The following is a 57671-nucleotide window of genomic DNA, read 5'->3' as shown; positions in this document are numbered from 1 at the left end:
GACGGCCTTCTGGTGTGGCGGCTGGCTCTGCCCTCGGTCCGCAAGGAGGAGCTCGAACTCGTGCGGCGAGGGGACGAGTTGATTCTCGGCGTCGGCCCGTACCGGCGCGTCTTCCCGCTTCCCTCCGCGCTGCGCAGGTGCCGGGTCGTGGGTGCGTCGCTGGACGGGGGCGAGCTGCGGGTGCGGTGCGCACCCGACCCGGCGCTGTGGCCGGAGGGCACCGTGCGCTGACGGGCGCCGCACCGGAGAGTGCCGGAAGGGGCGCCGCGGGTCCGGCCTGCCGGTTCCGGTCCCCTGCCCGTCTGCCGGTCCGGGCCCGTCGGCTGCGGCGGAGCGCGTAAGACCGTAGGACCGGGCAGCCCTGCCCCCGTGGCGTCCCTTCCGGCGCTCTCCGCTCCCCGGCTGTTCGGGTAACGTCGGATACGTGCCACCGTCCGACGGGCACCGCCCCTTTCCCCCTTCGCCGTAGGAGCGCCGCCATGAGCGATGCCGCCGAGCCCGAGATGCCGGACGCCGCGGACGCCGACGCCTGGGCCACCGCCTGCGAAGAAGACCTCGCCGCCGAGAAGGCCCGCCGGCGTGCCGAGTACGGGCAGAGTCACGGCAGCGCGGCCGAGGAGCTGAGGCGCCTCGCGGACGCCGTGTCCGACAGGGTGGCCGAGCTGGGCAGGCCCTTCGGCGGCACGATGGCCTCCGCCGCCGCGCAGGGCATGGCACAGCAGTTCATCGCACAGGCGAGGGCCGCCATCGAGCCCGTCGTCGAGCGCAACCCGCACGTCTTCGACCACCTCGCCGCCGCCGGCGGAGAACTGCTCGCCGCCTACAGGGCTGCCGTACAGGAGGCGGAGGGCCGCTGGACGGCCGGCACCGCGGGGGCGTCCGGAACAGGCGACCGCGCCGGGCGGCCGGGCGACTCCGCCCCGGGAGCCTCGCGCCCTTCCGGCCCGCCGGGCGTCGAGCGGATCGACCTGGACAAGGAGCCGGGCGGAACGGGGACGGCCCAGGACCCCGGGCCGGCGGAGGAGGACGGACCGGACGGGCACGGAACGGGAAGCGACGGTCCCGGCGCGCCCTGAGAAGCACCCGCGCCGCGGGCGACGGGCCCCGAGCGCCAAGTGCCGTGAGCTTCAAGCCTCGTGCCCACGCGCACGATCGGGCCGCCCATCCCCTCCGGTACGGTGTTCTGCAGCGGGGTAGGAGCGGAATACCGAGGGACACATGGGACTCACTATCGGCGTCGACATCGGCGGCACCAAGATCGCGGCCGGCGTGGTCGATGAGCACGGAACCATCCTGGAGACCAGTACCGTGCCCACCCCGCCCACGGCGGACGGCGTCATCGACGCCATCGCCGACGCGGTACGGGACGCCAGCGCCGAACACGAGGTGGACGCCGTCGGCATCGGCGCTCCCGGCTACGTGGACGACAAGCGTGCGACCGTTCTGTTCACCCCGAACCTGACCTGGCGCCACGAGGCGCTCAAGGACAAGGTCGAGCAGCGCATCGACCTTCCCGTCGTGATCGAGAACGATGCCAACGCCGCCGCCTGGGGCGAATACAAGTTCGGCGTCGGGACCGGCCACGAGGACGTCGTCTGCATCACCATCGGCACGGGCCTCGGCGGCGGCGTGATCATCGGCGGCAAGCTGCACCGCGGCCGCTTCGGTGTCGCCGCCGAGTTCGGGCACATCCGGATGGTGCCCGACGGTCTGCTGTGCGGCTGCGGCAACCAGGGCTGCTGGGAGCAGTACGCGTCGGGCAGCGCACTCGTGCGGTACGCACAGCAGCGCGCGACGGCCACGCCGGAGAACGCCACGATCCTGCTCGAGCTCGGCGACGGAACCCCCGAGGGCGTCAAGGGCAAGCACATCAGCGAGGCCGCACGGCGGGGCTGCCCGGTCGCCGTGGACTCCTTCCGGGAACTGGCGCGCTGGGCGGGCGCCGGGCTCGCCGACCTGGCGTCGCTGTTCGATCCGGGCGCGTTCATCGTCGGCGGCGGCGTCTCGGACGAGGGCGATCTGGTGCTCGACCCCATCCGAAAGTCCTACCGCCGCTGGCTCGTCGGCAGCCGCTGGCGCCCCCACGCCGAGGTGCTCGCCGCCCAACTGGGCGGCAAGGCAGGCATGGTGGGCGTCGCCGACCTGGCCCGGCAGGGCTGAGCGCACACGCCCGGCAGGGCTGAGCGCGCCCCGCCGACGAAGCGGAACGACCGACGAATGTGAGTGTGAGCCGCGCCGATGACGCTCGCGGATCTGCCCGCAGGACGTACCGAGCCGGACGGTTCGGCGCTCGTCCGGCTGCTCAGCTACAACATCCGCTCCATGCGGGACGACCGGAGAGCGCTCGCCCGGGTCATCCGGGCGTGCGCCCCGGACGTGGTGTGCGTGCAGGAGGCGCCGCGGTTCTTCCGCTGGCGCAAGCACGCCGCGTGGCTGGCGCGTGAGTGCGGGATGGTCTACGTGACGGGCGGCGCGACCGCCACGGGGCCGATGATCCTCGCGACGCTGCGGGCGTCGGTGCTGCGCACCGAGGACGTTCTGCTGCCCCGCACGCCCGGCCTGCACAGGCGGGGGTTCGCCACGGCGGTGCTGGGGTTCGGCCCGGCCGCGCGGCTCGGCGTGCTCAGCTGCCATCTGAGCCTGCAGACCGATGAACGGCAGGCCCAGGGCCGCATGCTTCTCGACCGCCTCGGGGCCCTGGGCACACCGCACACCGTGGCCGCCGGGGACCTCAACGAACGCCCCAGGGGCCGCACGTTCCGGCAGCTCGCGGCGCGGCTGCAGGACGGGTGGGCCGTGGCACCGTGGGGCGGCGAGTACACCTCCACGCCGCGGCGCCCGCACCAGCGCATCGACGCCGTCCTCGCCTCCCCTGGTGTCGAGGTCCTCGGCTGCGGCGTACCGCACGGGCTGGAGGGCGTCTCACCGGAGGATCTGTGCGCGGCCACGGATCATCTGCCGGTGCTGGCCGCGCTGCGTGTGCCTCCCGGTCCGCACGGCTGACAGCCGGCGCCCGGCGGGGGCGGCGAGGCCCGGACCACGGCGCCGGGGCCCGGTTCAGGCGGCACGGTACAGACACGGCGTTGAGGCCACCCCGTTCCGGCCACCCCGTTCCGGCCACCCCGTTCCGGCCACCGCGTTCCGGCCACCGCGTTCCGGCCACCGCGTTCCGGCCACCCCGTTCCGGTCACCCCGTTCCGGCCCCGGCGTTCAGACCACGGCGCCGCGGCCGGGGTCGTCCCAGTCGTCCTCGTCGCGCCCGTCGCGCATCCGTGCCACCAGGGTGCCGAATCCCCCGAGGAAGCCGCCGATCCCCAGCGTCGCGATCCACCAGGTCAGCTCCTGCTGGAAAAGGACGGTGAAGATCAGAAGCAGCGGACCGCCGAGCACCGCGAGCCAGGCGAACTTGCCCGTGGTGTCGGCCTGCGGCAGCGGCGGCGGCTCGGGCGGCACGAAGTGGCCCTCGTCGTCCTCCTCGGGGGTGCCGCCGGGCTCGTCGTCGGACGCCGGCAGGCTCCAGTCGCGGGGGCCGGAACCGGCCGAGTAGACGGTGAAGCTGCGTACCGGCGTGGCCCCGTCGTCGCCCTCGCTCTCGCCCTCGGGACGTGGCCCGGGCGCGGGGCGCGCGGCGGTGCCGGTGCGGGCGTCGCCGCCGGAGTCCGCCGACGCCATGCCCTCGGCCTTCGGGTGGTCCCCGTACGCGGCGACGATCTGCTCCCAGGCGGCATCCTCGTCGAGGGGCACCGGTGCGGCGCCGTCGTCGCGTTCGTCCTTGCGGAGCCCGTCACGGCCGTGCTCCTCGTGGCCGCCCTCCGCGCGCCGCGGGTCGTCCTCGCCGTGGCCGTCGTCCTCCGCGCCGGGGTTACGCTCCATCGCCTGCCGTCTCCGTCTTCCTCGCTGCGAGCCGGGTGATGAATCCGTGGGAGTCCGCGAAGACGCGCTCCGCGTCGTGGTCCAGGGTGGCCACGTGGAAGCTGTCCTCGAGGACGGTCTCGGTCACGTCGCTCGACGAGACCTTGCTGAGCACCAGAGCGGAGTCGCCCGGCGGCACCACGTGGTCGGTCCTGCTGCGCATGACGAGCAGAGGCTGCGTCACCTGCGGCAGTTCGCCGCGCACACGGCGGAAGAAGTCGCGGAGCGAGTACGCGGCCTGGGTCGGCACCCGTTCGTAACCGACCTCCGTGGAGCCGGGTTTGGCGATGTCGCTGGTGATGCCCTTCGCCGAACGGGCGACGAAGCGGCCCAGCGGCAGCGCGTACCCCTGCCACCGCGGGAAGGTCATCGCGGGATTGACCACGGCCACGCCGCTCACCGCGTCCCCGTGGTACGCGGCCAGTCGCAGCGCGAGGGCGCCGCCCATCGACAGACCGCACACGAAGACCTGCTCGCAGCGGCTGCTCAGCCTGCGGAGTTCGCGGTCCACCGTGGCGTACCAGTCCTGCCATCCCGTCACGGCCAGATCCTCCCAGCGCGTGCCGTGGCCCGGCAGCAGCGGAAGCGAGACCGTGAGCCCCTTGGCGGCCAGGTGATCGGCCCACGGCCGTACCGACTGGGGGGAGCCGGTGAACCCGTGGCACACGAGGACACCCGTCTCCGAGCCGTCATGACGCATGGGCTCGGCCCCGGGAAGTATGGACACGTCGGCCTCCAGCCGGTCGGTATCGAGTCGGTCGGCGCTGTGAAGGTGGTGCTTGCTTCCGCGGTGCCCGCTCGGGGCGTGCGACTGCCAGCCTACGCGTGGGGCACGGGGACCGGGTAGTTCAGCACTGCCCGACGCAGGAGCGCTGCTTCCGCGACGGGGAGATAAAGTCACGGTGTCGGAAACAGGAGGTCCTCGGGTTGTTCTACGGAGCGATGAAGCTGTCGGTCGGCAACGGGCTCAAGCTTGCCTTCCGGCCCTGGGTCGAGGGGCTTGAGCACGTACCCGACGAAGGTCCGGCGATTCTCGCCAGCAACCATCTGTCCTTCTCGGACTCCTTCTTCCTGCCCGCGGTGCTCGACCGCAAGGTCACCTTCATCGCCAAGGCCGAGTACTTCACCTCGCCGGGGGTGAAGGGGAAACTCACCGCGGCCTTCTTCAAGGGGGTCGGACAGCTTCCCGTGGACCGCTCGGGCGCACGCGGCGCGGGAGAGGCGGCGATCCGCAGCGGCCTCGAAGTGCTCGCCCGCGGCGAGCTGTTCGGCATCTACCCCGAGGGCACGCGCTCGCCCGACGGCCGGCTCTACCGGGGCAAGCCGGGAGGGCTGGCGCGGGTCGCGCTCCGGTCCGGAGCACCCGTGCTGCCGGTGGCGATGGTCGACACCGAGAAGATCCAGCCCCCCGGGCAGGTCGTGCCCCGGCTGATGCGTCCGGGCATCAGGATCGGCAGGCCGATGGACTTCAGCCGCTATCAGGGCATGGAGAACGACCGCTTCATCCAGCGTGCCCTCACCGACGAGGTCATGTACGAGATCATGAGGCTGTCCGGCCAGGAGTACGTCGACATGTACGCCACCGCCGCCAAGCGCCAACTCGCCGAGGAGGCCAAGCGGAACGCGGAGGCGGAGAAGGCCGAGGACGCTGCCGGCGGAAAGGGCGGGGCGGAGCAGGCCCCCGGGAGGGAAGCGGGGAAGGACGGCGCCGCGCACTCCTGGAGGAACGGCCCGGTGCGGCCGGGAGCCATGCTCGCGGCGGCCAGGCGCCGGCGGAACGAGCGTGACCGGGCGGCGTAGACAGACGCAGGCAAGCAGGGGGGCGGGCCGCTACAGATGGTCCTGAGAATGTCCGTGGAACAGCCGCTGTGGCGGGCACTGAGCGGCTACCGGCTGCTGGCCGCCGGCTACGCGCTGGCGGTCTTCGCGTGGGCGTACGACCGTCTCGCCCATCCACTCGTGGGCGCCCTCTATCTGGGAGTGCTGACGGTCTGGACGGCGGCCACGATTCCCAAGGTCCGCTCCGCCAGGCGCTGCACGAACGGTTTCCTCGCCGTCGACATCACGCTCGGCGTCGTGGGAATCCTCGCCTCCGTCCACGTCGACGCGCACGGCAGCATCGGGCCCACGCTCCCCACCATCTGGGTCGCCGGACCGGTGCTGGCCTTCGCCATCAAGGGCGGCTGGCGCTGGGGCGCGGTCGCGGCAACGGTGGTCGGGGCCGCCAACATCGTCGAACAGGGCGCGGTCACGCGGCCCACCCTGCACAACGTGCTGCTGGTGTGTGTGGCGAGCATCGGCATCGGCTACGTGACCGAGGTGGCCAGGGCGAGTGAGCGCACCCTTGCCCAGGCCCTCCAGATCGAGGCCGCCACCCGCGAGAGGGAGCGCCTCGCCCGCGACATCCACGACAGCGTGCTCCAGGTCCTCGCCATGGTGCAGCGCCGTGGCACCGAGATCGGCGGCGAGGCGGCCGAGCTGGGAAGGATGGCGGGGGAGCAGGAGGTGGCGCTGCGCAGCCTCGTCTCGCAGGAGACCGCACATGTGCCGGCTCCTTCCGCACCGGACGCGGGTGGAGGCGCACGCGCGGCACGGCGGTCCAGTGGAGGGGCCGGGCGGGAGGGCGGTGAGGAGCCCGCCGCGGAGTGCGATCTGCGGGCGCTGCTCTCGCCGTACTCGGGCGCCCGCGTGACCTTCGTCGGGCCGGGCACGCCCGTGCCGCTGCCGGCGGCCACCGCGCAGGAGGTCGCCGCCGCTGTCAGTGCCGCCCTGGACAATGTGCGTCAGCACGCGGGTGGTCCGGACGGCGAACCGCCCCAGGCGTGGATCCTGCTGGAGGACGAGCCGGACGGCGTGCTGGTCACGGTGCGGGACGACGGCCCCGGGCTGCCGGACGGGCGACTCGCGGACGCGGAGGCCGAAGGAAGGATGGGGGTCGCCCTCTCGATCCGGGGGCGGCTGCGTGACCTGGGCGGCAGCGCCGAGTTGATCTCGGTTCCCGGCCAGGGCACGGAGGTCGAGCTGCGAGTGCCGAAGCAGGTCCGCAGCCGTACGGAATGACGAAAGAGAAGACGGCGGGGGCTATGACGGACAGCAACGACGCGAACAACCCGAGCAGCGCCGGCAGCCGGGGCGGCGACCCGGGCGACGGGCGCAAGGGGAAGAGCGGGAAGAACGCCGAGGACACCGCGGACGGAGGCGACGGCGCGCAGCGCCCGGTGAAGGTGATGGTCGTCGACGATCACCCCATGTGGCGGGACGCAGTCGCACGGGATCTGGGCGAGGCGGGGTTCGAGGTCGTCGCCACGGCGGGGGACGGCCCCCAGGCCGTGCGCCGTGCCCGTGCCGCCGCCCCCGATGTGCTCGTGCTGGATCTGAACCTGCCCGGCCTGCCCGGGGCCGAGGTGTGCCGCCGTCTCGTCGGTGCCGGCTCCGGGCTGCGGGTGCTGGTGCTCTCCGCGAGCGGCGAGCACGCCGACGTGCTGGAGGCGGTGAAGTCCGGGGCGACGGGCTATCTCGTGAAGTCGGCGAGCATGGAGGAGCTGCAGGACGCCGTGCGCAGAACCGCCGTGGGCGACCCGGTCTTCACGCCGGGCCTTGCGGGCCTCGTCCTCGGCGAGTACCGCAGGCTCGCGTCGGACCCGGTGCCCGCGGCGGACTCGGACGAGCCCGCCGCGCCGCGGCTCACCGAGCGCGAGACCGAGGTGCTGCGGCTCGTCGCGAAGGGGCTGAGCTACCGGCAGATCGCCGAACGCCTGGTCATCTCGCACCGCACGGTCCAGAACCATGTGCAGAACACCCTGGGCAAGCTGCAGCTCCACAACCGGGTCGAGCTGGTGCGGTACGCCATCCGGCGCGGCCTCGACGAGGAGTGACGACGCGGCCGGACCCCCCTTCGCCCGGTAACTGATCGGAAAACCTCTCCGCGCCCTGTGCCTGGTGATGTGGATCACCGCTAGCGTGGCCGCAGTTGCTACAGGCCGCGCATGCACGAGCGCGGCGATGAGAAGGGAGATCCCATGCGGGTCGGAGTGCTGACCGGTGGCGGCGACTGCCCCGGGCTCAACGCGGTGATGAGGGCCGTCGTCCGTAAGGGCGTCCAGCGGTACGGCTACGACTTCGTCGGGTTCAGGGACGGCTGGCGGGGGCCGCTGGAGGGCGACACGGTTCAGCTCGACATCCCCGCGGTGCGCGGCACGCTGCCCCGCGGTGGGACGATCCTGGGCTCGTCGCGTACGAACCCGTTCAAGGAGGAGAACGGCGTCCAGCGCATCCAGGAGAACCTTGTCAAGCACGACGTCGGCGCTCTCATCGCCATCGGCGGCGAGGACACCCTGGGCGTCGCCGCCCGGCTCACCGACGAGTTCGGCGTCAAGTGCGTCGGCGTGCCCAAGACGATCGACAACGACCTGTCGGCCACCGACTACACCTTCGGGTTCGACACCGCCGTCAACGTCGCCACCGACGCCATCGACCGGCTCCACACCACCGCCGAGTCCCACATGCGCGTACTCGTGGTGGAGGTGATGGGCCGGCACGCGGGCTGGATCGCCCTCCACTCCGGCCTGGCGGGCGGCGCCAACTGCATCCTCATCCCTGAGCGGCGCTTCGACGTCGACCAGGTGTGCGGCTACGTCGAGTCCCGGTTCAAGGCGAGCTACGCCCCGATCGTCGTCATCGCCGAGGGCGCCATGCCCAAGGACGGCGAGATGGTGCTCAAGGACGACTCGCACGACTCGTTCGGGCACGTGCGGCTCTCGGGCGTCGGCGAGTGGCTGTCGAAGGAGATCGAGAAGCGCACCGGCAAGGAGGCCCGTACGACGGTCCTCGGGCACATCCAGCGCGGCGGCACTCCCACTCCCTTCGACCGCTGGCTGGCCACCCGCTTCGGGCTGCACGCGATCGATGCCGTGCGCGACGAGGACTGGGGCAAGATGGTCTCCCTCCAGGGCACGAAGATCGTCCGGGTGCCGATCGCGGAGGCCACCGCCAAGCTGAAGACGGTCGACCCGGAGATGTACGAGGAGGCCGAGGTCTTCTTCGGCTGAGCCCTTCCGGACGCCGTGGGCTCTCCGGCCCGGTGGCCCTCCGGCGCACTGAGCCCGGGCCTTCCCTGAAGGGGAGGCCCGGGCTCACGGTGTCCGGCTCGGGGTGTCAGCGCCGCGCGCCGCCCACCGGGAGGGCCGCCAGCAGCCGCCTGACGATCCCCGGCCCGTCCAGCGTCAGCACCGACTCCGGGTGGAACTGCACGCTCGCGAACGTCGCGCCGCGCAGCGCGTGGACCTCGCCGGTCGCGGCGTCGCGGCCGACCTCGACGCGGTGCGGCCGGCCGGCCGGCGCCCACCGCCGTGCCTCCTGCGAACCGCAGCGCACCGCGTAGGAGTTGTAGAAGCCGGCGGTCTCGTCCCGCCCGAAGACGGAGACCGTCTCCTGCGCTCCCTGGTGGGGCCGCGCCTTCCGCACGATCTCCAACCCCAGCTCCGCGGCGAGCAGTTCGTGCCCCAGACAGATCCCCAGCAGGCCGTGCCGGTGCCGCTGCAGCAGCCGGCCCGTCAGTTCGCGAAGCAGGCGGATCTTCGGATCGGTCCCGTCGCGCGGATCACCAGGGCCGGGCCCGAGTACGACCGGGCCCTCGTGCGCGAGCGCCGCGTCCCGCAGCCCCGGATCGTCGAAGCGCCGCACCTCCACCCCGGAGCCCGTGGTCCGCAGCAGATGGGCGAGCATCGAGGTGAAGGTGTCCTCCCCGTCCACCACCAGGATCTTTCCGTGCGGCAGGTCCGCGTCCGGTTCGCCGCCCGTCTGCATCCGCAGCCAGAACGGCGCCAGGTCCGCGCGCCGGGCCGTGAGCGCCGCCCGCACGCGCGGATCGTCCGCCAGGCGCGCCTGCTGCTGCCCTGCCTGCCCCTTGCCCGCGGGCGCCTCGCGAACGCCCAGCGCCGTGAGGACGCCGGCCGCCTTCGCGTGGGTCTCGGCGACCTCGTCCGCGGGCTGCGAGGCCCTGACCAGCGTCGCACCGACCGGTACCCGGAGCCGGCCGCTCGCCGCGTCCACGTCCGCGGTCCTGATGAGGATCGGGGAGTCGAGGGTCTGGGCGCCTCCCGCGTCACGGCCGATCAGTGCCAGCGCGCCCGCGTAATAGCCCCGTCCTCCGCGTTCGTGGCGCTCGATGACGCGGCACGCGTTCTCCACGGGCGAGCCGGTGACCGTGGCGGCGAACATCGTCTCGCGCAGCACCTCCCGCACGTCGAGGGTGCTGCGCCCGCGCAGTTCGTACTCGGTATGGGCGAGGTGCGCCATCTCCTTCAGCCGCGGACCGACCACGACCCCTCCCATGTCGCCGACGGTGCACATCATCTTCAGCTCCTCGTCGACGACCATGGACAGCTCCTCGCTCTCCTTGCGGTCGGCGAGGAAGGCCAGCAGACCCTCCGCGGAGGGGCCGCCCGGCGGATAGCGGTAGGTGCCGCTGATGGGGTTCATCACCACCGTTCCGCCGGTCATCCGCACATGCACCTCGGGGCTCGCCCCGGCGAGGACCCGCTCGCCGGTGTGCACGACGAAGGTCCAGTACGCGCCTCGCTCCCCGCTCAGCAGCCGCCGGAAGAGCGCGAGCGCGTCCCGGCGGCCGAAGCCCGGGATGCGCCCCTCGAAGGTGCGGCGCACCACGAAGTTGGCGCCCTCGCCGGTGCCGATCTCGTCGTCGATGACGCGGCGCACGGTCCGCGCGTACTCCTCGTCGTCCACGTCGAAGGCGCCGTCCGCCACCTGCACCCGGTGCGAGGGCAGCGCCGCCGCGACGTCGTCCAGAGGCAGCTCGTGCACCTCCCGGGGGACGAGCACGGCCAGCGGCGTCCCGTCGTCGCGCACGCGGAAGCCGCGCTCGCGGATCTGCCGGAACGGCACGAGGGCGAGGGCGCCGTGACCGGCGTCGGGGATGTCGGCGAGCCGCGCCGCCTCGTGGACCGGTCCGGTCAGGATCTCGACGGTGTCGTGGCGTCGGCCCGGGGTGCGTCTGCGCAGCAGCGCGAAGGGCGGGGCGTCCTCGCGCGCCAGCCGGCGCAGCAGCTCGGGCGCGGACGGCGGGAGGGACGGGGGTACGGACGGCGGTGCGGACGGTGATGTGCTCGCGGGAGCCTGTTTTGAGGCGCCGGGGGCGGCACCGGTGCGGCGGCTGTTCATCGGGCGTTCCTTCCTGGGATGCGCGGGGTCACGCGGAGAGGGAACGGCCGTGCACACACCGAAGGCCGCCCCTCGGGCGGCCTTCGCGTCTGTCGCTGTCTCGTGTTCGCGCGCAGTCAGTGGGCCGCCGGATGAGCGGTCCACCACCAGTCGGCCCGGGTTGCCCCTGCCGCAGGCAGGAGGACGAGCTGCGCGAACATGACGCGAGCCTACCCCGCAGTCCGCGTGCGAGTGGTTTCCGTCTCAGCACCCGGGCACGGGGAAAAGGGCCGGGCACGACCCCGTAACCTGGGGCGCGTGAGTGCGAACGCCAACCCCGACGCCGGTGCCCGAACCTGGCGAGACCTTCCCGCCGCGCAGCAGCCCGAGTGGCCGGACCGTGACGCCCTGCGTGCGGCGGTCGCCGAGCTCGAGTCCTATCCGCCCCTCGTCTTCGCCGGCGAGTGCGACCAGCTGCGTGCCCGGCTGGGCGCGGTCGCGCGGGGCGAGGCGTTCCTGCTTCAGGGCGGGGACTGCGCGGAAGCGTTCGACCAGGTCAGCGCCGAGGACATCCGGAACAAGCTCAAGACCCTGCTGCAGATGGGCGCCGTGCTGACGTACGCGGGGTCCGTGCCGGTGGTCAAGGTCGGCCGGATCGCGGGTCAGTACAGCAAGCCGCGCTCCAAGCCCACCGAGACCAGGGACGGTGTGACTCTCCCGTCGTACCGCGGCGACTCGGTCAACGGCTTCGAGTTCACCGAGGCCGCCCGCACGCCCGACCCGGAGCGGCTGAAGCGGATGTACCAGGCGTCCGCCTCCACGCTGAACCTGGTGCGCGCCTTCACCACCGGCGGCTACGCCGATCTGCGCCAGGTGCACGCCTGGAACCAGGACTTCGTCAAGCGCTCGCCCTCCGGTCAGCGTTACGAGGCGCTGGCCCGCGAGATCGACCAGGCCCTGAAGTTCATGCACGCGTGCGGCACGGACCCGGAGGAGCTCAAGACCGTCGAGTTCTTCTCGTCGCACGAAGCGCTGCTGCTGGACTACGAGTCGGCCATGACCCGTACCGACTCGCGCAGCGGCAAGCTGTACGACGTCTCCGGGCACATGGTCTGGATCGGTGAGCGCACACGCCAACTCGACGGCGCCCACATCGAGTTCGCTTCGCAGGTGCGCAACCCGATCGGTGTGAAGCTGGGTCCGACGACGACGCCCGAAGAGGCCCTCACGCTGATCGACAGGCTCGACCCGGACCGGGAGCCGGGCAGGCTCACGTTCATCACGCGCATGGGAGCCGACAAGGTACGGGACAGGCTGCCCACGCTGGTGGAGAAGGTCAGCGCCTCGGGCGCCCAGGTGGTCTGGGTCTGCGATCCGATGCACGGCAACACCTTCGAGGCGGCGAGCGGGCACAAGACCCGCCGGTTCGACGACGTCCTCGACGAGGTCAAGGGCTTCTTCGAGGTGCACAAGAGCGCGGGCACGCACCCGGGCGGCATCCACGTCGAGTTGACCGGTGACGACGTCACGGAGTGCGTCGGCGGCGGCGACGAGATCTTCGTCGGTGACCTGCACCAGCGTTACGAGACGGCGTGCGACCCGCGCCTCAACCGCAGCCAGTCGCTCGATCTGGCCTTCCTGGTCGCGGAGATGTACCGGGACCAGTGAGCCGGCGCGGCGGTGATCCGCCCTCGCCCGGCGAACCGGAGGGAACGGCATCCGGAGGGCCGCCGAGAGAGCGCAGGCGCCGCCGGCAGGACACAGAAGTGGGGCCCGCATCACATCGATGCGGGCCCCACTCCTCTGTTGTGGACGCAGTGCGGCAGCTAAGGTTAGGTTAACCTCATCAAACCTGAGCGTCGTCCGGTGCGCACACTGCCGTGACGGCGTCCTGCGTACGAGTCCGACTGGGAGGCCCGCGTGTACGTATGCTCCTGCTTCGGCATCACGGACCGGCAAGTCCGTGAGCACCAGGAGGCCGGGGCCTGCACGCCGCGCCAGATCGCCTCGCTGAGCAAGGCGGGGACGGACTGCGGCTCGTGCGTGCGCCGCATCCAGGGCCTTCTCGGACGCGGCGGATGCGCGGGGCGTCAGCCGGAGACCGCCTTCGAGGAGCCCGCCCGCGCGCCCGTGCCGTCCTCCGCCTCCGTGGCCGAAGCCGCCTGACTCAGCCCTCCGACGGGGTCTCCTGCTCCACGAGCTGCGCGATGTACAGCGGTTCGCCCAGCTTCTCGATCAGCTCGAGCTGGGTGTCCAGGTAGTCGATGTGGTGCTCCTCGTCGGCGAGTATCTCCTCGAAGATTTTCGCCGAGGTGATGTCGCCCTTGGCCCGCATGACCTCCACCCCGCGCCGCAGACGGTCGATGGCCTCGACTTCGATCTGCCGGTCCGCCGTGAACATCTCGACCAGGGTCTGACCGACGTTCACGTGGAAGAGCCGCTGATAGTTGGGAAGCCCTTCGAGAAACAGAATGCGGTCGGTGAGCCGCTCGGCGTGACGCATCTCGTCGAAGGACTCGGCACGGGTGTACCGGGCGAGCTTGGTCCAGCCGGAGTGCTCCTGCATCTTGGCGTGCAGGAAGTACTGATTGATAGCGGTCAGTTCGGCAGTCAGCTGCTCATTGAGAAATTCGATGACCTCGGGGTCGCCCTGCATGGTCGGACTCCTTCCAAGAGGAAAATGCCAGGTGAGTGTGCGCGCCAGCGCATCCTCGCACCGCTTCGTCAATCCGGTCCAGTAAGCGAAGGCTTACCGAAAGCGCCGGAATTGGCGGCCAAAAACCCCTTGGAGACCCCGCGGCCGGGGTGCCGGCAAGCGGCTTCGGAAGGGTCTGTCACCATGGAGGGATGGGCCAGTCGCAGAATGCCGAGGGGGAGCAGCAACCGCTTCCGCCGGGCCAGCGGCTTCAGCGCGGCTGGCCGGTCACGCACTACGGACCGGTGCCGAAGTTCAAGCCCGACCGCTGGGATTTCCGGGTCTTCGGAGCGACCGCCGACGGTGAGAAGCACTCCTGGGACCACGAGGAGTTCTCGGCACTGCCGTACGAGACGGTCGTCGCGGACTTCCACTGTGTCACCAAGTTCAGCATGGTCGGGGCCGAGTGGGGCGGCGTGCCCGCCAGTACGGTGCTGGAACTCGCGCCTCCCGCGGACGATGTCACCCATGTCATGGTCTGGGCGGAGTACGGATTCAGCTCCAACCTGAGGCTGCCGGACTTCGCCGCCGCGACGACGCTTTTCGCCACCCACCGCGCCGGCGAGCTGCTCACCGCCGAACACGGCTTCCCCCTGCGGCTGGTGGTGCCGCACCTGTACGCGTGGAAGGGCCCCAAGTGGGTGCGCGGCGTGGAGTACATGACCACGGACCGCCGCGGCTTCTGGGAGGAACGCGGCTACCACAACATCGGCGACCCCTGGAAGGAACAGCGCTACTCCTACCAGGAGGAGCCCGGCGACGGGCCGGAGCTGTAGCTGCCGGCCGCCGTCCGGCGGCGGGCAGGGGCCCGCGGCGGGACCGTCGGTGGCAGTGGCGGCTCCGTCGGTGGTACGCGTGCAGCACCGCGGGTCTCGCCCCGGCCGGACACCCACCGCTTCACCGGCGTCGTGCCGAGGAGGACGACGGCGCACGCCGGAAGACGACGGCGCACGCCGGGGCAGGCGGAGCGCACCGCCTCCGGCCGTGGAGCCCCGCCGTCCCGCCGCAGATTCAGCTGCCGCCTTCCCGCAGTTCCTTCAGCCGTGCCACGTCCGCCGCGTGGCCTTCCTTGCGCCCCGGGGTCTCTATGACGAGCGGTACGCCCTCGGTCGAGGGGTGGGTCATGAGGTCGGCGAACGGGCCCGGACCGATGTGGCCGGCACCGATGTTCGCGTGGCGGTCCTTGTGGGCGCCGGCGACATCCTTGGAGTCGTTGGCGTGGATGAGCCTGAGCCGTCCCGGTCCGGTGACCGACTCCAGCTCGTCCAGCGTCCGCTTCACTCCGCCCGGCGCCGCCAGGTCGTGCCCGGCGGCGAAGACGTGGCAGGTGTCGAGGCAGACGCCCAGCCGGGGGTGATGCCGGAGGACTTCGAAGTACGGTCCGAGGTCCCGCATCCGCGAGCAGAGCGAGAATCCCTGGCCCGCCGTGGGCTCCAGCAGCAGCCACGGGTCGTCCTCGTGCGTCAGCTCCTCCAGCAACGGCATAAGCAGCCGCCCCACCTGTGCCAGTGCCGTGGTGCTCGTGCGGCCGCCCGTGGCCGAGCCGGTGTGCACCACGACGCCGGACGCGCCGATCTCGCGCCCTCTGCGGAGCGAATGGCGAAGGGAGGAGACCGAGTTGCGGGCCGTGGCGTCCGTATGGGAGCCGAGATTGATGAGGTAGGGAGCGTGCACGAATACGGGAAGGTTTCTCTCCTCGCACGACGCACGGAATTCTTCGTCCTGTTGCGGGGAACCGGAGTTCGTCGCCCAGCCGCGTGGATTGGCGACGAAAACCTGAACTGCCTCCGCCCCGATGTCGTCTGCGTAGGAAATGCCAGTGGCGGCCAGTCCCCCTGCTACGGGGACGTGGCCGCCAATGGGATTGCGGTGTCGCTCGGTCGTCACACCATCAGTATGCCGAGTTGACGTTGTCCATCGAGCCGTACCTGTCCGCCGCGTAGTTGCAGGCGGCCACGATGTTGGCGACCGGGTCGGTGATGTTGGTCGAGGTGCCCTCGACGTGGTAGGCGTCGAAGGTCGGCTGGATGGTCTGGAGCAGGCCCTTGGACGGGGTGCCCTTCTGGGCGTTGATGTCCCAGTTGTTCACGGCGTTGGGGTCGCCGCCGGACTCGCGGATGATGTTCCGCTTGATGCCGTCGTACGAGCCGGGAATGTTGTGCTTCGCCATGATGTCGCGGGCCTCGCGGATCCAGCCGTCGAGGTTGTCGGGGTAGGTCTTGGGAGCGGGGCGCTCGGCGGCGCGGGAGGCCTTGGCGGCGGCTGCGGCCTCGGCCTTGCGCTCTGCGGCCGCCTTCTTCGCGGCCTTCGCCTTTGCGGCCTTGACCTTCGCGGCCTCCGCGCGGTCGGCGGCGACGGCCTTCTGCTTGGCCAGCGCGTCCTTCTGGGCGGCCACGGCCTGCTTGGTGCGCTGGACGTCGGAGTCCAGGGTTCCCTGCTTGGCGGCGCCGAGCTCCACCTTGTGCGTATCGGAGTTCTTCGTACTCTCCGCGGCGGCCGTCGATGCGCTGACCTTCTTGGCGCCGGACTGGCTCTGGTCGCCTGCGTCGGCCGTGCCGGGGAGGACGGTCAGCGCGATCGCTGCCGCTCCCGCGACCGATATACCTGCGGCGGAGTAACGCGCGAACTTGGGGTTGCGGACGTAGCCGGGAATGCTGGGCATTGTGAGCGAACCTTTCAACAATTGCGTGCGTCGCAGAGGCCGGAAAGGCGGTGTACGCCGGGTTCCGAACCCCGGCGCATGCGACCGACGGCAATTGTTAAAGGCTCCGAAAACACAGCCCAAAAGTGTGACGTACTATCCGGACTCGTTTATCGGGGGAGAGACGCGGTGCCGCGAACGGGGATTGCCGTGTTTCACAGGGCGGACCGGGGGAAGGGCGGTCCACTAGAGACCGTCGTAAGTGACATGCGCCCTATGTCCGGTATCACACGCGGCGCGGCCCCTCTGTCTGTGGGTGAGGACGCGCGTGCAGGGCGTCAGAGCTCCTCGAAGCGTCCTCAGCGGGCGGCGCGGGCGGCATCGCAGGCATCGCAGCGGCGCGGGCAGTCGTGCCGTTCGACCGCGGCAGGGCCGCGCGTGGACCGCTCGGCGGAGCCGGACGGCGGGCCTGCTCAGCGCAGCCAGATCGTCACGTTCGAGCCGCGCGGGGCCTCGTCGTCCCCGCCGGGCGACTGGGCGAAGACCTTGTTGCCGACGAAGATCCGGCGGGCGGTGACCTCGAAGCCGGCGTCCTCCAGCTTCTCGCGCGCCTGCTTCTTGCCCAGGCCCTCCACGTCCGGGACGTCGACCAGGTCCTGACCCTTGGAGATGGTGAGCGTGACGGTGTCGCCCTCGCCGGCCGTGCTGTCCTCGGCGGGCGACTGACGGGCCACGCTGCCCTCGTCCTCGTCGGAGAAGACGCGTTCCGGAGCGATACGGACCTTCAGGCCCTCCTCGGTGAGCTTCTCCCGGGCCGAGTCCTCGTCGTCCCCGACGACGTCCGGCACGTCGACGGGCGCCCCCTTGGAGACGGCCAGCGCGACAGGAGAGCCCGGCCGCCGCTCACTGCCCGCCTCCGGGTCGCTGGCGATCACGGAGCCCCGCGCCGTGTCCTCGCTGAACTGCCGCTTCACGACGCCGGCCTCGAGGCCGGCGTCCTTGAGCTTGCGCCGGGCGTCGGCGAGCGGCGTCCCGCCCAGCTCCGGGACCTTCACGATCTCCGGGCCCTTGGAGACGACCAGGGTGACGGTGCCGGTCCTGCGGATGCGGTCGCCCGGGTCCGGGTTGGAGTCGACGACGTGGCCGCGCTCGACGCGCTCGCTGTATTCGCGGGTGACGTTCACGTCGAGGCCGGAGTCACCGAGGATCTTCCTGGCGTCGGACTCCGTCTTGGCCAGCACCGCCGGTGTCTGCGTGAACTGGCCGGAGTTGATGTACCAGACACCCGTGCCCACCAGCAGCAACAGCATCACCGCCAGCGTCACCAGAAAGCCCCGGCCGCCGGCCCGGCCACGGGAGCGGCGCCGGGTGCCCCCGTCGTCGCCCGGCGGGACGGTGTAGCGGGCGGTGCGGTCGATGCCGTCCCAGCCGTCTCCGGGGCCGGGCCCGTGCCCGTACTCGTGGGATGCCGCGACGTCACGCGGAAGCACGCTCGTGGGCTCCTCCGCCCCGTCGCCGCCTCCGGCCGCCGTGCGCATGCGGCCCTCGCCGAGGGCGGCGCCGGCCGCGAGGGCCTGGGCGAGCCCGGACGCCGGGTCGTTCGCCTGCGGCGGGACGGCATCCAGCTCTGACGGGGTGAGACGGGCCCGTACCCCGCGGACCTCGGCGAGCATGGCGCCCGCGTCCTGGGGGCGGCCGTCCGCTGCCCGGGCCGTGGCCAGTGCCACGAGCATGTCGAGTTCGGGGGCGAGGCCGGGCACGGAGGCCGACGGCGTCGGCATGTCCTCGTGGAGGTGCTGGTAGAGAACCTGCGCCGGGGTGCCGCCCGTGCGGGGCTTGCCGCCGGTGAGCATCTCGTAGAGCATCACGCCGCAGGCGTAGAGGTCGGTGCGTGTGTCCGCGGTGCCGTGTTCGATCTGCTCCGGGGCGAGGTAGGAGACGGTGCCCAGGATGCTGTCGGTTCCGACGGACGTCTGGCTGTCCACCGCCCGTACGAGGCCGAAGTCGGCAACCTTGACGCGGCCGTCGTCGCCGATGAGCACGTTCTCCGGCTTCATGTCGCGGTGCACCATGCCGGCGTGGTGGGCGGCGCCCAGGGCGGCGAGCATCGGCTCGAGGATGTCGAGGGCGACGCGGGGGCGCAGGGCGCCCCGGTCGCGCAGCACGTCCCGCAGGGTGCACCCGGAGACGTACTCCATCGCCAGGTAGACGTACGTGCCGTCGGCGCCCTGGTCGTAGACGGCGACCACATTGGGGTGCGCGAGACGGGCGACGGACTTGGCCTCGCGGATGAAGCGCTCGACGAAGGCGCCGTCCGCGGCGAGCGAGGGGTGCATGACCTTCAGGGCCAGCACGCGGTCGAGGCGGGTGTCGACGGCGCGGTAGACCGTCGCCATGCCGCCGACGGCGATGCGTGATTCGACGCGGTACCGGCCGTCCAGCACCTGTCCGACCGGCGGGGACTCCCCGGCGGGGCCGGAGGAGGGGTCCTGAAGGCTCGTATCCATCGACGAAGAGTCTACGAGCCATCACCGCGGCGGAAATCCGTGATGCGCCAAGCAGCGGGCAAGGAAGCAGGGCAAAAGGAAGAATTTCCAATTTGTCCCTTTCGGGACTTTCGTCGTAAAGGTTTTCCGCGCGAGGCCGGGGGGCCGCGGAATTCCCGGCGTCAGCCTTGCCCCTTCCGCTTCCTCCCTCCTCGCCGGGCCTTTCTCCTCCCCGGTTCCGCCCTTCGTCCCGTGGGTGCCGGCCACCGGGATTCCCCGCGGGACCCCGGTCCTGCGGGACCTCGGCTCTGGAGCCCTGGAGCCCCGAAGCCCTGGAGCCCCGGCTCCCCGGACTCGCGGAAGCCCGGGGCTTCGGGGAGCTCCGGTCCGCTCAGCCGAAGGCGGGGCGCTCCGGATCGAGCGCGGCGACCCCCTCCGCCGGGGAGGACGCCTCCGCGAAGTGGCGGCGCGGGATGCGGCCCGCACGTGCGGCCAGGCGGCCGGCCGTCACCGCCTGCCGCATCGCCTCGGCCATCAGCACCGGCTCCTGTGCCCTCGTCACGGCAGAGGCGAGCATCACGGCCTCGCACCCCAGCTCCATGGCGAAGGCCACATCGGAGGCCGTCCCGGCACCCGCGTCGAGGATCACGGGCACACCGGCGCGTTCGGTGATCAGCTGGAAGTTGTGCGGATTGCGGATGCCGAGCCCGGAGCCGATGGGGGAGCCCAGCGGCATGACGGCCGCGCAGCCGGCCTCCTCCAGCTTCCGGGCCAGGACGGGGTCGTCATTGGTGTAGGGCAGCACGGTGAAGCCGTCGTCGACCAACGTCTCGGCAGCGTCGAGGAGTTCGACGGGGTCGGGCAGCAGCGTGCGCTCGTCGGCGATGACTTCGAGCTTCACCCAGTCCGTTCCGAGAGCCTCCCGTGCGAGCCGGGCGGTGAGCACGGCCTCACCGGCCGTGTAGCAGCCCGCGGTGTTCGGAAGCACGCCGATGCCGTGCCTCTCCAGCACGGACAGCACCGAGCCCTGGACCGTCGGGTCGAGGCGGCGCATGGCGACGGTCGTCAGTTCGGTTCCCGACGCCACCAGCGAGCGCTCCATGACGTCGAGGCTGGGCGCTCCGCCCGTACCCATGATCAGGCGGGAGCCGAAGGTGCGGTCGCCGAGGACGAACGGGTCCGCCGCTGCCGCGGGGGAGTGCGCCGGCGGGGACGTGCCCCGCTGCGGGTGCGGCGTCGTGCCGACCGCTGTGCCTGGCATGCGGATCAACCTCCTTGGACTGCGGTCAGTACCTCGACGCGGTCGCCGTCGGCCAGCCGCACCCGCGGCCACTCGCCGCGGGGCACGACGGTCTCGTTGACGGCCGCGGCGACACCCGAGGGCGCGGATGTGAGGTCCGCCACGAGCTGGTCGAGGGTGGACTCCGAAGCGACGTCGCGGGAGGCGCCGTTCACGGAGACGGTGACGGTCGCGGTGTGTGAGGGGACGCTCGTCATGCTGGACGCTCCTGTGGCTCGCTTGCGGGATCTGTCGGGGGCTCGCGTGCCGGGACCGCCCCTGCGGCTTCGGCGGCGTCGAGGCCGGGGGCGCCGAGGCCGGGGGCGCCGAACCTTGCCGGAGTGAACGCACGTACCTGCTCGGGGAGTTCACCGGTCGCGAGCAGTTCGCCCATCGCGTCGCCGGTGACGGGTGTGAGCAGCACACCGTTGCGGTGGTGGCCGGCGGCCAGGTGCAGTCCCGGCAGCGCAGTGGGCCCGAGCAGCGGCGCGTTGTCGGGGGACGCCGGACGCAGGCCCGCCGAGGTCTCGGTGAGGGGGAGTTCGGTGAGTCCGGGGGTCAGTTCGTGCGCGTCCCGCAGCAGTTCGTACACCCCGCCGGCGGTGACCGTCGTGTCCCAGCCCAGTTCCTCGCTCGTCGCGCCGATGACCAGCTCGCCGTTGGCGCGCGGCACGAGGTAGATGTGCCCGCCGCGCACGATCGCCCGGACCGTACGGGAGAGGAAGGGCCCGTACGCGGAGGAGGACGGCATCCGCAGCCGCAGCACCTGGCCCTTGACCGGCCGCACCGGCGGCAGGACTTCGGGCGGCACCCCTTCGAGACGGGACGCCCACGAGCCCGTCGCCAGCACCGTCTGCCCGGCCCCCACGCCGGTGCCGTCGTCGAGCGTCACGCCCGTTGCGCGGCCGTCCGCGACGGTGAGGCTCACGGCGGCCGCGCGCCGGAAGGCAACGCCCGCACGTTCACAGGCCAGCAGCAGGGCCGTGGCGAGCCGGCGCGGGTCCGTCTGGTGATCGCCGTCGACGCGCAGTCCGCCGCGTACGGAAGGGGAGAGCATCGGCTCGAGACGGCGGCACTCGCGGCCCGTGAGCCACTGCGGATCGAGTCCGCAACGCCGCTGAAGCGCGTGCAGTTCGCGCAGGTGCGCCCGGTCGTCGGCGTCGAGCGCGACCGCGAGTGTGCCGCAGGAGCGGTAGCCGATCTCCTGGCCGCTCGCCTCCTCCAGCTCCGCCGCGAAATCCGGATAACGGGCCGACGAGGCGAGGTTGAGCCCGAGCAGCGCCTCCTCGCCGTAGTGCAGCTCGGTGACGGCGGCGAGCATCCCGGCCGCCACCCGGGCGGCGCCGCCGCCCGGTTCGGGGTCGACGACAGTGGTGGAAAGGCCGCGCTGCGCCGAACGCCACGCGGTGACGAGCCCGATGATGCCGCCGCCGACGACGGCCACGTCGGGGTGCGGGGACGTGCCGGAACCCCGCCCGGCGGCGGTTCCGGCTGAGCTGCTGCGTCGCATGAAGAAGTTGCTTCTCCCTTCGCCGGAATGACCCGGATCAGGTTCGTACGGTCGGAGGCCGCAGCCTCCCTCTCAGCCCGGTGCGCCGGACTCCCGCGTGTGCCATGTGTGTCCTGTGCCGGTCCCGCCGGCTGCCGCGGTTCGCCGTACGGCCCCTCGCCGGGCCGACGTCGCTTCGTACCGCCCGAACAGCGTACTGCGCCCGGGCCGTGATGTGACCGGCGGCTGCCGCGGCAGCCGGCCGCCGGAGGCGTGCCCGCGCCCTAGGATGACCGGGTGGGCGTGAGTCGGAGCGAGCAGCGGGTCGTCGTCGTGGGTGCGGGCATGGCCGGTGTGCAGACGGCCGTGCAACTGCGCGAGCAGGGCTGGCCCGGCGGCATCCGGCTGATCGGCGGCGAGCCCCATCAGCCGTACGACCGGCCCCCGTTGTCCAAGGCGGTGCTGCTGGGCAAGGCGGACGACGCCGCGCTGGACGTCGACTTCGGCGCCCTCGGCATCGATGTGGAACTGGGCAGGCAGGCGACCGCGCTGAGGCCCGGCGAACGCCTTGTGGAGACGGACGCGGGCAGCGTTGCCTACGACCAACTCGTCATCGCCACGGGAGCCGAGGCTGTCGCGCTCCCCGGTGCCGAGGGCGTCCCCGGCGTGCACCTGCTGCGGACCCTCGACGACGCCGCACGGCTGCGCGCCGTCCTGGCGGCGCGCAGCGAGGTGGTCGTGGTGGGCGCGGGCTGGATCGGCGCCGAGTTCACCACCGCGGCACGCGAGGCGGGCTGCGACGTCACCGTCGTGGAGGCCGGGGTGGCGCCGCTTCCGGGAGCGCTTCCCGCGGAGATCACGGAACACATGCGCCCCTGGTACGAGGAGAGCGGTGCGCGCCTGCGTACCGGCACAGCCGTGCGCTCGGTGGAGCGGGGCGGGGTCAGGCTCCAGGACGGCACGCGGCTGCGGGCCGACGCCGTGGTGGTGGGCGTCGGCTCGCGTCCCGCGACGGGCTGGCTGGCAGGCTCCGGCATCGGACTCGGCGAGGACGGCGGCGTGCTCGCGGACGAGATGCTGCGCGCCTCCGCCCCGAACGTGTACGCGGTCGGCGACTGTGCCTCCTTCCCCTCCGCCCGGTACGGCGAACGCCTGCTCGTGCACCACTGGGACAACGCGCTGCAGGGGCCCCGCGTCGTGGCCGCCAACATCACGGCCGGAACGCTGCCGGACGGCGAGGCGGAGGCCGCGCTCTACGACCCGGTTCCCTACTTCTGGTCCGAGCAGTTCGGACGCTTCGTCCAGTACGCGGGACACCACACGGCGCAGGACGAACTGGTCCGGCGCGGCGACCCGGACCAGGCCGCCTGGTCGGTGTGCTGGCTGCGCGACGGAACGCTGAACGCGCTGCTCGCCGTCGGCCGGCCCCGCGATCTGGCGCAGGGCAGAAGGCTCATCGCCGGCCGTGCTCCGGTGGACGCGGAACGCGTGGCCGACGCGGCGGTTCCCCTGAAGAAGGCCGTTCCCACCTCCTAGCGGTACGGGCGGCCTGCGTTCCCGCGGCGCAGCGGCCCCGAACGGGAGCCTGCGGCGGACTGCCGGCCGCCGCACAGTAGTGACTGTCACAGCGGGATGGCAGGCTGGTGGCGTGACAGAGATTGATGCAAAAACCGATGCTCTCGTCCCTGGCTGGCTCACCCTGCCCGATGTCGCCGAAAAGCTGGACATCCCGGTGACCCGGGCCCGTCAGCTCGTCAAGGAGGGTCAGCTGATCGCGGTCCGCAGAGGGGAGGGGCGGACCTTGCAGGTGCCCGCGGACTTCATCGCCTCGGGCCGCATCGTGAAGGGCCTCGTCGGCACGATCACGCTCCTCAAGGACGACGGCTTCAGCGACGAGGAAATGCTGGAGTGGCTCTTCACCGAGGACGAGAGCCTGCCCGGCACCCCCGCGCAGGCCCTCCGGGAGAACCGCGGGACAGAGGTGAAGCGGCGCGCCCAGGCACTCGCCGTGTGACATCCCGCACAGCGCAGTTCCCGGCAAACACCGCACCGCACTGCCTGTACACGCAGTCGCACCGCACGCATCCGCACATCCGCCGGCGTGCGGGCCGGCGCAGCGCCCGCCGCTGCGTCCGGCCCGCACGCCCTCGTCCGGGGGGACGACCCTCATGAGCGCCAACACCGCCCGCAGCCTGCTCGCCGGTGCCCGGCTGTATCTGTGCACCGACGCGCGCAAGGAGCAGCGCGATCTGCCGGAGTTCCTCGACGCGGTTCTGCGCGGGGGCGTCGACATCGTGCAGCTGCGGGACAAGACCATGGAGGCCGCCGAGGAGCTGGAACACCTCGAGGTCTTCGCGGACGCCTGCCGGCGCCACGGGAAGCTGCTCGCCGTCAACGACCGGGCGGACGTGGCGCACGCCGCCGGCTCCGACGTGCTCCACCTCGGCCAGGGTGACCTCCCCGTCCCCGCCGCCCGTGCCGTCGTCGGCGACGACGTCCTCGTCGGCCGGTCCACGCATGCCGAGGCGGAGGCCGCGGCAGCGGCGGCCGAGCCCGGTGTGGACTACTTCTGCACCGGCCCCTGCTGGCCGACCCCCACCAAGCCGGGCCGTCACGCCCCGGGTCTCGGACTGGTCAGGTACACGGCCTCGCTGGGGACTTCGCGCCCCTGGTTCGCCATCGGCGGGATCGACGCCTCCAACCTGGACCAGGTGCTGGACGCCGGTGCGAGGCGCGTCGTGGTCGTCCGGGTCCTCACCGGCGCCGACGACCCCGAGGCCGCCGCGGCGGGGCTGGCCCGGCGGCTGCGGGAGCGCGCCGAGCACGACGGGGCCGGCCCGTCGCGCTGAGCGCCGCCGGAGCGCTGCCCGACGGGGGTACCCGCGGGGGTGCCGGGCGGGCTCCGTCCCGCGCGCGACCCGCGGCGAAATCGCTTTCCCATGCGCCGCCCGTGCGCCGTTTTCGCTGCGTGACCAGCGCGTTCGCAACCGGAACAGCCGCACCGACAAGGGCGACGGAAGGGACGTAAGCGCTCTTCACGCCCCGTCGCCCTCTAGCCAAGGCCGATAGCCTGCAACCATGGCCATCGGTATCTCAGCTACCAGGACAGACAGCAGCACGACAGTGCGTGACCTCCTCGCGACGGGGCAGCGCTCGTACTCGTTCGAGTTCTTCGCCCCGAAGACGGAGAAGGGCGAGCGCTCACTGTGGAACGCCCTGCGGCGGATCGAAGCCGTCTCACCCACGTTCGTCTCCGTGACCTACGGCGCCGGAGGCTCCTCGCGAGAGGGGACCGTGCGCAACACCGAGCGGATCGCCACCGAGACGACACTCACCCCGGTCGCGCACCTGACCGCCGTGAACCACTCCAGGTCGGAGTTGCGCAACGTCATCGGCCAGTACGCGGACGCCGGCATCCGCAACGTGCTCGCGATCCGGGGCGACCCTCCCGGCGACCCGATGGGCGAGTGGGTCAGGCACCCCGAGGGCCTCACCTACGCTTCCGAACTCGTGGAGCTGGTCAAGGAGTCCGGCGACTTCTGCGTCGGCGTCGCCGCCTTCCCGGAGATGCACCCCCGTTCCGACGACTGGGACACCGACGTGCGCCACTTCGTCAACAAGTGCCGCGCCGGGGCCGACTACGCGATCACGCAGATGTTCTTCCGCGTCGAGGACTACTTGCGGCTGCGGGACAGCGTGGCGGCAGCGGGTTGCGAGACACCGATCATCCCGGAGATCATCCCGGTCACCAATGTCAAGCAGATCGAGACGTTCGCACAGCTCAGCAATGCGACGATCCCGGACGAGCTGGCAGACCGCCTCCGGTCGGTCGAAGACGATCCCGCGGCGGTACGCTCGGTCGGAATCGAGTACGCGACGGAGATGTGTGCGACGCTGATGGCCGAGGATGTCCCCGGACTCCACTTCATTACGCTCAACAACTCCACGGCAACGTTGGAAATCCATCAGAATCTTGGACTCCACAATCGACCCTGAGCCGAAGTAGCCGGCCGAGGCAGTGAGAAGGGGGCGCACATGGGCTGGACAGTCCTCTACATCGCGTTCGGCATCGTCGCGCTGTGGCTGTTGGGCGAAGTGCTGCTGCAGTACAAGGCGCGGCTGCGCTGGCGCGTGCTGGCCTTCACCGGCTTCCTGGGCGTGGTGGCGGGGGCGCTGATCCCGTCGGTCGTCGTGATCGGCGTCGGGATCGCCGCCTTCGCCACCGGTCAGACCTTCGTGACGCTTTCCTACCGCCGGGGCTTCGTGGCGGGCTGGGCACTCTCCGGAGTGCCCGGCGTCAGCCGCCGCCGCGACGAGGAGCCGGAGCCCGAGGCGGTGCAGATGCCGCAGTTCGACTCCGCGCCCGAGCCCGTACCCGCCCTGACCGCGTCGGGCGGCTACGGCTCGGACGGGTTCCAGCAGAACGCCGGCGACTCCAACGGCTACGACACGGCCGGTTTTGCCGCCGTGGGATCGATGAGCGCTCCGAGCGGGTTCAACAGCGGGAACCGCTACGAGACGGGCGGCTTCCCCGCCGTGGACTCGATGAGCGCCCCGAGCGGATTCGGAGCTTCCAGTGGCAACGGTTACGACGGCCTCAACGGCAACCGCTACGACGACCTGAACGGCAACGGTTACGACAGCCTGAACGGCAACCGCTACGACTCCCCGAACGGCAACGGCTACGAGACGACCGCCTTCGCCGCGCCCGACGGTCTCGCCGGCCCCGGTCCCGACGGCTTCGATGCGACCCAGGCGTTCAGTCCGTTCAGCCCGGAGACCGAGGGCTACCAGCCCAACGGGTTTTCCGCGCCGAACGGTTACGGGCCGCAGACGGCCGGCCAGGAGCAGGTCCCCGTCTACCAGCCCGGCCCCATGCCGGACGAGACCGGCGAGTTCACATTCGGGGGCTACGACAGCTTCGGCTATCCGGCAGCCGGACAGCAGGCCGGCATATACCAGGACGGCCAGCAGTACGGCGGGTTCTCCGACCCGTACGCCGCCTTCGACGCCAACGCCGCGGGCGCCGCAGGCCCCTCGTACGAGGGTTACAGCGGCTACGACACCTACGGGGGCAACCCCTCCTACGGCGGCGGTGATCCGTACGGCGGCATCGGTGGCATCGGCGGCCTGGGCGATCAGCAGGGGTACGGCCCCCAGCAGTCTCCGTACGGGGTCTCCGACACCTTCGGCGGGGGCGGCGGCTTCGGAGCGGGCGGCGCGGGCGCGGACGCCTACGGATCCATGTACGGCAACGGCGAGTCGTACGCCGACGGGCAGTCCTACTTCCCCCAGCCGCCCACCGGCGGCGCCGGGGCATGGGTGCCGCAGCAGCGCGACCCCAACGAGCCGCAGGGCCAGCAGCAGTATCCGTACCAGAACGGCGACCCGTACGGTTACGGAAGCCAGGGCAACGGATACGGCGCCGGCAGCGGCTACTACTACTGACCGGCGGAGCGGCCGCGCCCGGCAGCGGCGGGCCGCCGCGGGGGCTCAGCGCGAGCCGCGCCAGTCGTCACCCTCCACGATCAGTCCGGCGACCAACGCGCCGGACATTCCCGCGTGTGCGGCACCGCCGCCGGGATGCGCCCAGCCTCCGGCGCGGTAAAGCCCGCTCGTGCCCGTCCTGTTGGGCGGCCGCACATCCACGGCGGCGTCCCTCCGGGTACGGCCCGCGCGCGCAAACCGCCCCGCGAGTGCCGGAGCAGGCACCAGACCGAGCGGAGCCCCCGTCTCCTCCTCGATGTGGCGCGGCGTGCGCACCTCGCGCCACACCACGCGCTCCCCGAGGTCCAGCCCGGCCGCGTCGGCGGCGGCCAGCAGCCGGTCCGCGAGACGGGACGCCTTGTCCTGCCCCGCCTGCCCGTCCTTCCAGTCCTGCCCGTACAGTCCGTTCTCCTCGCCCGCCCCGCCCGCCTCTTCCGGCTCCACGGCGACCGAGAGCACCGCGGCCTCATGCCCGTCGTCCGGGCGCAGCGCGGGATCGTCGGGACGCAGCACGGTCAGCGGCCGGCCGGGGGCGTCGGCACGGTGCACCACGGTGCGATGCGCAGTGCCCGCCGGTCTCGCGCCGCGCAGCGCGAGCAGCACCGTGAGGCGCGACAGTGCCGGCACACCCTGCGGTGCCCCGTCGCCGGCCGCCCTCCCCGGCACCCGGGCGGTGCCTACGACCACGGCGTCGGCCGGTACGTCCGGCCCTCCGGCCGGCTTCACGCCGACCGCTCTGCCGTCCTCCTCCAGCACCTGCGCCACTTCGCAGCCGAAGCGGAAGTCCACCTTGCGTTCCGTGCACCGCGTGTACAGCGCCTCCGCGAGCGCCCGCATCCCGCCGCGCACATGCCAGGTGCCGAAAGTGTGCTCCACGTAGGCGAGTACGGCCGCACCCGCTGGTGCCTCCTCCGGGTTCAGGCCGTAGGAGTTGACGCAGCCCGTCAGCATGGACACCAGCCGCGGATCGCGGAGCTCGTCGGCGGCGGCTTCCGCCAGGGTGGGCGTGCGCCGCCGCAGCAGGCCCTTGCCGCGCAGCGCGGGGTACGGGTCGCGGGCGAGGCTCTCGCGCAGCGCCGGGACGCCATCCGCGGTCAGCGGCTCCTCGAGGAGTGGCCGCCTGGTGGCGTCCCAGACGGTACGGGCCCGGGCGAGCAGATCCGTCCAGCGTTCGCCCGCCCCCGTGCCGAAGGCGGCGTCGAGCGCCCCGACGACCCCGGCGCGGGAGCCGGAGGGCAGCGAGACGGCCGTGCCGTCGGGGAACACGTGCCGGACCGCCGGATCGAGCCGCACGAGGCCCACGCGGTCCTCCAGCGCTTCACGGCCGGTCTTCACGAACAGGTCCCGGTAGACCGCCGGCAGATGCAGAAGGCCGGGTCCGGTGTCGAAGCGGAAGCCGTCCCGCTCCCAGGACCGGACTCCGCCGCCGAAGGTCGCCGAGCGCTCGTACACCGTCACCCGGTGCCCCGCCGTCGCCAGCCGGGCGGCGGCCGCCATCGCGCCCAGCCCTGCGCCGATCACCGCAATGCGTGCCATGACGAGGGACTTTAGCGGGACGGCGGACCGCTCCTCGCGGCGGGCGGTGCCGCCGGGGGAGCGGGACCGTCGCCCTGAGCGGTAGCACCCGGGCTCCGGCCCTCAGTGCTGAGTAGGGCTACCTAGCCCGCCGATTGAGTAGAACAGCGGATGGGCCGGGGCCCCGCCGGGCGGCAGAGTGATGCGCGTGGCAAGGGAGTACCGGCTCCGCACCGCCGACACGGGGCGGCGGAACGGAGGCGGCTCCCTTGCAAGGGGGACGCGGGGGCACGGGGCCCCGCGTCCGTGACGGGGGTCGGGGGATACGGGGGAAGGCGTGCGCAGCCCTGGGAACGGGTGGTCGCCGGTTCGGCCGGCTACCGGGGCTGCGCACACCCCCCGACGCGTCCCTGGAGCAGCAGCGACAGCGCGCCGTGCACCTCGTCCAGGGAGCGCTCCGGCTGGAACGCCTTCCAGTCCAGAGCGGCGACCAGCACCATGCCGACCAGGGCGGCCGCGGTCAGTGCGATGTCGATGTCGGCGCTCAGCTCGCCCTCCTCCACACCGGCGCGCAGCTCCTCCTCCACGACGGCGACGGCCTGCCTGCGGACCACCAGCAGGGTCGAGTTCCACGCCCTGTTGGTGCGCCACAACTCCGCGACGTACAGCCGCGTGAAGGCCGGATAGCGGTCGATGAAGACGAGTCCGGCACGGACCATCGCATCGAGCGCGTCGATGTGACCGCCGCCCGCCGAAGCGGTCGAGGCGGACGCTTCGCGCAGATCCCTCGTCAGCAACTCCACGCCGTGCCGCAGCAGTTCCTCGAACAGCTCGCTCTTGCTGGCGAAGTTGTAGTAGACGGTGCCCTTGGCGACACCGGCCTTCTCGGCGATCTCGTCCACCGTGGTCGCGGAGAAGCCCTGCTCGGCGATGAGCGTCACGGCCGCCTGGAACAGCCTCTCGCGGGTGGGAGCGCGGCTCACAGCGCGATCTCCGGGTGCAGCCGGTTCACGGTCCACACCTGCCTGCGGCAGGCCGTGAGGGCCGTCAGTGCGAGAGCGCCGGCCGTGAAGGCGAGCAGCACGAGGCAGGCCCGCCACACCGGCCACGTTTCACCGCCGGTGATGAGGTGCCGCAGCCCGTCCACGACGTAACTCATCGGCAGGAACGGGTGGATGGCGTTGAAGAATCCGGGGCTGGTCTCTATCGGGTACGTGCCGCCCGCCGATGTCAGCTGGAGCATGAGCATCGCCAGCACGAGGACGCGGCCGGCCGGGCCGAACCGCGCGCCGAGGAACTGCACGATCGCGGTGAAGCAGAGCGTCACCAGCAGCAGGAAGCCCACCGTGCCTGCGCCCCGGGCGAGTTGGAGCCCGAGCCCCCAGTGCAGTACGGCCAGCAGCGCCCCGGCCTGCAGCGCCCCTATCGCGGCGACGGGCAGCCATCCCGCGAGTGTGATGCGTGCGGCGGGCGCACCCGCCGCCAGTGCGCGTCTGTTGAGCGGCTGCAGCAGCATGTAGGCGATCATCGCACCGACCCAGAGGGCGAGCGGGATGAAGTACGGCGCGAACCCCGTCCCGTAGTTGGGTGCCGAGTGCGCGTTCGCGGAGGAGAGTCCGACGGGGTCGGCCATCACGCCCGCACGGTCCTCGCGCTCCTGCTTGCCGTAGTCGGGGATCTTCTTCACGCCGTCGTGCAGGCCGCCCGAGAGCTGGGCGGAGCCGTCGGCGAGCTTGTACATCCCGCCGTCGAGCGTGCCCGCGCCCTTGCTGAGCTTGCCGACGCCGGTGTCGAGGTCCGCTGCGCCTCTTTCTGCGCCGGCCAGCCCGCTCTTGAGGCGCCCCGCCCCGTCGTGGACCTTGTGCGCGCCCTTGTTGAGCGCGTGGATCCTGGCGACGGCCTGGTCGAGGTCTTCGCCCAGGCGGGGGCCGCGTTCTGCGAGGGCGTCCGCGTGCTTGCGCAGCTTGTCGAGATTCTCACCGAGACGGGTGAGGCTTCCCTGCTTCTTGACGATGTCGTCGACGTCCGCGGCCACATCGGCCGCCGTCTCGGCGGCGTCCCTGGCCTTCTTCAACTGCGTGCAGGAGGTGTCCAGTTTGACGGGAGCTTCGCAGCGCGCCCGGTGAACGGTGGCGAGGGTGTCGGCGGCCTTGCGGGAGTCGGCCTTCGCCCGGTGTGCCGCGGCGGGCAGTTCGCCGAGGTTGTCCTTGAGCGTCCTGCTCGTACGGGCCACGTCGCGGGCAGCGGTGCCGATCTCGTCGCCGTGCCCGTCCAGGAACGGGCCGAGCCTGCCGGCGGCCTTGTCGACCTTGTCGCTCAACTGCTGGGTGCCGTCCGCCAGCCGCTTCGACCCCTTCTCCAGCTTGCTTGCTCCGGAGTGCAGTTGTGACGTGCCGTCCTTGAGTCTGCCGCTGCCTTGCTCGGCCTCGCCCAGACCGTTCTTCAGTTCCCCGGTCCCCTTCTTGGCGCGGCCGATGCCGTCGCCGAGCCTGTCCGCGCCGTCCGCCGCCTTCGCCGTCCGGTCGTGAAGGGTGGAGAAGGAGACGAAGATCCGGTCGTAGAAGCCGCGGGAGGCCTTGCTGGAGGCCGCCGCGCGCACCTCCGAGAAGACCGTGCGGGAGATCTGCCCGACGACGTAGTTGCCGGCGTCGTTCGTGCGCACCTTCAGGGCACCGGTCCGGGGGTCGTCGCCCGAACTGGAGGCGATGCGCTCGCTGAAGTCGGAGGGCACGGTCAGTGACAGGTAGTAGCGCCCGTCCTCGACACCCTTCCGGGCGTCTTCGGCGTCGGTCTCGTGCCAGTCGAACGTGCCGCTCTCGTGCAGTCCCTCGGCGACCGAGTCCCCCGCCGCGATCTGCTTGCCGCCGGCCCTCGCCCCTTCGTCCTCGTTGACGAGGGCGACCGGGACCTTGTCGAGACGCCCGTACGGATCCCAGAACGACCACAGGTACAGGGCGCCGTAGAGCAGCGGCAGCAGCAGCATCGCCGCCATCGCCGCCCGGGGCAGCCGGCCCCTCCCGAAACGCCTGAGCTCAAGCGCGGCCAGTCTCGGCGAGCGCATCCGCCGTCTCCTTCTCGCTCGTACCGTCGAACTCCCCTGTATGTGCGGGGTGTTGCCGTTCGCGCCCGGTGTCCGTACGGACGAGGACCGCGTCCGGTGGGGCCTCGCTGCACACAGCCAGGACCGTGACACCGCACGCCGCGACCGAACGCAGCAGCGCCCACGCCTCTTCGCGCTCGGGCTCCGGAAGTTTGAAGTCGGCGTCGTCCACGGCGAGCAGACGGGGCGCGCCCAGCAGGGCCAGCGCGACCGACAGCCTCAGAACCTCCAGCCGCTCCAGGTCACCCACGCGGGTACGAGGCCCCTTGGGCAGCGTCTCCGGGTCGAACCCCGCGAGGGCAAGCGCGGCGTCGACGCGGGCGCGCCCCGCCGCCCGCTCCCTGCGGGGCCGCAGCAGGGAGCGCAGGGAACCGCCGAACCGCCGCTGCAGCAGCACGCGTTCACGAAGGTGTTCGGCGACGGACAGGGACGGTTCGAGGTCGGTGACGCCCGGCACGGCGGCCAGGGCGCTGAACCGTCGTACGGCGGCGAGCTGTCCGGGCAGCCGGCGGCCGCCCACCACGGCGTGCCCCCCGGTTGCCTTCATGCGCCCAGTCAGTGCCAGCAGCAGACACGTGCGTCCCGAGCCCGACGGACCCTCCAGTGCGACGAGGGAGCCCGGTGCCGCCTCGAAACCGACGCCGGAGAAGACCCGGCCACGCGGGCCGTCGAGCCCGAAGCCCTCGGCGTGGAGTCCGACGCCCTCGGGGTGGAGTCCGACGACCTCTGCGGGGGACGTCGCCGGCTCCTCGCCCGGGGCCTCGTCCCCCCGTTCCGCCGCGGCCCGGGCCGTGCCGGTGGGCGCGTACGGACCGGTGGTCCTGTCGGCGCCGCTCGACCCTGCGCCGGTGGTCGTCTCCTTCCCCGGCTCCTCGTTGCCGTGGGAGTCCTCGTGTACCGCGTCGCCCACGGACCCACCCTTCATTTTGCACTGACTGGTCAGTTCAAAATTACCTCACGGTGCTGAATCTCCGTGGGCGGCCCCCGCTTGCATGCCGTCCTGATCGCCGCAGGGGTTTCTGCGCAGGTCGGACGGATTGTCAGTGGTCGCCCTCACGATGGGTGCATACGCCGGTCCATTCGGAAGTCGGACGACGACAGGAGGTTGGTTCCCGTGCAGCGACCCTCTCGGGGAGCGCCCCCGAACTCCCCGCCGGCCAACGACGTCCATCCCGTCCTGCGCAGGGCCGCCGCCCCGCCCGCAGCCCTCGACCTGCTCGCACAGGCGCAGCACGGGCTGGACGAGGCCGCGGCCATGGAGACGCCCAACGAGCGGTTCGCGACAGCGCACTTGGCCGCCCTCCGGACAGCTGCCGCCGTGCTCGCGGTGCGCGGGCGCCCCGAGAGCAGCGAGCGCCGCAGGCGGGCCATACGAAGCGCGTGGGAGGTGCTGCCCGAAGCCGCGCCCGAACTCACGGAGTGGAGCGTGCTGTTCGCCTCCGGCGCGCCCAAGCGGGCCCGTGCCGAAGCCGGCATACAGGGCGCGGCCAGCTGGCGCGACGCCGACGACCTCGTCCGTGAGACCGGGGTCTTCCTGCGGCTGGTGGAGCGGATGCTGGTCTCGCAGCCCGCGCTGCCGCAGCCACGCATCGCCGCGTCCGACGAGGCCTTCGTCGCCGCCCGGCTGAGCCCGCCGGGCGCGGAGGAGGACCGGCGCCGGCCCCGTGCGGGGTGACGGCGCGAAGCGGCGGACAGCGGCCCCGGTGGGCCGGGACATCGCGGGAAACGCCGTGGCTGCGAAGGCAATAGGGTGGTGGCTGCACGCCCCTGAGCCGCCGAGGAGCACGCCATGTCCCGCCCCAGCACATCCCGCCGTACCGCCGTGGTCTGGGAGGTACTGCGAGGAGCCCTCGACCAGCGGGTCAAGGCGAGCGGCAAGGAGTCCCTCGAAGTCCTCGACACCGGAGGCGGGACGGGCAACTTCGCCGTGCCGGTCGCCGAGCTGGGCCACCGTGTCACCGTCGTGGACCCGAGCCCCAACGCGCTGTTCGGGCTCGAACGACGCGCCGCCGAGGCCGGAGTGGAGGGCAGGGTCAGCGGAGTGCAGGGCGATGCGCACGGTCTCTTCGACGTCGTGGGGCGCGGCGGCTACGACGTGGTGCTCTGCCACGGCGTCCTGGAGTACATGGACGATCCGGCCGAGGGGCTGGGCAACGTCGTCGCGGCGTTGCGTCCCGAGGGCGGCACTCTCAGCCTCCTCGCCGCCGGTCTGGGCGGCGCCGTGATGGGACGCGCCCTGGCCGGCCACTTCACCGAAGCGCGGCAGGCGCTGACGGGCGAGAACGGACGCTGGGGCGAGAGCGACCCCATGCCCCGCCGGTTCACGCCCGAGCAGCTCACCGACCTCGTCGACGCCACTGGCCTGTCCGTCACAGCGATGCAGGGCATCCGCGTCTTCGCCGACCTCGTGCCCGGGGCGCTCGTCGACACGGAACCGGACGCCGAGGCGGCCCTGGTGCGGCTTGAGAGCGCCGCCTCCGAACTGCCCGCCTTCCAGGCGGTCGCGAGTCAGCTGCATGTCCTGGCCGAGGCGCGGTACCACGACGGGTGACCCGGCGGGCGCCGGGCCCGGCGGGGGTGACCCGGCCGGAGTGACCGATCAGTACCGCGGTGGCCGTTAGCTCACCCGATCAGCTGTTGACCGCCGTATGATCGGGGCACACCGTTCGGCATGGCGGAAAGGCGGTGCGGGAATGCACGGATTGAACGGTCCCGCGCCGGCACCCGTCATCTCGGTCCTGGTGGGAGGTAATGGCGCAGAGGGGCGGGTTTCACGGGGGCGATTCCCTGCCTATCCTTGGATGGTCGCACCCGGTCGCCCCCGCGACCGACGAGTAGGAGGACTCCGTGCCGCTCTCTGAGCACGAGCAGCGCATGCTCGAGCAGATGGAGCGAGCGCTGTACGCCGAAGACCCCAAGTTCGCGACAGCGCTCGAGGGAAGTGAGCTGCGCAGGTACACCCGCAAGCGGGTCTACCAGGCGGTCGCAGGCTTTCTGGTGGGCATCGCCCTGCTCATGGCCGGAATGGTCGCGCAGCAGATCTGGATCAGCGTCGTGGGTTTCCTCGTCATGCTCGGGTGCGCCGTCCTCGCGGTCACCGGCTGGCGCAAGGCCCCCAAGAGCGGCGAGGAGCAACAGAAGCAGGGCAGCGCGCAGCAGGGCGGCAGCGGAAGCGGCTCGGCGTCCACGCGACGCCAGTCACGCTCCCGCCGCTCGATGATGAACCGCATCGAGGAGCGGTGGCAGCGCCGCCGCGACGAGGGCCAGTAGCCCGAGCACAAACGCCCGTGCGGCGTCCTCCCGCTGAACAGCGTCACAGCGTCACTGCGGGGCTGTCTCCCTTCCGGAATCCGGGGGAGCAGCCCCACAGCCATGCCGGGGCGGAGCCGTGCGCCGGGCCCTCTGCCGGCCGCGTCGCCCTCGGGACCGGCCTGCCCCTCCTCGGGACCGGTCCGGGACGCGCCCGCCCCGGCCGCCCGTGAGGGCGCCCCGGCGCCGCAGGCGACGAAGACTGCCCTGACGGCACCGGGGCGCCCGGGCTCCGAGCCGGCCGGGGCTCCGAGCCGGCCGGGCTCCGGCTCCCCGTCCGGCCCGCACGCGACCGCTCCCGTCACGGCGGCGGCATCCGCCCGTCCGCCACCGTGACGCGCCTCTCGGCGCTACTTCGCGAAGCGGACCCGCAGCGCGCCCAGCCACCTGTCCCGGACCGCCGTGGCGGCCCCGGTCACCGTCCACATCACCCGGATGGATGAGGGTGGCAGCAGGAGTGCACGGAGCCGCAGACTGCGAGGCGCCGCATCCCGGAGGGCGGCCCGGACCAGCAGTACGTCCGCCCGTACACCGACCCCCGGCCGCGGCTGCGGCGCATACAGCACCTGCTCGACCTCCAGGGCCACCCGGAACGCCGCCTCCGCCGCCTCCGGCCCCAGATCGCCGATCCGCACGATGCGCTCGGCCGCCTTGCGCGGCGTGGCCGACTCTTCGGGCACCACCCCGTAGTCCCAGCCGCTGTCGACCAGCTCGCGCCAGGCACCGAGCACGACGGCGCCGTCCGCGCCTCTGCCCGGCACCGACGGTGCGGCACGGTCACCGAGCCGTCTCGATCTCGTACGCACCCGCCACAGCATCGGCAGCATCAGCAGCCCCAGCCCCAGCAGCGACGCCGCTGTGACGCCCGCGACAGTGCCCAACGGCAAGCCGCCGTCGCCGTTCCCGCCGTCCGGGGCCGGTGCGGCCTGCCCGCACTGCGGGTCCAGCCGCTTCGCGTTCGCGTCACAGCTTTCCGACTCGGAGGGCACGGGGGACGGCTCGGTGCTCTGCCCCCGGTCGGGAAGCTGCTCCGCGGGGTTCTCGCGGGGGTCGGGAGTCTCCGGCTGTGCATAGGGAGGCGGGGTGCCCCGCGTCGGCGTCGGCTCGAACCTCGTCCAGCCGACGCCCTCGAAGTACAGCTCCGGCCAGGCGTGCGCGTCCTTGAGGCCCACGTTCATCCGCCCCTCGGCGTCCGCGGTGCCGGGGGTGAAGCCGACCGCCACCCGCGCCGGGATGCCGAGCGTGCGCGCCATGGCCGCCATCGTGAAGGCGAAGTGGACGCAGAAACCCTCCTTCTGCTCAAGGAAGTTGCCGATCGCCGCAGAGCCGCTGCCGGCACGTACACGGGTGTCGTAGGTGAAACCGCCGTCGGACGCGAACCAGTCCTGAAGGCGCACCGCCCGCTCGTAGTCGCTGGACGCCTTGCTTGTGACCTGACGGGCGGTCCGCTCCACGACACCCGGCAGCGAATCGGGCACCTTCGTGTACTCCTCGGTGACCGCGCGCGGCGGCTCGGGTGCCTGACGCAGCTGACGCGGCGTCGGCTTCACCAGCAGGCTCTCCACCTGGTAGCGCTCGCCGCGTGTGGTCTGCCCGCGGTCCCCGACCAGGGTGCGGCCCTCCGGCTCGAAGCGCCAACGCCCTTCCAGGCGCACGCGGTCGGCCGGGTACGGCATCGGCAGCCAGTTCTGCGCGTACCAGGGGGCGGCGACGATGTTGCTGCGGACCTTTTCCGTCCGCACGTCCGGTGACAGCCCCGGCGGCGCGGGCAGCGGGTCCGGCACGGCGTCTATGCGACGCTCCGACGGCTTCCACGAAGAGCCGTCGAACCGGTCCAGGGCGACGATCCGCAGATACATCTCCTGGGTGTTCCGGGTGCTCGTGGTGTAGCTCAGGGCGGTGCGGTCCTCCGCCTGGTTGAGGCTGTCCTGCAGCGCCACCAGCGGGTTGACCGCCGAGACGGTGCCGCCGTTCTGGCCCAGGCCGCCCCTGCCGTTGCGTGCCGCGTCCAGCAGACCGCTGCCCAGCGACGGCATCACCGCGGGCACCACCAGTGCGAGGCCGAGCGTCAGCGCGCCGATCCGCCGCCCCGTGCGTACCGGAGCGGTCGCGGGACCCTCGACGCCACCGGGTTCGTAGGCGGAAGAGCCGGGCCGTCCGCGGTCGGTGAAGACGCGCCCCCACTGCGAGAGCCGTTCGCGGCCTTCGGCGAGGAGAAGCAGCAGGTAGCCTCCGGCCGCGCACAGGAACCACGGCCAGCCGGCACCGTCCCGCGCCAGCCCGGCCGCCACGGAGTAGAGGGCCAGCAGCGGGAGTCCGGCGGGCGCAGCACTGCGGAACGTCACCGCCAGCGCGTCGACCAGCAGACCGATCAGCAGGACGCCGCCCACCAGCATGAGCCGTATGCCGTCGGTCACCGGTGCCGGTATGGCGTACCGGCCCACGTCGTGCCCGCCCTGGGCCAGCAGCTGCCCGAACTCCGCGAAGGCGGCGGGCCCCGGCAGCAGCCCGGCGAACGCCTCGTCGCGTACGAAGAAGAAGGTCAGCAGCAGGAGCGAGACCAGCGCCTGCACCGCCGGCGTCAGCGGACGCGCCAGCGGCACCCGGCGGGCCAGCGCGCCCACCAGTGTCTGCACTCCGAGCAGCAGCGCCGCCTGGAGCAGCCACGTCGCCGGCTCCACCAGCGGCAGCAGCGCGAAGGCCGCGGCCAGCGTGGCCAGCGCGGCGCACAGAGCGAGCCGTCCCCGTCCGCTCATCGCTGCACACCCCCCAAGGTCGACTCGTCCGCTTCCTGCCACAGCTCCGGCATGGCCAGACCGGGACCGCCGCGCAGGGCCGTCCATCCCGCTTCGCGCAGCGCGTGCAGAGACTCCTCGTCCGCCGCGGGCGGCGGCACCGTCACGGTCGTGCCCGCTCCGGCCGGCGCGCCCTCGTCCCCGGGGCCGGGCGGAGCGGCGCCGCTCTCCGGCGCCGGCTCACGCTCGTACTGCGGCACCTGCTTCCCGTCGGTGCCGTCCGCCGAGCTCCCGGCGCAGAAGGCCACCGCCTTGTTCGTACGCTGACGCATGCGCGCCACAGTGGCCGCCTGCTCCTCGTCGAGCTCGCCGAGGAACGCGACGAGCAGCCCCTCCTGTCCGCCCGCGGCTCCACGCAGCATGTCGTAGGCGTACGACATGCCCTCCTTGTCGGACTGTTCGAGGAGGGCGAGGGTGTCCAGCAGCAGCCCGGCGGTGTCGGAGGAGTCCCCGGCGAAGCCGACGCCCTCGGGCCCCGGCACCATCGTCCCCGTGTCCGTCAGCAGCCGGACCGCGTAGCCGCGCTCCAGCAGGTGCAGGCACACCGAGGCCGCGCCCGCGACCGCCCACTCGAAGGGGGAGTCCGGGCCCGAACCGGCGTACGCGCCGCGGCGGGTGTCCAGCAGCACCGTGCACCGTGCCTTCTGCGGCTGCTCCTCGCGGCGCACCATCAGCTCGCCGTAGCGGGCGGTCGAGCGCCAGTGGACGCGGCGCAGGTCGTCGCCGTGCCGGTAGCCGCGCGGGATCACGTCGTCCTCGCCGGCGAGCGAGAGCGAACGGTGCCGTCCGTCGCCGTAACCGGTGGCGTCGCCGGTCAGCCGGACCGGGGGGAGCGGCACGGTCCGCGGCACCACCATGAGCGTGTCGTACGTGCTGAAGGAGCGCGTCAGTTCGCACATCCCGAACGGGTCGGTCAGGCGCAGCTGAAGCGGCCCCAGCGGATAGCTGCCGCGCATCTCGGAACGGACCCGGTACGAGACCTCGCGCCGGCCGCCCGGCTCGACCCGGTCCAGTACGAACCGGGGCCGGGGCCCGAGCACGTACGGCACCCGGTCCTCCAGCATCAGCAGGCCCGTCGGGAGCCGCGAGACGTTGTCCATCTGCAGGTGCACGCGCGCCTCCGAACGGACCGTGACCCGTGCCGGGGAGAGCCTGCGGGAGCCGGCCACCCGGTAGCGCGTGCGGTACAGCACCAGCACGCACACCAGCGGCAGCGCCGCCAGCAGCATCCCCACCCGCAGCAGGTCCGCCTGGCCGAGCACGTACGCGCAGACCGCCGCGGCCATGCCCGCAGCCAGGAACGACCGTCCGCGGGTCGTGAGCCCTCCGAGTGCCGTGCGCAGTGGGCCGCGCTGCTTCCCGTCCCGCGCGCCGCCGTCCTCCTGCCCGCGGCGGTCCGCCTTGCCGCCGCCTCCGGAGGCCTTGCCGAAGGCCGCCCGTCCCGCGGGCCCTCCGCGCGGCGCGGAGCTGCCGGACATCAGTAACCCCGCGGCGGCTGCTGTCCGTAACCGTCCGGGCGGGGCGGAACGCCCCCGGCACCCGGAGCCGCCGTCGGTACGGGCACGCGCTGAATGATCTCCGCGACCACTTGTTCGGCTGTCCGTCTGCTCAGCTGCGCCTGGGAGGTGGGCAGAAGGCGGTGCGCCATCACGGGCACCGCCAGCGACTGCACGTCGTCCGGCAGCACGAAGTCACGGCCCGCCAGCGCGGCCGCCGCCCGCGACGCGCGCAGCAGGTGCAGCGTCGCGCGGGGCGACGCGCCCAGCCGGAGCTCCGGGTGCGAACGCGTCGCCGCGACCAGCTCCACCGCGTAGCGCCGCACCTGCTCGGCGATGTGCACGCCGCGCACGGCGTCGATGAGCTTGCCGATCTCGTGCGCGTGCGCCACCGGCTGGAGGTCCTCCAGGGGCGACGCACCGCTGTGCACGTCGATCATCTCCAGCTCCGCGGCCGGGCTGGGATAGCCGATGGACACCCGCACCATGAAGCGGTCCCGCTGCGCCTCGGGCAGCGGGTAGGTGCCTTCCATCTCGACGGGGTTCTGGGTCGCCACGACCATGAACGGCGACGGCAGTTCGTACGTCTGGCCGTCGATCGTCACATGACGCTCCTCCATCGACTCCAGCAGCGCCGACTGGGTCTTGGGGGAGGCCCGGTTGATCTCGTCACCGATGACGATCTGCGCGAAGACCGCACCCGGCTTGAACTCGAAGTCCTGCCGCTGCTGGTCGTAGACGCTCACCCCGGTGATGTCCGAGGGCAGCAGGTCCGGCGTGAACTGGATGCGCCGCACCGAGCAGTCGACGGACCGGGCGAGGGCCTTGGCCAGCATGGTTTTGCCCACGCCCGGCACGTCCTCGATCAGGAGGTGCCCCTCGGCGAGCAGCACGGTCAGTGACAGCCGTACGACCTCGGGCTTGCCCTCGATCACCGATTCCATCGAGCGGCGCACCCGGTCCGCCGTGCTGCTCAGATCGCTGAGATCCGCTCGCTCGTCAAAGGTCGTCACCCGGCCCTCCTCGGCCCGTCGCCCCGTGTCCCGCTCTGCTCATCTGCTGCCTGTACACGCATTCTTCACGCCCATGCGTCTTCGCGTCAGGCTTCCGCGGTGATCTCCGGATCGATCTCGCGGAGCAGTCCGGTCTTCACGTCGAAGACGAAACCACGCACGTCGTCCGTGTGCAGGAGGAAAGGCGAAGTACGCACACGTTCCATGGACTGCCGCACGTCCTGGTCCAGATCCGGGAAGGCCTCGACCGCCCACGACGGGCGCTGCCCGACCTCCAGCTCCAGTTCGTGGCGGAAGTCCTCGGTGATGGTGAGCATTCCGCAGGCGGTGTGGTGGATGAGAACCACCGAGCGGGTGCCCAGGGCGCGCTGGCTGATCGTCAGGGAACGGATGACGTCGTCGGTGACCACACCGCCCGCGTTCCGTATCGTGTGGCAGTCGCCGAGTTCGAGGCCGAGGGCCGGGTACAGGTCGAGACGGGCGTCCATGCAGGTGACGACGGCGACGTTGCGTGCAGGGCTGGCGGCCATTTCCGAGTTGGCGAAATCCGCCGCGTAGCGTTCGTTCGCCTCGAGGATTCGTTCGGTGACGGTTCCGGGACGGCGCTGGTCGCCGGCGGGGGACTGGGCGTGCGGCTGAGCGTGCCGCTGGTGCGTCGACATGTGACGACGTTAGACCGCCGAGGCGCCCCGGGCTCCCTTCCGTGGCGGACCAATCGGGCTTTCCACCGTTTCTGTGACGTGCTCCACAGGTGGCCCTGCCCCCGGGTCAACGCGCCACGGCGCTGGTTGACCGAAGGGACGAGTGGACTAAAGTGGCGCGAAGTGGGAGGCGGGACGCTTCCGGGGACTCCGAATTCCCCGAGTGCGCAGGCGCGTACGTGCGGCTCGGCCTCCTCCCGCTCTTTGGCCGTGCGGTGCTCCCTTCCCCGGTTCCGTCCGGCCTCTTCCCCTTCGAGCGGGCGGGGACCAAGCAGCACGTGGGCAGGAAGGGCGCATGACGACCGAAGAGCAGCCCGCCCGCGAAGGGCCTGTCGGACCCTCGGAGACGGCCGTGGGTCAGGACTCCGCCGGCGGCGGCCCCTTCAGCGATTCCCCCGGTGACTCCTCCGGGCGGTCTCCCGGGGAGCGGCACCGCCCCGTCATGCTCCGGCGCTGCCTGGATCTGCTGGCCCCGGCCCTCGCCGAGCCCGGCGCCACCGTCGTCGACTGCACCCTCGGCCTCGGCGGCCACAGCGAGGCCCTGCTCTCGACGTTCCCGGCGGCCCGGCTGATCGCGCTCGACCGCGACCGGGAGGCGCTGCGCCTGGCCGGGCAGCGGCTCGCCCCGTACGCCGACCGCGCCACGCTCGTGCACGCCGTCTACGACGAACTGCCCGACGTCCTGGGCCGGCTCGGCGTCCCGCGGGTGCAGGGTGTGCTGTTCGATCTCGGCGTCTCCTCCATGCAGCTGGACGAGGCGGAGCGCGGCTTCGCCTACGCGCAGGACGCCCCCCTCGACATGCGCATGGACCAGACGCACGGCCCGAGCGCCGCGGACGTCCTCAACACCTACCCGCCCGGCGAACTCGTGCGTGTGCTGCGGGCGTACGGCGAGGAGAAGCAGGCCCGGCGCATCGTCGAGGCCGTCGTACGGGAACGGGAGAGGGAGCCCTTCAGCAACAGCGCGAGGCTCGTGGAAGTGATCCGGGACGCACTGCCGCAGGCGGCCAAGCGCACCGGCGGCAACCCCGCCAAGCGGACCTTCCAGGCGCTGCGCATCGAGGTCAACGGTGAACTCGACGTCCTGGAGCGGGCCGTGCCCGCGGCCGTGGACGCGCTGGCGGTCGGCGGGCGCATCGCGGTGCTGTCGTACCACTCGCTGGAGGACCGGCTCGTCAAGCGGGTGCTGACCGCCGGTGCCGGGAGCACCGCGCCGCCCGGGCTGCCCGTGGTGCCCGAGCAGTACCAGCCGCGGCTCAAGCTGCTGACGCGCGGTGCCGAACTCCCCACCGAGGACGAGATCGCCGAGAACCGCCGTGCCGCACCGGCCCGGCTGCGCGGCGCGGAGCGCATCAGGGAGGCGCACACCTCGTGAGTGCACAGCAGCGGCTTTCCCGGCTCGCCCGTCTCGTACCGGCCGGCACCTCGACGGCTGCCCGCACGCCGTTCGTGCTGCTCGTCGTGCTGATACTGGGCGCAGGGCTGCTGGGGCTGCTGCTGCTCAACGCCGCGGTCAACCAGGGCTCGTTCCGGCTGAGCAAGCTCGAGAAGCAGACCGACGAGCTGACGGACGAACAGCAGTCGCTCCAGCAGGAGGTCGACTCCTACTCCGCTCCCGGCTCGCTGGAGAAGCGTGCCCGCGAACTGGGCCTCGTACCCGGCGGCACCCCCGCGTTCCTGGCCCCCGACGGCACCGTCAAGGGCAAGCCGCAGCCCGCCACCGGCGACCCCGAGCAGGAGGAGCGGTGAGCGAACGCCCCCGTGGGCCCCGGCACGACGGCGGCAACGGGAAGAGCAAGGGCAAGCCCTCCTCGGACCGCCCCGAGGGCGGGAGCTCCGCGAGGTCCCCCAAGTCCTCGCAGCCCAGGGCCGCCAAGGCGGCGAAGCCCTCCAAGCCCCTCAAGTCCGCCGGGCAGACCCGGTCTTCGGACCTTGGCAGGACCGTCAGGTCCGCGAGTGCGGTCAAGCCCGGCAGGTCCGCCAAGGCGTCCGGCGGCACCAGGCCTCCCGTTCCCGCACAGGGCGGTCAGCTGCGCCTCGCGCGCGCCAGGCCGAGACTGCGACTGATCGCTTTCGGACTCACCGCGATCATGCTCGCCTTCACCGCGCGGCTGCTCCAGGTGCAGGCCGTCGACGCCAGCGCGTTCGCCGACAAGGCAGCCGTCAACCGCTACATCACCGTGCCGCTCGCGGCCGAGCGCGGCACGATCTCCTCGCGCGACGGCGCGGCGCTGGCCACCACCGTCGACGCCTACGACGTGACGGCGGACCCGTATCTCTTCACCCGGAAGCAGACCGGCGTCACGGACGCCCCCGAGCGCGCCGCCGCCCTTCTCGCACCCGTGCTCCACGAGGACGAGCAGCAGCTCACGCGGAAACTGGCCAAGAAGAACACCCGCTATGTGCTCCTCGCCCGCCAGCAGACGCCGCGCACCTGGACGCGGATCAAGAAGCTGAAGAGGGAGGTCGCCGCGAAGGCGGCCGAGGCGGGACGGCCGGCGGGCGCGGCCGGCACCGCCGCCGAGTCGGAGAAGTCCGCGGACGGCGGCGCCGGTGAAGCGGCCGACGTGCTGGCGGGCGTCTACCGCGAGAAGCACCCCAAGCGCATCTACCCCAACCGTGAACTGGCCTCCTCCGTGCTCGGCTTCGTCAACTCCGAGGGGAAGGGCGGCGCAGGCATCGAGGCCCTGCTGAACAAGAAGCTCGCCGGGAAGGACGGCAAGATCACCTACGCCCAGTCCGGCGGCCGCCAGGTCCCCACCGCGGGCGTACGCGAACACCCGGCCCGCGCCGGCGCCGACGTGCAGCTCACCCTGGACCGGGACATCCAGTGGGCCGCGCAGCAGGCCATCCGGGAACAGGTCGAGGACTCCGACGCGGACAGCGGCTACGTGGTGGTACAGGACACCCGCACCGGTGAACTCCTCTCCATGGCCAGCGCCCCGGACTTCGACCCGAACGACATCTCACGCGCCGACCCCCGGGCCCTCGGCAACGCCGCCGCGCAGGACATCTACGAGCCCGGTTCGACGAGCAAGGTGATGTCGATGGCCGCCGTCCTGGAGGAGGGCAAGGCCACGCCGCTCACGGAAGTGACGGTGCCCAACCGCCTCAAGCGTGCCGACCGCTCCTTCGCCGACGACATCGACCACGAGACCTGGCATCTGACGCTCAACGGCGTCCTCGCCAAGTCCAGCAACATCGGGACGATCCTCGCCACCGAGCAGCTGGGGAAGGACCAGAAGGAGGCCAATCGCGTCCTCCACCGCTACTTGAGCCGGTTCGGCGTCGGCAGGTCCACGGGCCTGGGGCTGCCCGGCGCGTCCTCCGGAATTCTGGAGCGTCCCGAAAAGTGGAGCGCCTCCCAGCAGTACACGATCCCGTTCGGCCAGGGCCTCTCCCTGAACGCCGTACAGGCCGCGTCGATCTACTCCACGATCGCCAACGGCGGCGTGCGCAAGGTGCCCTCGCTCGTACGGGGAACCACCGGCCCGGACGGCGCTTTCACGGCGGCACCCGAGCCGGGCCAGCGCCGTGTGGTGAGCGAGAAGACCGCGAAGACCCTCTCCAGGATGCTGGAGTCCGTGGTCAGCGACATGGAGGGGACGGGCACGACCGCGAAGATCCCCGGCTACCGGGTCGCGGGCAAGACGGGTACGGCCAACCGGGTGGACCCCGACACGGGCCGGTACAGCGGGTACACCTCGTCGTTCGCGGGCTTCGCTCCCGCCGACAAGCCGCGGGTGACCGTCTACTGCGCCGTCCAGAACCCGAAGAAGGGAAGCTACTTCGGGAGCGACGTCTGCGGCCCCGTCTACAAGAAGGTCATGAAGTTCGCCTTGAAGTCGCTGCAGATCCCCCCGACCGGAGCAAAGGCCGACCCGCTGCCCGTCAAGGCAGGGAAGGACAGCTCGGAGAAGGACCGATGAGCCGGGAACGCCGCCCCCGGGCCCCCCTCGCACCGTCCCGCCGAACGGGCCGGGAGCAGGTCCCGGAGGCCCGGCGACGCCCCTCCGTGAAGCCCCTCGCTTCGCGGCACAGCCCTCCCGCCCGGTACGCTCACCGCCGTGCCACAAGCTGATCAGAACTCCCTCTCGCCCTCGGCGGAGGGCCGCCCAGTCCCGTCTTCCGCGGAGGCTGCCCCCGGGACGACCGCGAACGTCACCTCGGGCACGCCGCGGCCCGCACAGGTACGGCCGGTTCCCCTCGCGGAGCTGGCCCGCCGGCTGAACACCGCAGCCCCACAGGGCGCGGAGGAGGCCCCGGTGACCGGTATCACCCACGACTCACGTGCGGTGCGGCCCGGTGACGTCTACGCGGCGCTGCCCGGCGCACGCTTCCACGGCGCCGACTTCGCCTCGCAGGCCGCCAGCCTCGGCGCGGCCGCCGTGCTCACCGACCCGGCCGGTACCGAACGCTCCGCCGACACGGGGCTGCCGGTCCTGACGGTGCCGGACCCTCGTGCCCGTATGGGTGCGCTGGCCGCGGAGATCTACGGGGAGCCGGGCAGGGACCTGCTCCAGATCGGCATCACCGGCACCTCCGGCAAGACCACCACCGCCTACCTGGTGGACGGCGGACTCCGCGAGGCCGCCGCCAAGACGGACGAACTGACAGGGCTCATCGGCACCGTGGAGTCCCGCATCGGGGACGAGCGGCTGAAGTCCGAGCGCACCACCCCTGAGGCCACCGACCTGCAGGCGCTCTTCGCGGTGATGCGGGAGCGCGGCGTGACGGCGGTGGCCATGGAGGTCTCCAGCCACGCGCTGGTGCTCGGCCGCGTGGACGGCTGCGTCTTCGACATCGCCGTCTTCAACAACCTCAGCCCCGAACACCTGGACTTCCACCCGGACATGGAGGACTACTTCCGGGCGAAGCGGCAGCTGTTCACACGCGCGCGCTCACGCGCGGGCGTGGTCAACTTCGACGACGAGTACGGGCAGCGGCTGATCACCGAGTCCGAGGTCCCCGTGACGACCTTCTCCGCGGAGGGCCACCCCGACGCCGACTGGCGCGCCGAGGACGTCGAGGTGGGGCCCCTCGGTTCGACCTTCACCGCTGTGGGGCCGAAGGACGAGTCCGTACGGGCCGCCGCGCCCATCCCCGGGCCCTTCAACGTCGCCAACGCGCTCGCCGCCCTGACCGCCCTCGTCGCCGCCGGTATCGACCCGCAGACGGCTGCCGACGGCATCGCCGCCGTGCCGGGCGTGCCGGGCCGGCTGGAGCGCGTCGACGTCGGGCAGGACTACCTGGCGATCGTCGACTACGCGCACAAGCCCGACGCCGTGGAGTCCGTCCTGTTCGCGATCCGGAAGGTCACCGAGGGACGTGTGCATGCCGTTCTCGGCTGCGGCGGCGACCGTGATCCGAACAAGCGCACCGCCATGGGTTCCGCGCTTGCGCGGCTGTCCGACACCGCAGTCCTGACCTCCGACAACCCCCGCACCGAGGACCCCCTCGCGATCCTCGCCACCATGCTCGCGGGCGCCGCCGAAGTGCCGGCGTACGACCGGGGAACCGTCCTGCTGGAGGAGGACAGAGCCGCCGCGATCCGTCTCGCGGTCGAACGCGCCGAGCCCGGTGACACCGTGATCGTGCTCGGCAAGGGCCACGAGCAGGGACAGGACATCGCGGGGGTCGTCAGACCGTTCGACGACACCCGCGTGCTGCGCGAAGCCATCCGGAACAAGCAGGAAGAGATGCCCACGGCTCCCGCGGCCCCCGCGCAGGCTGCCGCGGGAGCCGCGAACAGCACCCCGACCCAAGGGACAGACGCCGAAGACCGATGATCCCCCTATCTCTCGCCGATATCGCCGCTGTCGTCGACGGACAGCAGAGCGACATACCGGACCCCGACGCCCTGGTCACAGGACCCGTTGTCATCGATTCACGGGAAGTGGCCCACGGCAGTCTCTTCGCAGCCTTCGCCGGTGAACGGGCCGACGGACACGACTTCGCCCGCAGCGCGGTCGAAGCGGGTGCGGTGGCCGTCCTGGCCACCCGCCCCGTCGGCGTGCCGGCCGTCGTCGTCGACGACGTCACCCGGGCCCTGGGCGCACTCGCCAGGCACACGGTCGAACGCCTGGGCACACAGGTCGTCGCGCTGACGGGCTCCGCCGGAAAGACCAGCACCAAGGACCTGATCGCACAGCTGCTGGAACGCCTCGGGCCGACGGTCTGGACGCCGGGCTCCCTCAACAACGAGATCGGGCTGCCGCTCACCGCTCTGCGCGCCGAGGAAGGCACCCGTCACCTCGTGCTGGAGATGGGCGCACGCGGCGTGGGGCACATCCGCTACCTCACGCAGCTCACCCCGCCGCGCATCGGCGTCGTGCTCAACGTCGGGACGGCGCACATCGGCGAGTTCGGCGGCCGGGAGCAGATCGCCCTCGCGAAGGGCGAGTTGGTGGAGGCCCTGCCGCCGGCTGCTCCCGGAGGCGACGGTGCGGCCGGGGGAGACGGGGGCGGTGTCGCCGTGCTCAACGCCGACGACCCCTTCGTCCGGGCCATGAGCGAGCGGACCCGTGCTCGCGTGCTGCTGTTCGGCGAGGCGCAGAATGCTCACGTCCGTGCCGAGAATGTCCGGCTCACCGACAGCGGTCAGCCGTCTTTCACGCTACAAACACCGACCGGGTGCGGTGACGTGACCATGCGCCTGTACGGTGAGCACCACGTGTCGAACGCGCTCGCCGCGGCGGCCGTCGCCCACGAACTGGGCATGCCCGCCGGGGACATCGCCACCGCGCTCTCCGCCGCGGGCTCGCTCTCGCGTTGGCGGATGGAGGTCACCGAGCGCGCCGATGGAGTCACGGTCGTCAATGACGCCTACAACGCCAACCCCGAGTCGACACGGGCCGCGCTCCGCGCGCTGGCCGCGATGGGACGGGGCCGGCGGACATGGGCGGTGCTCGGTGAGATGGCCGAGCTCGGCGACGAGTCGCTTGCCGAGCACGACGCGGTCGGACGGCTCGCCGTCCGGCTCAACGTCAGCAAGCTCGTGGCGGTGGGTGGCCAGGAGGCCGTCTGGCTGGACATGGGCGCGAAGAACGAGGGTTCGTGGGGTGAGGAGTCGGTGCACGTGTCCGACGCTGAGGCGGCGGTCGAGCTCTTGCGGAGCGAACTGCGCCCGGGGGATGTCGTACTGGTGAAGGCTTCCCGTTCGGTGGGTCTGGAACGCGTCGCGGACGCGCTCACGGAGCCCGGGACCAACGAGGGTGAGGTCGCCGCCCGATGGGTATGAGCCAGATCCTCTTCTCGGGAGTCATCGGACTCTTCCTGTCCCTGATCGGGACGCCCCTGCTGATCAAACTGCTCGCGAGACGAGGCTACGGGCAGTTCATCCGTGACGACGGACCGCGGAACCACCACAGCAAGCGCGGCACCCCGACGATGGGCGGCATCGCCTTCATCCTCGCCACGGTCGCCGCGTACGCGCTCACGAAGCTGCTGACCGGCAGTCAGCCCAGCTTCTCCGGCGTGCTCGTGCTCTTCCTCTTCGCCGGCATGGGCCTGGTCGGCTTCCTCGACGACTACATCAAGATCGTCAAGCAGCGCAGCCTCGGCCTGCGGGCCAAGGCGAAGATGGCCGGACAGCTCATCGTCGGCACCACGTTCGCGGTCCTCGCGCTGAACTTCCCCAATCTCCGCCTGCTGACGCCCGCTTCGACGAAGCTGTCCTTCACCCAGGACTTCGGCTGGTCGCTGGGCCCGGTCATCTTCGTGATCTGGGCGCTGTTCATGATCCTCGCGATGTCCAACGGCGTGAACCTGACGGACGGCCTGGACGGCCTGGCCACCGGCGCCTCCGTGATGGTCTTCGGCGCGTACGTCTTCATCTGCGTCTGGGAGTACCAGGAGTCCTGCGCCAACCCCTTCACGGCAGGTCCGGGATGCTATGAGGTGCGCGACCCCCTCGATCTGGCCGTCGTCGCCGCCGCGTTGATGGGTGCCTGCTTCGGTTTCCTGTGGTGGAACACCTCGCCCGCCAAGATCTTCATGGGCGACACCGGTTCGCTCGCGCTGGGCGGAGCCCTCGCCGGGCTCGCCATCTGCTCCCGCACGGAACTGCTGCTGGCCATCCTGGGCGGACTGTTCGTCCTCATCACCATGTCCGTCGTCATCCAGGTCGGCTCCTTCCGGCTCACCGGCAAGCGGGTGTTCAAGATGGCGCCCCTTCAGCACCACTTCGAACTGAAGGGCTGGTCCGAGGTCCTGGTGGTCGTCCGCTTCTGGATCATCCAGGGCATGTGCGCCATCCTCGGCGTCGGGATCTTCTACGCAGGGTGGGCGGCCAGCAAGTGAACGACCGGCACGATCCCCAGCGCTCCGAAGACCCCTCGCACGCAGCGGACTTCGCGGATGCGGGGAGCCTGCGGGGCAGGCGTGTGACGGTGGCCGGACTCGGCGTCAGCGGTGTGAGCGCGGCCCGTGCGCTGCAGCGCCTCGGCGCCGAGGTCACCGTCGTCGACGGCGGCGACAGCGAATCGCACCGCTCGCGCGCGGCCGAACTCGGTGCCCAGGGCGTGACGGTGAGACTCGCGGACGCGGACACCTTGCCCAACGGGACCGATCTGATCGTCACATCACCGGGCTGGAAGCCGCAGAGCCCGCTCTTCGCCGCCGCCGACGCCGAGGGCGTACCGGTATGGGGCGACGTCGAGTTGGCGTGGCGGTTGCGCGGAACAGCGGCCGCGGACGCGGCGGGCGGGCACCGCACGCCCGCGCCCTGGCTCGCCGTCACCGGTACCAACGGCAAGACGACCACGGTCCAGATGCTCGCCTCCATCCTCGGCGCCGCCGGACTCCGTGCCCCCGCGGTGGGGAACATCGGCACCCCGCTGATCGACGTCGTCCTCGCCGAGGACCCCCCGGACGTGCTCGCGGTCGAGCTCTCCAGCTACCAGCTGCACTGGGCGCCGAGCCTGCGCGCCCACTCCGCCGCCGTGCTCAACCTGGCACCCGACCATCTCGACTGGCACGGCTCGATGGAGGCCTACGCCGCCGACAAGGGCCGCGTCTACGAAGGCAATCGCGTCGCCTGCGTCTACAACTGCGCGGACCCGGCCACCGAACAGCTCGTGCGCCGCGCGGACGTGGAGGAGGGCTGCCGCGCGATCGGATTCACCCTCGGCACCCCGGGGCCGTCCGAAGTGGGCGTCGTGGACGGCATCCTGGTGGACCGCGCCTTCGTCGAGAACCGGCGTGAGCAGGCCCAGGAACTGGCCGAGGTCTCGGACATCACTCCCGCGGCGCCGCACAACATCGCCAACGCCCTTGCGGCGGCGGCTCTCGCGCGCGCCTACGGGGTGCCGCCCGCGGCCGTACGTGACGGACTGCGCGCCTTCCGTCCCGACGCACACCGCATCGCACACGTCGCCGACATCGACGGCGTCGCGTATGTCGACGACTCCAAGGCGACCAACACCCATGCGACGCAGGCGTCGCTGGCCGCGTACGACTCCATCGTGTGGATCGCGGGCGGCCTCGCGAAGGGCGCCACCTTCGACGAACTCGTACAGGAGTCCGCGCCTCGCCTGCGAGCCGCCGTACTCATCGGCGCCGACCGCCACCTCATCCACGAAGCCCTCACGCGACACGCCCCGGATGTCCCGGTGGTGGACCTGGAGCGCACCGACACTGGGGCCATGGCTGCGGCAGTCCACGAAGCGGCGCGGCTGGCCCGTCACGGGGATACGGTGCTGATGGCACCGGCCTGCGCCTCGATGGACATGTTCGTCAACTACAACGCGCGCGGTGACGCCTTCACCGACGCGGTGCGTGCGCTGGCAGCGTCCGGCGCGCACGAGGTGGAGTAACCCGCCGGTCCCGCGGACCGCGACGCGGGAACAGACGGAGGGGAAGCGACAGATGACGCCCGACAGCGGCGCTGCGGCAGACTCTCTTCCGGGAGCGCCGAGTACGCGCCGGCACACCGCCGCCACCGGCTCCCGCAGTCGCCGCACCCTCGGTGACGGGTGCGCAGCCCTGGGACGGGCTCTCACGAAGCCTCTGGCTCCGCTGCCTGGCCCCGTCCCGGCCCGCACGGCTCTCCCGCTGCCGCACGCAGCGGGAGCCCTTCTCCTGCCGCGCGAGGCGCAGCGCTCCCGCGCGGCCAACGCCAGGACGGGGAAGGGACCTTCGGCCGCCTCCGGTCCCGGAGCCGGGCGCCCGCTGCGGCCGCGACGCCCCGCACGCCGCCCGAACCGTCCCGGCGGCGGCCGCGGTACGCCCGCGTTCGTCACGAAGGCCAGGCGTGCCTGGGACCGCCCGCTGACGGCGTACTACCTGATCCTCGGCGGCAGTCTCCTGCTCACGGTGCTCGGGCTGGTGATGGTCTTCTCGGCGTCGCAGATCGAGGCGCTCCAGTCGGGCTTGTCCTCCACGTACTTCTTCCGCAAGCAGCTCATCGCGGCGATGGTGGGCGCCGTTCTGCTCACACTTGCCGCTCGTATGCCGATCAGACTGCACCGGGCGCTGGCGTACCCGCTGCTGGCCGTTTCCGTCGTCATGATGGGCCTGGTCCAGGTGCCCGGGATGGGGCACGCGGTGAACGGCAACCGCAACTGGCTCTACCTCGGGGGCCCGTTCCAGCTCCAGCCCAGCGAGTTCGCCAAGCTGGCGCTGGTGCTGTGGGGAGCCGACCTGCTGGCCCGCAAGCGCTCCAGGCGGCTGCTGAACCAGTGGAAGCACATGCTCGTGCCGCTCGTGCCCGTCGGGCTGCTCGTGCTCGGGCTCATCATGCTCGGCGGCGACATGGGGACCGCGATCATCCTCGCGGCGATCCTGTTCGGACTGCTCTGGCTCGCGGGCGCCCCCACACGGCTCTTCGCCGGAGTCATGGGCGTGGCCGCCGTCATCGGCGCTCTGCTGATCATGACCAGTCCGAACAGGATGGCCCGGCTCGGCTGCATCGGGGCCACCGACCCCGGTGCCAACGACCAGTGCTGGCAGGCCGTTCACGGCATCTACGCGCTCGCGTCGGGCGGATGGTTCGGTTCGGGGCTCGGCGCCAGTGTGGAAAAATGGGGGCAACTGCCTGAACCGCACACCGACTTCATCTTCGCCGTGACCGGGGAGGAACTCGGTCTTGCGGGGACGCTGTCGGTACTGGCTCTCTTCGCGGCTCTAGGCTATGCGGGTATCCGCGTGGCCGGACGCACGGAGGAACCCTTCGTGAGGTATGCCGCGGGAGGCGTGACGACGTGGATCACGGCACAGGCCGTGGTCAACATCGGTGCGGTGCTCGGCCTGCTGCCGATCGCCGGCGTCCCGCTCCCGCTGTTCTCCTACGGTGGTTCCGCCCTGCTGCCGACGATGTTCGCCATCGGGTTGCTCATCGCGTTCGCGCGAAGCGACCCCGCGGCCAGAGCGGCTCTGGCCATGCGGCAGCCTGCTCTGCGGCAGCGCCTGCAGAGAAGGCTGGCAGGGGTGAGATCGAACACGATGAGACGGCGCGCGGATCGGCGGCCGTCCGGAGAGCGGTGAATCAGAGTGCACGTCGTACTCGCCGGTGGGGGCACCGCCGGCCATATCGAGCCCGCGCTCGCCCTCGCGGATGCTCTGCGCAGGCAGGATCCGACCGTGGGCATCACCGCGCTGGGAACCGAACGCGGCCTTGAGACCCGTCTGGTGCCCGAGCGCGGCTATCAGCTCGAACTCATCCCGGCCGTACCGCTGCCGCGCAAGCCCACCCCCGAACTGATCACCGTTCCCGGGCGGCTTCGCGGCACCATCAAGGCCGCCGAGCAGGTACTGGAGAGCACCAAGGCCGACTGCGTCGCCGGATTCGGCGGGTACGTGGCGCTCCCCGCCTATCTCGCGGCCAAGCGCCTCGGCGTTCCCATCGTCATCCACGAGGCCAACGCGCGGCCCGGCCTGGCCAACAAGATCGGTTCGCGCTACACGCAGCACGTCGCGGTCTCGTCGCCCGACAGCAAGCTGCGCAACGCCCGTTACATCGGCATCCCGCTGCGCCGCTCCATCGCGACGCTGGACCGTGCCGCCGCCAGGCCGGAGGCACGCGCGGCCTTCGGCCTGGAAGCCAATGCGCCCACCCTCTTCGTCACGGGCGGCTCGCAGGGTGCACGCCGGCTCAACGAGGTCGTGCAGCACGCGGCGCCGCACCTTCAGCGGGCGGGAGTTCAGATCCTGCACGCGGTGGGCCCCAAGAACGAACTGCCGCAACCGGACAACATGCCCGGAATGCCGCCCTATGTCCCGGTACCGTATGTCGACCGGATGGACCTCGCGTACGCCGCTGCCGACATGATGCTCTGCCGGGCGGGCGCGATGACCGTCGCGGAGCTGTCTGCCGTCGGACTGCCGGCCGCCTACGTGCCGCTGCCGATCGGCAACGGCGAACAGCGGCTGAACGCGCAGCCCGTCGTCAAGGCGGGCGGCGGCCTGCTCGTCGACGACGCCGAGCTGACTCCGGAGTGGGTCCTGGACAGCGTGCTTCCTGTTCTCAGTGAGCCGCACCGGCTGCACGACATGGCGCGCGCCGCGGCGGAGTTCGGCCGGCGGGATTCCGACGAGCTTCTGGTCGGCATGGTGTACGAGGCGATCGCGGCACGCCGAGGGGCGTGAGAGAAGGCAGGGCAGTGTGGCCGGATCCACGGGACCGACGAAGAGCGCCGGGAGCCGGCGCAGCAGCAACTCGGCGGCCCGTCCGTCGGCTGAGGCCGACTCCGGCCGGTCCCCGGCCCGTTCGCGCGGCGCGCAGTTGCGGAGGGGGGCGCGAATTCGACGACTGCGCGCCCTGCTCGTCGTCTTCGCGCTGTTGCTCGGACTGGCCGGTTTCGGCGCATGGGCCCTGTACGGATCGAACTGGGTGCTCGTGGAACGTGTCTCCGTCAGCGGCAACAAGGTGCTGACGGAGAAACAGGTAAGCGACGCCGCCCGTATTCCGGTTGGTACCCCGCTCCTGTCCGTGGACAGGGCCGCGGCCGAGCGCCGTCTCACCACCTCGCTGCCCAGGCTGGACGAGGTTCGCGTCGTACGGGCCTTCCCCCACGGAATCGGTATCGAGGTGACAGAACGGAAGCCGGAACTGGTCATGAAGCATGGGGGGAAATTCGTTGAAGTCGACGCTGAAGGCGTGCGTTTCGACGTCGTTCAGGAGCAACCGAAGGGCGTTCCGCTTCTGGTGATGGAAGTTGAGCGCTCTGCGGGTCTGCGTCACTTCGGCAAGGAACGGCTGCGACGCGAAGCCGTCCGGGCCGCTGCCGCACTTCCCGATTCCGTCCGCAGGGACACACGGACCGTCCGGATGCGTTCCTACGACTCCATCACACTCGAGTTGACGGGCGGCCGGACTGTGCAGTGGGGCAGCGGTGAACGCGGCGGCGCCAAGGCGGAGTCACTGACCGCGCTGATGAAAGCTTCGAAGGGAGCACGGCACTTCGATGTGAGCGTTCCCAGCGCCCCTGCCTCGTCCGGGAGTTGACGGGCGTCACCGCAGGCCAGCACCCTGGATAAGCACCTCCGGGCCTGATCACATAGGGTGAAAAGAAAAACGGGAGGTTCGGCGTGTTCGTTGAACACCCACCGCTTGTCGACTTAGTGTCCGTTCCCAAGACTCCAGGGAAGACAGACACCGGTAACCCTAAACTTCACACTTGGGGTTCGGGTCGACGTGGACCGCCCGACAGGGATACGTAACTCGAGGCGAGAGGCCTTCGACGTGGCAGCACCGCAGAACTACCTCGCAGTCATCAAGGTCGTCGGCATTGGCGGCGGTGGCGTGAACGCCATCAACCGGATGATCGAGGTCGGTCTCAAGGGCGTCGAGTTCATCGCGATCAACACCGACGCGCAGGCCCTGTTGATGAGCGATGCCGATGTCAAGCTCGATGTGGGCCGTGAACTGACGCGCGGTCTGGGGGCAGGCGCCAACCCCGATGTCGGCCGCAAGGCCGCCGAGGACCACCGTGAGGAGATCGAAGAGGTCCTCAAGGGGGCCGACATGGTCTTCGTCACGGCCGGCGAAGGAGGCGGCACCGGCACCGGCGGCGCCCCCGTCGTCGCCGGCATCGCCCGCTCGCTCGGTGCGCTGACGATCGGCGTCGTCACGCGGCCGTTCACCTTCGAGGGCCGCCGCCGCGCCAATCAGGCGGAGGACGGCATCGCGGGCCTGCGCGACGAGGTCGACACCCTCATCGTCATCCCCAACGACCGTCTGCTGTCCATCTCGGACCGTCAGGTGAGCGTCCTCGACGCGTTCAAGTCGGCGGACCAGGTGCTGCTGTCGGGTGTGCAGGGCATCACCGACCTCATCACCACGCCGGGACTGATCAACCTCGACTTCGCCGACGTCAAGTCCGTGATGTCGGAGGCCGGTTCGGCGCTGATGGGCATCGGTTCGGCGCGGGGCGACGACAGGGCCGTGGCCGCAGCCGAGATGGCGATCTCCTCGCCGCTGCTGGAGGCGTCGATCGACGGTGCCAGAGGCGTGCTGCTGTCCATCTCGGGCGGTTCGGACCTCGGCCTCTTCGAGATCAACGAAGCCGCGCAGCTCGTCAGCGAGGCCGCCCACCCCGAGGCCAACATCATCTTCGGTGCGGTCATCGACGACGCCCTCGGGGACGAGGTACGGGTCACCGTGATCGCTGCGGGCTTCGACGGCGGTCAGCCGCCCTCCAGGAACCGCGGGGAGAAGGCGCTCGGTTCGCACTCCTCCAAGGACGAGTCCTCCGCGGCGGCGTTCGGGGCGGACCCCGAGGCCGACCGCCCGTCCTTCGGCGGTCTCGGCAGCGTGACCCCGCGTGAGAGCGAGCCGGAGCCGCTGGGTGAATCGTCCGGGGCGGGCCGCGACTCGCTGCCTCCGACGGTCCCCCCGGCCCGTCCGTACCAGGACAGCCAGGCCGAGGAGCTGGATGTGCCGGACTTCCTGAAGTGATAGGCACGCACGACTCCACGAGCGGCGCCCATTTCGCGTTCACCGACAGGTGGGGCGGGGTGAGCGCCGCTCCGTATGAGTCGCTCAACCTCGGCGGCCGCGTCGGTGACGACGCCGCGAACGTACGCGAGAACCGTTCCCGCGCCGCCGCGTCCCTCGGACTCGACCCCGGCGGCGTGGTCTGGATGCACCAGGTGCACGGACGTGCTGTCGCCGTCGTCGACAGGCCGTTCGCGGACGACGCTCCGGTCGACGGGATCGTCACCCTGCGCCCCGCGCTCGCCCTCGCCGTGCTCACGGCCGACTGCACCCCGGTGCTGCTGGCGGATCCCGTTGCGGGCGTCGCAGGCGCGGCGCACGCCGGGCGCCCGGGGCTCGTCGCGGGTGTGGTGCCCGCGCTCGTCGAGACGATGCAGGAGCACGGGGCGGTGCCGGAACGGATCGTGGCCCGTACGGGACCGGCCGTGTGCGGCCGCTGTTACGAGGTCCCCGAGGAGATGCGCGAGTCCGTCGCGGCCGAGGTGCCGGAGGCCTACGCCACGACGAGTTGGGGCACCCCGTCGGTCGACGTCGTTGCCGGTGTACGGGCGCAGCTCGAGGCCCGTGGTGTCACAAGTCTGGAACAGTCCGCCGTGTGCACCATGGAGTCGGCCGACCACTTCTCGTACCGCCGAGAGAAGACGACCGGTCGTCTCGCGAGTTATGTCTGGCTGGAGGCGAACTGAACCGTGACGGACCTCACGGCCCGTCAGGCCGAACTCGCCGAGAACCTCGCACGGGTGGAGGAGCGCATCGAGGGCGCTTGTGTCACCGCGGGGCGCAACCGTGACGAAGTCACGCTGATCGTTGTCACGAAGACCTACCCTGCCCGGGACGTACGGCTGTTGGCGGAACTCGGCGTGCGGCACGTTGCGGAGAACCGCGACCAGGAGGCGGCTGCGAAGGCCGCTGAGTGCGCCGAGACTCCTGTGACGTGGCATTTCGTGGGCCAGCTCCAGACCAACAAGGCCCGCTCCGTTGCCGGTTACGCCGACGTTGTCCACTCCGTCGACCGTTCCCGGCTCGTCAACTCACTGAGCAGCGCCGCCGTGAGCGAGGGGCGCCGGCTCGACTGTCTCGTCCAGGTCGCGCTCGACGCGGAGTCGGAGACCACCGGCGGGCGCGGTGGTGCCGCTCCCGAGTCGGTTCCCGCTCTGGCGGACGCGGTGGAGGCGGCCCAAGGGCTGCGGCTGGCAGGGGTGATGACGGTCGCTCCGCTCACCGGACCGTACGCGGGACGGCCGGCCGAGGCCTTCGAGCGGTTGCGGGAAATCTCAACCGGCCTGTGTACAAGGCATCCTGCTGCGACCATGGTGTCAGCAGGGATGAGCTCGGATCTCGAAGAGGCCGTGGCTGCGGGTGCGACACATGTACGCGTCGGCAGTGCGGTACTCGGAGAGCGACCCAGGCTCGGGTAACGTCGCGAAGCGAGTCGGACCACGGCACAAAATATGGTCATTTCCGTTGCGAGCGGGCAGACGGAGAGCGCCACGGCCGGCAACCGGCGACGGAGCCATGGGGCCTCCCCGCCGAACGCGGGGAACCCACCACAGAGCGGAGGACGCAGAGAATGGCCGGCGCTATGCGCAAGATGGCGGTCTACCTCGGCCTCGTGGAGGACGACGGGTACGACGGCCCGGGTTTCGACCCAGACGACGAG

At 71.7% G+C, this 57671-nt stretch carries 51 protein-coding genes and 1 riboswitch (2 of these 52 cut by a window edge); of the genes, 33 read left to right on the top strand and 18 right to left on the bottom strand.

What is annotated here, in order from left to right; translation table 11 throughout:
- From H180DRAFT_RS09505 to H180DRAFT_RS09490, 4 genes are all read left to right on the top strand, one after another.
- Positions 1-231, top strand: partial view of an ArsA family ATPase gene (locus H180DRAFT_RS09505; RefSeq protein ID WP_254665943.1) — the 3' portion only. It extends 1218 nt beyond the left edge of the window; only the last 231 of its 1449 coding nucleotides appear in the window; its start codon lies beyond the left edge, outside the window; the stop codon is at positions 229-231.
- A gap of 248 nt (positions 232-479) precedes the next feature.
- Positions 480-1076, top strand: a complete 597-nt coding sequence (locus H180DRAFT_RS29775; protein ID WP_159033568.1) for a DUF5304 family protein — start codon at positions 480-482, stop codon at positions 1074-1076.
- A gap of 142 nt (positions 1077-1218) precedes the next feature.
- The gene (locus tag H180DRAFT_RS09495) at positions 1219-2160 is read left to right on the top strand and encodes an ROK family glucokinase (RefSeq protein ID WP_055485530.1); all 942 of its coding nucleotides are present in this window, start codon (positions 1219-1221) and stop codon (positions 2158-2160) included.
- A 78-nt stretch (positions 2161-2238) separates the two neighbouring features.
- Positions 2239-3003: an endonuclease/exonuclease/phosphatase family protein gene (locus H180DRAFT_RS09490; RefSeq protein WP_055485529.1), complete on the top strand. Its 765-nt coding sequence runs from the start codon at positions 2239-2241 to the stop codon at positions 3001-3003.
- 207 nt (positions 3004-3210) lie between these two features.
- On the opposite strand, the gene H180DRAFT_RS09485 is transcribed toward H180DRAFT_RS09490, so the two are convergent.
- Together H180DRAFT_RS09485 and H180DRAFT_RS09480 are read right to left on the bottom strand one after the other, a co-directional pair.
- Positions 3211-3873, bottom strand: coding sequence for a hypothetical protein (locus H180DRAFT_RS09485; RefSeq protein ID WP_074466708.1), 663 nt, complete (start codon positions 3871-3873; stop codon positions 3211-3213).
- Positions 3863-4639: an alpha/beta hydrolase gene (locus H180DRAFT_RS09480; RefSeq protein ID WP_055485528.1), complete on the bottom strand. Its 777-nt coding sequence runs from the start codon at positions 4637-4639 to the stop codon at positions 3863-3865. Before H180DRAFT_RS09480 ends, H180DRAFT_RS09485 begins: the two co-directional genes overlap by 11 nt.
- Positions 4640-4839: 200 nt before the next feature.
- On the opposite strand from H180DRAFT_RS09480, the gene H180DRAFT_RS09475 reads away from it, so the two are divergent.
- From H180DRAFT_RS09475 to H180DRAFT_RS09460, 4 genes are all read left to right on the top strand, one after another.
- Positions 4840-5712, top strand: a complete 873-nt coding sequence (locus H180DRAFT_RS09475) for a lysophospholipid acyltransferase family protein (RefSeq protein WP_079099965.1) — start codon at positions 4840-4842, stop codon at positions 5710-5712.
- Positions 5713-5760: 48 nt separating this feature from the next.
- Positions 5761-6972, top strand: a complete 1212-nt coding sequence (locus H180DRAFT_RS09470; RefSeq protein WP_079099964.1) for a MacS family sensor histidine kinase — start codon at positions 5761-5763, stop codon at positions 6970-6972.
- 167 nt (positions 6973-7139) lie between these two features.
- Positions 7140-7787, top strand: a complete 648-nt coding sequence (locus H180DRAFT_RS09465; protein ID WP_055485645.1) for a response regulator — start codon at positions 7140-7142, stop codon at positions 7785-7787.
- A gap of 144 nt (positions 7788-7931) precedes the next feature.
- The gene (locus H180DRAFT_RS09460) at positions 7932-8960 is read left to right on the top strand and encodes a 6-phosphofructokinase (RefSeq protein ID WP_055485526.1); all 1029 of its coding nucleotides are present in this window, start codon (positions 7932-7934) and stop codon (positions 8958-8960) included.
- Positions 8961-9066: 106 nt separating this feature from the next.
- On the opposite strand, the gene H180DRAFT_RS09455 is transcribed toward H180DRAFT_RS09460, so the two are convergent.
- Complete coding sequence (locus tag H180DRAFT_RS09455; protein ID WP_079099963.1) at positions 9067-11091, bottom strand: anthranilate synthase family protein; 2025 nt, start codon at positions 11089-11091, stop codon at positions 9067-9069.
- Between the two features lie 297 nt (positions 11092-11388).
- On the opposite strand from H180DRAFT_RS09455, the gene H180DRAFT_RS09450 reads away from it, so the two are divergent.
- Positions 11389-12738 (top strand): class II 3-deoxy-7-phosphoheptulonate synthase, encoded by a 1350-nt coding sequence (locus H180DRAFT_RS09450; RefSeq protein WP_055485525.1) that lies wholly within the window; start codon positions 11389-11391, stop codon positions 12736-12738.
- 252 nt (positions 12739-12990) lie between these two features.
- Positions 12991-13236, top strand: coding sequence for a (2Fe-2S)-binding protein (locus tag H180DRAFT_RS09445; protein ID WP_055485524.1), 246 nt, complete (start codon positions 12991-12993; stop codon positions 13234-13236).
- Position 13237: 1 nt separating this feature from the next.
- Here the strand turns inward: H180DRAFT_RS09445 and bfr are convergent, their stop codons facing one another.
- Positions 13238-13726 carry a bacterioferritin gene (gene bfr, locus H180DRAFT_RS09440; protein ID WP_055485523.1) on the bottom strand — a complete coding sequence of 163 codons (489 nt, stop codon included), beginning with the start codon at positions 13724-13726 and terminating at the stop codon, positions 13238-13240.
- Between the two features lie 191 nt (positions 13727-13917).
- On the opposite strand from bfr, the gene H180DRAFT_RS09435 reads away from it, so the two are divergent.
- Entirely contained in the window at positions 13918-14541 is a 624-nt protein-coding gene (locus tag H180DRAFT_RS09435; RefSeq protein WP_055485522.1) for a sulfite oxidase-like oxidoreductase, read from the top strand.
- A 235-nt stretch (positions 14542-14776) separates the two neighbouring features.
- On the opposite strand, the gene H180DRAFT_RS09430 is transcribed toward H180DRAFT_RS09435, so the two are convergent.
- From H180DRAFT_RS09430 to thiO, 6 genes are all read right to left on the bottom strand, one after another.
- Positions 14777-15652, bottom strand: a complete 876-nt coding sequence (locus tag H180DRAFT_RS09430) for a deoxyribonuclease IV (RefSeq protein ID WP_055485521.1) — start codon at positions 15650-15652, stop codon at positions 14777-14779.
- A gap of 4 nt (positions 15653-15656) precedes the next feature.
- Positions 15657-16427 carry a transglycosylase SLT domain-containing protein gene (locus tag H180DRAFT_RS09425; protein ID WP_055485520.1) on the bottom strand — a complete coding sequence of 257 codons (771 nt, stop codon included), beginning with the start codon at positions 16425-16427 and terminating at the stop codon, positions 15657-15659.
- A 452-nt stretch (positions 16428-16879) separates the two neighbouring features.
- On the bottom strand, positions 16880-18913 hold the full coding sequence (pknB, locus tag H180DRAFT_RS09420) for a Stk1 family PASTA domain-containing Ser/Thr kinase (RefSeq protein ID WP_055485519.1): 2034 nt from the start codon (positions 18911-18913) through the stop codon (positions 16880-16882).
- 370 nt (positions 18914-19283) lie between these two features.
- Positions 19284-20153, bottom strand: a complete 870-nt coding sequence (locus H180DRAFT_RS09415) for a thiazole synthase (RefSeq protein ID WP_074466707.1) — start codon at positions 20151-20153, stop codon at positions 19284-19286.
- 5 nt (positions 20154-20158) lie between these two features.
- Complete coding sequence (gene thiS / locus H180DRAFT_RS09410) at positions 20159-20389, bottom strand: sulfur carrier protein ThiS (RefSeq protein ID WP_055485518.1); 231 nt, start codon at positions 20387-20389, stop codon at positions 20159-20161.
- Complete coding sequence (thiO, locus tag H180DRAFT_RS09405) at positions 20386-21681, bottom strand: glycine oxidase ThiO (RefSeq protein WP_079099984.1); 1296 nt, start codon at positions 21679-21681, stop codon at positions 20386-20388. The genes thiS and thiO overlap by 4 nt, the downstream gene beginning before the upstream one ends.
- Positions 21679-21789, bottom strand: a riboswitch (TPP riboswitch). Its footprint overlaps the gene before it by 3 nt.
- A gap of 216 nt (positions 21790-22005) precedes the next feature.
- Here thiO and H180DRAFT_RS09400 point away from each other — a divergent pair.
- The 5 genes from H180DRAFT_RS09400 to H180DRAFT_RS30365 all read left to right on the top strand — a co-directional run bounded on the left by H180DRAFT_RS09400 (position 22006) and on the right by H180DRAFT_RS30365 (position 27108).
- Positions 22006-23196, top strand: a complete 1191-nt coding sequence (locus H180DRAFT_RS09400) for an NAD(P)/FAD-dependent oxidoreductase (protein WP_107097617.1) — start codon at positions 22006-22008, stop codon at positions 23194-23196.
- A gap of 112 nt (positions 23197-23308) precedes the next feature.
- On the top strand, positions 23309-23674 hold the full coding sequence (locus tag H180DRAFT_RS09395; protein ID WP_055485517.1) for an Rv2175c family DNA-binding protein: 366 nt from the start codon (positions 23309-23311) through the stop codon (positions 23672-23674).
- A 154-nt stretch (positions 23675-23828) separates the two neighbouring features.
- Positions 23829-24509 carry a thiamine phosphate synthase gene (thiE, locus tag H180DRAFT_RS09390; RefSeq protein ID WP_055485516.1) on the top strand — a complete coding sequence of 227 codons (681 nt, stop codon included), beginning with the start codon at positions 23829-23831 and terminating at the stop codon, positions 24507-24509.
- A 229-nt stretch (positions 24510-24738) separates the two neighbouring features.
- Entirely contained in the window at positions 24739-25656 is a 918-nt protein-coding gene (gene metF, locus H180DRAFT_RS09385; RefSeq protein WP_055485515.1) for a methylenetetrahydrofolate reductase [NAD(P)H], read from the top strand.
- Between the two features lie 39 nt (positions 25657-25695).
- The gene (locus tag H180DRAFT_RS30365; RefSeq protein ID WP_074466706.1) at positions 25696-27108 is read left to right on the top strand and encodes a hypothetical protein; all 1413 of its coding nucleotides are present in this window, start codon (positions 25696-25698) and stop codon (positions 27106-27108) included.
- 45 nt (positions 27109-27153) lie between these two features.
- Here H180DRAFT_RS30365 and H180DRAFT_RS09375 read toward each other — a convergent pair whose 3' ends face one another.
- The 4 genes from H180DRAFT_RS09375 to H180DRAFT_RS09360 all read right to left on the bottom strand — a co-directional run bounded on the left by H180DRAFT_RS09375 (position 27154) and on the right by H180DRAFT_RS09360 (position 32672).
- Entirely contained in the window at positions 27154-28683 is a 1530-nt protein-coding gene (locus H180DRAFT_RS09375; protein WP_055485514.1) for a phytoene desaturase family protein, read from the bottom strand.
- A gap of 356 nt (positions 28684-29039) precedes the next feature.
- Positions 29040-29645 (bottom strand): TetR/AcrR family transcriptional regulator, encoded by a 606-nt coding sequence (locus H180DRAFT_RS09370; protein ID WP_107097605.1) that lies wholly within the window; start codon positions 29643-29645, stop codon positions 29040-29042.
- The gene (locus H180DRAFT_RS09365; RefSeq protein ID WP_055485512.1) at positions 29642-31723 is read right to left on the bottom strand and encodes a YhgE/Pip domain-containing protein; all 2082 of its coding nucleotides are present in this window, start codon (positions 31721-31723) and stop codon (positions 29642-29644) included. Before H180DRAFT_RS09365 ends, H180DRAFT_RS09370 begins: the two co-directional genes overlap by 4 nt.
- Entirely contained in the window at positions 31695-32672 is a 978-nt protein-coding gene (locus H180DRAFT_RS09360; protein WP_254665942.1) for an ATP-binding cassette domain-containing protein, read from the bottom strand. Before H180DRAFT_RS09360 ends, H180DRAFT_RS09365 begins: the two co-directional genes overlap by 29 nt.
- 204 nt (positions 32673-32876) lie before the next feature.
- Between H180DRAFT_RS09360 and H180DRAFT_RS09355 the strand changes: the two genes are divergently transcribed.
- The 3 genes from H180DRAFT_RS09355 (at position 32877) to H180DRAFT_RS09345 (ending at position 35032) form a co-directional block, all read left to right on the top strand.
- The gene (locus H180DRAFT_RS09355; RefSeq protein WP_254665941.1) at positions 32877-33437 is read left to right on the top strand and encodes an SAV_6107 family HEPN domain-containing protein; all 561 of its coding nucleotides are present in this window, start codon (positions 32877-32879) and stop codon (positions 33435-33437) included.
- 114 nt (positions 33438-33551) lie between these two features.
- On the top strand, positions 33552-34313 hold the full coding sequence (locus H180DRAFT_RS09350; protein ID WP_055485511.1) for a methyltransferase: 762 nt from the start codon (positions 33552-33554) through the stop codon (positions 34311-34313).
- Positions 34314-34609: 296 nt separating this feature from the next.
- Positions 34610-35032 (top strand): DUF3040 domain-containing protein, encoded by a 423-nt coding sequence (locus H180DRAFT_RS09345; RefSeq protein ID WP_055485510.1) that lies wholly within the window; start codon positions 34610-34612, stop codon positions 35030-35032.
- Between the two features lie 389 nt (positions 35033-35421).
- Here the strand turns inward: H180DRAFT_RS09345 and H180DRAFT_RS09340 are convergent, their stop codons facing one another.
- From H180DRAFT_RS09340 to H180DRAFT_RS09325, 4 genes are all read right to left on the bottom strand, one after another.
- Complete coding sequence (locus H180DRAFT_RS09340) at positions 35422-37827, bottom strand: transglutaminase TgpA family protein (protein WP_055485509.1); 2406 nt, start codon at positions 37825-37827, stop codon at positions 35422-35424.
- Entirely contained in the window at positions 37824-39344 is a 1521-nt protein-coding gene (locus H180DRAFT_RS09335) for a DUF58 domain-containing protein (RefSeq protein WP_079099960.1), read from the bottom strand. The genes H180DRAFT_RS09340 and H180DRAFT_RS09335 overlap by 4 nt, the downstream gene beginning before the upstream one ends.
- Positions 39344-40375 (bottom strand): AAA family ATPase, encoded by a 1032-nt coding sequence (locus tag H180DRAFT_RS09330; protein WP_055485508.1) that lies wholly within the window; start codon positions 40373-40375, stop codon positions 39344-39346. Before H180DRAFT_RS09330 ends, H180DRAFT_RS09335 begins: the two co-directional genes overlap by 1 nt.
- Positions 40376-40461: 86 nt before the next feature.
- Complete coding sequence (locus H180DRAFT_RS09325; RefSeq protein ID WP_079099959.1) at positions 40462-41037, bottom strand: beta-class carbonic anhydrase; 576 nt, start codon at positions 41035-41037, stop codon at positions 40462-40464.
- A gap of 481 nt (positions 41038-41518) precedes the next feature.
- Between H180DRAFT_RS09325 and rsmH the strand changes: the two genes are divergently transcribed.
- The 14 genes from rsmH to H180DRAFT_RS09255 form a co-directional block, all read left to right on the top strand.
- Positions 41519-42451 (top strand): 16S rRNA (cytosine(1402)-N(4))-methyltransferase RsmH, encoded by a 933-nt coding sequence (gene rsmH, locus H180DRAFT_RS09320; RefSeq protein WP_055485639.1) that lies wholly within the window; start codon positions 41519-41521, stop codon positions 42449-42451.
- Positions 42448-42825, top strand: a complete 378-nt coding sequence (locus tag H180DRAFT_RS29050; protein WP_055485507.1) for a cell division protein FtsL — start codon at positions 42448-42450, stop codon at positions 42823-42825. Before rsmH ends, H180DRAFT_RS29050 begins: the two co-directional genes overlap by 4 nt.
- A 341-nt stretch (positions 42826-43166) precedes the next feature.
- Positions 43167-45005, top strand: coding sequence for a peptidoglycan D,D-transpeptidase FtsI family protein (locus H180DRAFT_RS09310; RefSeq protein ID WP_079099958.1), 1839 nt, complete (start codon positions 43167-43169; stop codon positions 45003-45005).
- 138 nt (positions 45006-45143) lie between these two features.
- Positions 45144-46865, top strand: a complete 1722-nt coding sequence (locus tag H180DRAFT_RS09305; RefSeq protein WP_079099957.1) for a UDP-N-acetylmuramoyl-L-alanyl-D-glutamate--2,6-diaminopimelate ligase — start codon at positions 45144-45146, stop codon at positions 46863-46865.
- Positions 46862-48316 (top strand): UDP-N-acetylmuramoyl-tripeptide--D-alanyl-D-alanine ligase, encoded by a 1455-nt coding sequence (gene murF, locus H180DRAFT_RS09300; protein ID WP_055485506.1) that lies wholly within the window; start codon positions 46862-46864, stop codon positions 48314-48316. The genes H180DRAFT_RS09305 and murF overlap by 4 nt, the downstream gene beginning before the upstream one ends.
- Positions 48313-49377 carry a phospho-N-acetylmuramoyl-pentapeptide-transferase gene (mraY, locus tag H180DRAFT_RS09295; protein ID WP_055485505.1) on the top strand — a complete coding sequence of 355 codons (1065 nt, stop codon included), beginning with the start codon at positions 48313-48315 and terminating at the stop codon, positions 49375-49377. Before murF ends, mraY begins: the two co-directional genes overlap by 4 nt.
- Positions 49378-49445: 68 nt before the next feature.
- On the top strand, positions 49446-50891 hold the full coding sequence (murD, locus tag H180DRAFT_RS09290) for a UDP-N-acetylmuramoyl-L-alanine--D-glutamate ligase (protein WP_055485638.1): 1446 nt from the start codon (positions 49446-49448) through the stop codon (positions 50889-50891).
- 52 nt (positions 50892-50943) lie between these two features.
- The gene (ftsW, locus tag H180DRAFT_RS09285; RefSeq protein WP_254665940.1) at positions 50944-52560 is read left to right on the top strand and encodes a putative lipid II flippase FtsW; all 1617 of its coding nucleotides are present in this window, start codon (positions 50944-50946) and stop codon (positions 52558-52560) included.
- A 6-nt stretch (positions 52561-52566) separates the two neighbouring features.
- Positions 52567-53661 carry an undecaprenyldiphospho-muramoylpentapeptide beta-N-acetylglucosaminyltransferase gene (gene murG, locus H180DRAFT_RS09280; protein WP_055485504.1) on the top strand — a complete coding sequence of 365 codons (1095 nt, stop codon included), beginning with the start codon at positions 52567-52569 and terminating at the stop codon, positions 53659-53661.
- A gap of 136 nt (positions 53662-53797) precedes the next feature.
- Entirely contained in the window at positions 53798-54520 is a 723-nt protein-coding gene (locus H180DRAFT_RS09275) for a cell division protein FtsQ/DivIB (RefSeq protein WP_107097616.1), read from the top strand.
- Positions 54521-54757: 237 nt separating this feature from the next.
- Positions 54758-55972: a cell division protein FtsZ gene (ftsZ, locus tag H180DRAFT_RS09270; protein WP_055485502.1), complete on the top strand. Its 1215-nt coding sequence runs from the start codon at positions 54758-54760 to the stop codon at positions 55970-55972.
- Positions 55969-56697, top strand: coding sequence for a peptidoglycan editing factor PgeF (gene pgeF, locus H180DRAFT_RS09265; protein WP_055485501.1), 729 nt, complete (start codon positions 55969-55971; stop codon positions 56695-56697). Before ftsZ ends, pgeF begins: the two co-directional genes overlap by 4 nt.
- 3 nt (positions 56698-56700) lie before the next feature.
- Entirely contained in the window at positions 56701-57429 is a 729-nt protein-coding gene (locus H180DRAFT_RS09260; protein ID WP_055485500.1) for a YggS family pyridoxal phosphate-dependent enzyme, read from the top strand.
- Between the two features lie 152 nt (positions 57430-57581).
- Positions 57582-57671, top strand: partial view of a cell division protein SepF gene (locus H180DRAFT_RS09255; protein WP_055485499.1) — the beginning only. Its footprint extends 546 nt past the window's final position; 90 of the gene's 636 nt are visible here — the first part of the coding sequence; its start codon is at positions 57582-57584; the stop codon falls past the right edge of the window.

Source organism: Streptomyces sp. WMMB 322, from assembly GCF_900090145.1.
Taxonomy (GTDB): Bacteria; Actinomycetota; Actinomycetes; order Streptomycetales; family Streptomycetaceae; genus Streptomyces.
This window is presented reverse-complemented; position numbering and strand designations above follow the sequence as displayed.

Coding starts and splice junctions, on each gene's coding strand:
- mraY (WP_055485505.1), top strand. CDS start 48,313: ATGAGCCAGATCCTCTTCTCGGGAGTCATCGGACTCTTCCTGTCCCTG.
- thiE (WP_055485516.1), top strand. CDS start 23,829: ATGAGCGCCAACACCGCCCGCAGCCTGCTCGCCGGTGCCCGGCTGTAT.
- H180DRAFT_RS09425 (WP_055485520.1), bottom strand. CDS start 16,427: ATGCCCAGCATTCCCGGCTACGTCCGCAACCCCAAGTTCGCGCGTTAC.
- H180DRAFT_RS09415 (WP_074466707.1), bottom strand. CDS start 20,153: ATGCCAGGCACAGCGGTCGGCACGACGCCGCACCCGCAGCGGGGCACG.
- murF (WP_055485506.1), top strand. CDS start 46,862: ATGATCCCCCTATCTCTCGCCGATATCGCCGCTGTCGTCGACGGACAG.
- H180DRAFT_RS09350 (WP_055485511.1), top strand. CDS start 33,552: ATGTCCCGCCCCAGCACATCCCGCCGTACCGCCGTGGTCTGGGAGGTA.
- H180DRAFT_RS09490 (WP_055485529.1), top strand. CDS start 2,239: ATGACGCTCGCGGATCTGCCCGCAGGACGTACCGAGCCGGACGGTTCG.
- H180DRAFT_RS29775 (WP_159033568.1), top strand. CDS start 480: ATGAGCGATGCCGCCGAGCCCGAGATGCCGGACGCCGCGGACGCCGAC.
- bfr (WP_055485523.1), bottom strand. CDS start 13,726: ATGCAGGGCGACCCCGAGGTCATCGAATTTCTCAATGAGCAGCTGACT.
- H180DRAFT_RS09340 (WP_055485509.1), bottom strand. CDS start 37,827: ATGAGCGGACGGGGACGGCTCGCTCTGTGCGCCGCGCTGGCCACGCTG.
- H180DRAFT_RS09400 (WP_107097617.1), top strand. CDS start 22,006: ATGGCCGGTGTGCAGACGGCCGTGCAACTGCGCGAGCAGGGCTGGCCC.
- H180DRAFT_RS09365 (WP_055485512.1), bottom strand. CDS start 31,723: ATGCGCTCGCCGAGACTGGCCGCGCTTGAGCTCAGGCGTTTCGGGAGG.
- H180DRAFT_RS09335 (WP_079099960.1), bottom strand. CDS start 39,344: ATGTCCGGCAGCTCCGCGCCGCGCGGAGGGCCCGCGGGACGGGCGGCC.
- H180DRAFT_RS09435 (WP_055485522.1), top strand. CDS start 13,918: ATGGGCCAGTCGCAGAATGCCGAGGGGGAGCAGCAACCGCTTCCGCCG.
- H180DRAFT_RS09375 (WP_055485514.1), bottom strand. CDS start 28,683: ATGGCACGCATTGCGGTGATCGGCGCAGGGCTGGGCGCGATGGCGGCC.
- H180DRAFT_RS09325 (WP_079099959.1), bottom strand. CDS start 41,037: ATGTCGACGCACCAGCGGCACGCTCAGCCGCACGCCCAGTCCCCCGCC.
- H180DRAFT_RS09465 (WP_055485645.1), top strand. CDS start 7,140: ATGGTCGTCGACGATCACCCCATGTGGCGGGACGCAGTCGCACGGGAT.
- H180DRAFT_RS09470 (WP_079099964.1), top strand. CDS start 5,761: ATGTCCGTGGAACAGCCGCTGTGGCGGGCACTGAGCGGCTACCGGCTG.
- thiS (WP_055485518.1), bottom strand. CDS start 20,389: ATGACGAGCGTCCCCTCACACACCGCGACCGTCACCGTCTCCGTGAAC.
- H180DRAFT_RS09460 (WP_055485526.1), top strand. CDS start 7,932: ATGCGGGTCGGAGTGCTGACCGGTGGCGGCGACTGCCCCGGGCTCAAC.
- H180DRAFT_RS09310 (WP_079099958.1), top strand. CDS start 43,167: ATGCTCGCCTTCACCGCGCGGCTGCTCCAGGTGCAGGCCGTCGACGCC.
- H180DRAFT_RS30365 (WP_074466706.1), top strand. CDS start 25,696: ATGGGCTGGACAGTCCTCTACATCGCGTTCGGCATCGTCGCGCTGTGG.
- thiO (WP_079099984.1), bottom strand. CDS start 21,681: ATGCGACGCAGCAGCTCAGCCGGAACCGCCGCCGGGCGGGGTTCCGGC.
- H180DRAFT_RS09485 (WP_074466708.1), bottom strand. CDS start 3,873: ATGGAGCGTAACCCCGGCGCGGAGGACGACGGCCACGGCGAGGACGAC.
- H180DRAFT_RS09495 (WP_055485530.1), top strand. CDS start 1,219: ATGGGACTCACTATCGGCGTCGACATCGGCGGCACCAAGATCGCGGCC.
- ftsW (WP_254665940.1), top strand. CDS start 50,944: ATGACGCCCGACAGCGGCGCTGCGGCAGACTCTCTTCCGGGAGCGCCG.
- pknB (WP_055485519.1), bottom strand. CDS start 18,913: ATGGATACGAGCCTTCAGGACCCCTCCTCCGGCCCCGCCGGGGAGTCC.
- metF (WP_055485515.1), top strand. CDS start 24,739: ATGGCCATCGGTATCTCAGCTACCAGGACAGACAGCAGCACGACAGTG.
- H180DRAFT_RS09455 (WP_079099963.1), bottom strand. CDS start 11,091: ATGAACAGCCGCCGCACCGGTGCCGCCCCCGGCGCCTCAAAACAGGCT.
- rsmH (WP_055485639.1), top strand. CDS start 41,519: ATGCTCCGGCGCTGCCTGGATCTGCTGGCCCCGGCCCTCGCCGAGCCC.